49 protein-coding genes and 10 pseudogenes (1 of these 59 only partly in view) are annotated in these 56,190 nt (G+C 60.2%); 27 read left to right on the forward strand and 32 right to left on the reverse strand.

The features are described 5' to 3' along the window. Positions 1–149: 149 nt before the first annotated feature. The 8 genes and pseudogenes from ACZZZP_RS19245 to ACZZZP_RS19280 all read right to left on the reverse strand — a co-directional run bounded on the left by ACZZZP_RS19245 (position 150) and on the right by ACZZZP_RS19280 (position 8,375). Positions 150–1,797: pseudogene (locus ACZZZP_RS19245) on the reverse strand (AAA family ATPase). Positions 1,798–1,808: 11 nt separating this feature from the next. Continuing rightward, positions 1,809–2,914 (reverse strand): annotated as a pseudogene (gene aroB / locus ACZZZP_RS19250) (3-dehydroquinate synthase). 131 nt (positions 2,915–3,045) lie between these two features. Then, positions 3,046–3,454 (reverse strand): annotated as a pseudogene (locus ACZZZP_RS19255) (shikimate kinase). Between the two features lie 14 nt (positions 3,455–3,468). Then, positions 3,469–5,578: pseudogene (pilQ, locus tag ACZZZP_RS19260) on the reverse strand (type IV pilus secretin PilQ). Positions 5,579–5,630: 52 nt separating this feature from the next. After that, positions 5,631–6,155: pseudogene (gene pilP / locus ACZZZP_RS19265) on the reverse strand (type 4a pilus biogenesis lipoprotein PilP). Then, a complete protein-coding gene (gene pilO, locus ACZZZP_RS19270) occupies positions 6,155–6,778 on the reverse strand; it encodes a type 4a pilus biogenesis protein PilO (RefSeq protein ID WP_463383782.1) in 624 nt (207 codons plus the stop codon). Before pilO ends, pilP begins: the two are co-directional and overlap by 1 nt. Further along, positions 6,775–7,347: pseudogene (locus ACZZZP_RS19275) on the reverse strand (PilN domain-containing protein). The gene pilO and the pseudogene ACZZZP_RS19275 overlap by 4 nt, the downstream one beginning before the upstream one ends. Next, positions 7,347–8,375, reverse strand: a pseudogene (locus tag ACZZZP_RS19280) (pilus assembly protein PilM). The pseudogenes ACZZZP_RS19275 and ACZZZP_RS19280 overlap by 1 nt, the downstream one beginning before the upstream one ends. Positions 8,376–8,593: 218 nt before the next feature. On the opposite strand from ACZZZP_RS19280, the gene ACZZZP_RS19285 reads away from it, so the two are divergent. Then, the gene (locus ACZZZP_RS19285) at positions 8,594–11,023 is read left to right on the forward strand and encodes a penicillin-binding protein 1A (RefSeq protein ID WP_463536774.1); all 2,430 of its coding nucleotides are present in this window, start codon (positions 8,594–8,596) and stop codon (positions 11,021–11,023) included. Positions 11,024–11,121: 98 nt separating this feature from the next. Here ACZZZP_RS19285 and ACZZZP_RS19290 read toward each other — a convergent pair whose 3' ends face one another. The 4 genes from ACZZZP_RS19290 to rpmE form a co-directional block, all read right to left on the reverse strand. Beyond that, positions 11,122–12,390, reverse strand: a complete 1,269-nt coding sequence (locus ACZZZP_RS19290) for a malic enzyme-like NAD(P)-binding protein (RefSeq protein WP_122494513.1) — start codon at positions 12,388–12,390, stop codon at positions 11,122–11,124. Positions 12,391–12,492: 102 nt separating this feature from the next. Beyond that, on the reverse strand, positions 12,493–13,923 hold the full coding sequence (locus tag ACZZZP_RS19295) for a M48 family metalloprotease (protein ID WP_463384753.1): 1,431 nt from the start codon (positions 13,921–13,923) through the stop codon (positions 12,493–12,495). 2 nt (positions 13,924–13,925) lie between these two features. Beyond that, positions 13,926–14,726 carry a thermonuclease family protein gene (locus tag ACZZZP_RS19300; protein WP_463383785.1) on the reverse strand — a complete coding sequence of 267 codons (801 nt, stop codon included), beginning with the start codon at positions 14,724–14,726 and terminating at the stop codon, positions 13,926–13,928. 26 nt (positions 14,727–14,752) lie between these two features. Continuing rightward, complete coding sequence (gene rpmE / locus ACZZZP_RS19305) at positions 14,753–14,968, reverse strand: 50S ribosomal protein L31 (protein WP_122452315.1); 216 nt, start codon at positions 14,966–14,968, stop codon at positions 14,753–14,755. 158 nt (positions 14,969–15,126) lie between these two features. On the opposite strand from rpmE, the pseudogene ACZZZP_RS19310 reads away from it, so the two are divergent. From ACZZZP_RS19310 to ACZZZP_RS19360, 11 genes and pseudogenes are all read left to right on the forward strand, one after another. Next, a pseudogene (locus ACZZZP_RS19310) lies at positions 15,127–17,345 on the forward strand (primosomal protein N'). 173 nt (positions 17,346–17,518) lie between these two features. After that, a complete protein-coding gene (gene argS, locus ACZZZP_RS19315; RefSeq protein ID WP_463383787.1) occupies positions 17,519–19,258 on the forward strand; it encodes an arginine--tRNA ligase in 1,740 nt (579 codons plus the stop codon). Positions 19,259–19,327: 69 nt separating this feature from the next. Next, on the forward strand, positions 19,328–19,939 hold the full coding sequence (locus ACZZZP_RS19320; RefSeq protein ID WP_463383788.1) for an SPOR domain-containing protein: 612 nt from the start codon (positions 19,328–19,330) through the stop codon (positions 19,937–19,939). Between the two features lie 162 nt (positions 19,940–20,101). After that, positions 20,102–21,628, forward strand: coding sequence for an N-acetylglucosamine-binding protein GbpA (gene gbpA, locus ACZZZP_RS19325; protein WP_463383789.1), 1,527 nt, complete (start codon positions 20,102–20,104; stop codon positions 21,626–21,628). A gap of 194 nt (positions 21,629–21,822) precedes the next feature. After that, positions 21,823–22,353 (forward strand): ATP-dependent protease subunit HslV, encoded by a 531-nt coding sequence (gene hslV / locus ACZZZP_RS19330; RefSeq protein ID WP_122494527.1) that lies wholly within the window; start codon positions 21,823–21,825, stop codon positions 22,351–22,353. 14 nt (positions 22,354–22,367) lie between these two features. Then, on the forward strand, positions 22,368–23,708 hold the full coding sequence (gene hslU, locus ACZZZP_RS19335) for an ATP-dependent protease ATPase subunit HslU (RefSeq protein WP_122494529.1): 1,341 nt from the start codon (positions 22,368–22,370) through the stop codon (positions 23,706–23,708). A gap of 118 nt (positions 23,709–23,826) precedes the next feature. Continuing rightward, on the forward strand, positions 23,827–24,201 hold the full coding sequence (locus ACZZZP_RS19340) for a gamma-butyrobetaine hydroxylase family protein (RefSeq protein ID WP_122494531.1): 375 nt from the start codon (positions 23,827–23,829) through the stop codon (positions 24,199–24,201). Positions 24,202–24,472: 271 nt separating this feature from the next. Then, positions 24,473–26,155, forward strand: a complete 1,683-nt coding sequence (gene phaC / locus ACZZZP_RS19345; protein ID WP_463383790.1) for a class II poly(R)-hydroxyalkanoic acid synthase — start codon at positions 24,473–24,475, stop codon at positions 26,153–26,155. Positions 26,156–26,384: 229 nt separating this feature from the next. After that, positions 26,385–27,248: a poly(3-hydroxyalkanoate) depolymerase gene (phaZ, locus tag ACZZZP_RS19350; protein ID WP_122494535.1), complete on the forward strand. Its 864-nt coding sequence runs from the start codon at positions 26,385–26,387 to the stop codon at positions 27,246–27,248. 200 nt (positions 27,249–27,448) lie between these two features. Then, positions 27,449–29,134, forward strand: a complete 1,686-nt coding sequence (phaC, locus tag ACZZZP_RS19355; RefSeq protein WP_463383791.1) for a class II poly(R)-hydroxyalkanoic acid synthase — start codon at positions 27,449–27,451, stop codon at positions 29,132–29,134. Positions 29,135–29,209: 75 nt separating this feature from the next. Continuing rightward, entirely contained in the window at positions 29,210–29,824 is a 615-nt protein-coding gene (locus ACZZZP_RS19360) for a TetR/AcrR family transcriptional regulator (RefSeq protein ID WP_463383792.1), read from the forward strand. Between the two features lie 85 nt (positions 29,825–29,909). Here ACZZZP_RS19360 and ACZZZP_RS19365 read toward each other — a convergent pair whose 3' ends face one another. The 3 genes from ACZZZP_RS19365 to ACZZZP_RS19375 form a co-directional block, all read right to left on the reverse strand. After that, complete coding sequence (locus tag ACZZZP_RS19365) at positions 29,910–30,905, reverse strand: phasin family protein (protein ID WP_463383793.1); 996 nt, start codon at positions 30,903–30,905, stop codon at positions 29,910–29,912. Between the two features lie 10 nt (positions 30,906–30,915). Beyond that, positions 30,916–31,362: a phasin family protein gene (locus tag ACZZZP_RS19370; RefSeq protein ID WP_122494543.1), complete on the reverse strand. Its 447-nt coding sequence runs from the start codon at positions 31,360–31,362 to the stop codon at positions 30,916–30,918. 100 nt (positions 31,363–31,462) lie between these two features. After that, a complete protein-coding gene (locus tag ACZZZP_RS19375; RefSeq protein WP_122494545.1) occupies positions 31,463–31,738 on the reverse strand; it encodes a polyhydroxyalkanoic acid system family protein in 276 nt (91 codons plus the stop codon). Between the two features lie 150 nt (positions 31,739–31,888). On the opposite strand from ACZZZP_RS19375, the gene ubiE reads away from it, so the two are divergent. The 9 genes from ubiE (at position 31,889) to ACZZZP_RS19420 (ending at position 37,965) form a co-directional block, all read left to right on the forward strand. Continuing rightward, the gene (gene ubiE, locus ACZZZP_RS19380; protein ID WP_122494547.1) at positions 31,889–32,659 is read left to right on the forward strand and encodes a bifunctional demethylmenaquinone methyltransferase/2-methoxy-6-polyprenyl-1,4-benzoquinol methylase UbiE; all 771 of its coding nucleotides are present in this window, start codon (positions 31,889–31,891) and stop codon (positions 32,657–32,659) included. Continuing rightward, complete coding sequence (locus ACZZZP_RS19385) at positions 32,659–33,288, forward strand: ubiquinone biosynthesis accessory factor UbiJ (protein WP_463383794.1); 630 nt, start codon at positions 32,659–32,661, stop codon at positions 33,286–33,288. The genes ubiE and ACZZZP_RS19385 overlap by 1 nt, the downstream gene beginning before the upstream one ends. Next, entirely contained in the window at positions 33,285–34,895 is a 1,611-nt protein-coding gene (ubiB, locus tag ACZZZP_RS19390) for a ubiquinone biosynthesis regulatory protein kinase UbiB (RefSeq protein ID WP_122494551.1), read from the forward strand. Before ACZZZP_RS19385 ends, ubiB begins: the two co-directional genes overlap by 4 nt. 63 nt (positions 34,896–34,958) lie before the next feature. Further along, positions 34,959–35,360 carry a phosphoribosyl-AMP cyclohydrolase gene (gene hisI / locus ACZZZP_RS19395; protein ID WP_463383795.1) on the forward strand — a complete coding sequence of 134 codons (402 nt, stop codon included), beginning with the start codon at positions 34,959–34,961 and terminating at the stop codon, positions 35,358–35,360. Between the two features lie 22 nt (positions 35,361–35,382). Further along, positions 35,383–35,715 (forward strand): phosphoribosyl-ATP diphosphatase, encoded by a 333-nt coding sequence (locus ACZZZP_RS19400; protein ID WP_122494769.1) that lies wholly within the window; start codon positions 35,383–35,385, stop codon positions 35,713–35,715. Between the two features lie 68 nt (positions 35,716–35,783). Continuing rightward, the gene (locus ACZZZP_RS19405; RefSeq protein WP_463383796.1) at positions 35,784–36,044 is read left to right on the forward strand and encodes a twin-arginine translocase TatA/TatE family subunit; all 261 of its coding nucleotides are present in this window, start codon (positions 35,784–35,786) and stop codon (positions 36,042–36,044) included. A gap of 3 nt (positions 36,045–36,047) precedes the next feature. After that, on the forward strand, positions 36,048–36,479 hold the full coding sequence (gene tatB, locus ACZZZP_RS19410) for a Sec-independent protein translocase protein TatB (protein WP_463383797.1): 432 nt from the start codon (positions 36,048–36,050) through the stop codon (positions 36,477–36,479). Continuing rightward, the gene (gene tatC / locus ACZZZP_RS19415) at positions 36,476–37,261 is read left to right on the forward strand and encodes a twin-arginine translocase subunit TatC (RefSeq protein WP_122494559.1); all 786 of its coding nucleotides are present in this window, start codon (positions 36,476–36,478) and stop codon (positions 37,259–37,261) included. Before tatB ends, tatC begins: the two co-directional genes overlap by 4 nt. Then, positions 37,258–37,965: a 16S rRNA (uracil(1498)-N(3))-methyltransferase gene (locus ACZZZP_RS19420; RefSeq protein WP_463536775.1), complete on the forward strand. Its 708-nt coding sequence runs from the start codon at positions 37,258–37,260 to the stop codon at positions 37,963–37,965. The genes tatC and ACZZZP_RS19420 overlap by 4 nt, the downstream gene beginning before the upstream one ends. A 129-nt stretch (positions 37,966–38,094) precedes the next feature. Here the strand turns inward: ACZZZP_RS19420 and ACZZZP_RS19425 are convergent, their stop codons facing one another. Further along, complete coding sequence (locus ACZZZP_RS19425; RefSeq protein WP_463383798.1) at positions 38,095–38,583, reverse strand: winged helix-turn-helix transcriptional regulator; 489 nt, start codon at positions 38,581–38,583, stop codon at positions 38,095–38,097. Between the two features lie 117 nt (positions 38,584–38,700). Between ACZZZP_RS19425 and ACZZZP_RS19430 the strand changes: the two genes are divergently transcribed. Together ACZZZP_RS19430 and ACZZZP_RS19435 are read left to right on the forward strand one after the other, a co-directional pair. Then, positions 38,701–39,429 (forward strand): SDR family oxidoreductase, encoded by a 729-nt coding sequence (locus ACZZZP_RS19430; RefSeq protein WP_122494565.1) that lies wholly within the window; start codon positions 38,701–38,703, stop codon positions 39,427–39,429. Positions 39,430–39,606: 177 nt separating this feature from the next. Next, on the forward strand, positions 39,607–40,194 hold the full coding sequence (locus tag ACZZZP_RS19435) for a DsbA family protein (protein WP_463383799.1): 588 nt from the start codon (positions 39,607–39,609) through the stop codon (positions 40,192–40,194). On the opposite strand, the gene dtd is transcribed toward ACZZZP_RS19435, so the two are convergent. Next, on the reverse strand, positions 40,195–40,632 hold the full coding sequence (dtd, locus tag ACZZZP_RS19440) for a D-aminoacyl-tRNA deacylase (RefSeq protein ID WP_463383800.1): 438 nt from the start codon (positions 40,630–40,632) through the stop codon (positions 40,195–40,197). Further along, the gene (gene pip / locus ACZZZP_RS19445) at positions 40,629–41,600 is read right to left on the reverse strand and encodes a prolyl aminopeptidase (RefSeq protein WP_122494571.1); all 972 of its coding nucleotides are present in this window, start codon (positions 41,598–41,600) and stop codon (positions 40,629–40,631) included. The genes dtd and pip overlap by 4 nt, the downstream gene beginning before the upstream one ends. Before the next feature lie 118 nt (positions 41,601–41,718). Here pip and ACZZZP_RS19450 point away from each other — a divergent pair, with 118 nt between their 5' ends. Then, entirely contained in the window at positions 41,719–42,162 is a 444-nt protein-coding gene (locus tag ACZZZP_RS19450; RefSeq protein WP_463383801.1) for a hypothetical protein, read from the forward strand. Positions 42,163–42,165: 3 nt separating this feature from the next. Here the strand turns inward: ACZZZP_RS19450 and hutG are convergent, their stop codons facing one another. From hutG to ACZZZP_RS19495, 9 genes are all read right to left on the reverse strand, one after another. Beyond that, on the reverse strand, positions 42,166–42,996 hold the full coding sequence (gene hutG, locus ACZZZP_RS19455; protein WP_463383802.1) for an N-formylglutamate deformylase: 831 nt from the start codon (positions 42,994–42,996) through the stop codon (positions 42,166–42,168). Further along, on the reverse strand, positions 42,989–44,197 hold the full coding sequence (gene hutI, locus ACZZZP_RS19460; RefSeq protein WP_463536776.1) for an imidazolonepropionase: 1,209 nt from the start codon (positions 44,195–44,197) through the stop codon (positions 42,989–42,991). Before hutI ends, hutG begins: the two co-directional genes overlap by 8 nt. 70 nt (positions 44,198–44,267) lie before the next feature. After that, positions 44,268–45,941 carry a urocanate hydratase gene (hutU, locus tag ACZZZP_RS19465; protein ID WP_463383803.1) on the reverse strand — a complete coding sequence of 558 codons (1,674 nt, stop codon included), beginning with the start codon at positions 45,939–45,941 and terminating at the stop codon, positions 44,268–44,270. A 158-nt stretch (positions 45,942–46,099) separates the two neighbouring features. Beyond that, a complete protein-coding gene (locus tag ACZZZP_RS19470; RefSeq protein WP_463536777.1) occupies positions 46,100–47,005 on the reverse strand; it encodes a DMT family transporter in 906 nt (301 codons plus the stop codon). 2 nt (positions 47,006–47,007) lie between these two features. Further along, complete coding sequence (locus tag ACZZZP_RS19475) at positions 47,008–47,754, reverse strand: sulfite exporter TauE/SafE family protein (RefSeq protein ID WP_463383805.1); 747 nt, start codon at positions 47,752–47,754, stop codon at positions 47,008–47,010. A gap of 90 nt (positions 47,755–47,844) precedes the next feature. Then, positions 47,845–48,186, reverse strand: a complete 342-nt coding sequence (locus ACZZZP_RS19480; RefSeq protein WP_463383806.1) for an FKBP-type peptidyl-prolyl cis-trans isomerase — start codon at positions 48,184–48,186, stop codon at positions 47,845–47,847. A 95-nt stretch (positions 48,187–48,281) separates the two neighbouring features. Then, complete coding sequence (locus tag ACZZZP_RS19485) at positions 48,282–48,575, reverse strand: hypothetical protein (RefSeq protein ID WP_122452279.1); 294 nt, start codon at positions 48,573–48,575, stop codon at positions 48,282–48,284. Positions 48,576–48,740: 165 nt separating this feature from the next. After that, entirely contained in the window at positions 48,741–49,631 is an 891-nt protein-coding gene (locus ACZZZP_RS19490) for a hypothetical protein (RefSeq protein ID WP_463383807.1), read from the reverse strand. A 116-nt stretch (positions 49,632–49,747) separates the two neighbouring features. Beyond that, positions 49,748–50,461, reverse strand: a complete 714-nt coding sequence (locus ACZZZP_RS19495) for a haloacid dehalogenase type II (RefSeq protein WP_463383808.1) — start codon at positions 50,459–50,461, stop codon at positions 49,748–49,750. 110 nt (positions 50,462–50,571) lie between these two features. Between ACZZZP_RS19495 and ACZZZP_RS19500 the strand changes: the two are divergent. After that, positions 50,572–51,415: pseudogene (locus tag ACZZZP_RS19500) on the forward strand (LysR family transcriptional regulator). Here ACZZZP_RS19500 and ACZZZP_RS19505 read toward each other — a convergent pair. The 3 genes from ACZZZP_RS19505 to ACZZZP_RS19515 are packed head-to-tail and all read right to left on the reverse strand — an operon-like array spanning position 51,412 to position 53,686. Beyond that, complete coding sequence (locus tag ACZZZP_RS19505; RefSeq protein ID WP_463384754.1) at positions 51,412–51,945, reverse strand: N-acetyltransferase family protein; 534 nt, start codon at positions 51,943–51,945, stop codon at positions 51,412–51,414. The pseudogene ACZZZP_RS19500 and the gene ACZZZP_RS19505 sit on opposite strands and share 4 nt — an antisense overlap. After that, positions 51,945–52,643: a glutathione S-transferase N-terminal domain-containing protein gene (locus tag ACZZZP_RS19510; RefSeq protein WP_463383810.1), complete on the reverse strand. Its 699-nt coding sequence runs from the start codon at positions 52,641–52,643 to the stop codon at positions 51,945–51,947. Before ACZZZP_RS19510 ends, ACZZZP_RS19505 begins: the two co-directional genes overlap by 1 nt. Positions 52,644–52,678: 35 nt before the next feature. After that, the gene (locus tag ACZZZP_RS19515) at positions 52,679–53,686 is read right to left on the reverse strand and encodes a class I SAM-dependent methyltransferase (protein ID WP_463383811.1); all 1,008 of its coding nucleotides are present in this window, start codon (positions 53,684–53,686) and stop codon (positions 52,679–52,681) included. Positions 53,687–53,836: 150 nt separating this feature from the next. Here ACZZZP_RS19515 and ACZZZP_RS19520 point away from each other — a divergent pair. Both ACZZZP_RS19520 and ACZZZP_RS19525 read left to right on the forward strand, forming a co-directional pair. Beyond that, positions 53,837–54,607, forward strand: a pseudogene (locus ACZZZP_RS19520) (MCP four helix bundle domain-containing protein); the annotation flags it as partial. Continuing rightward, entirely contained in the window at positions 54,599–55,462 is an 864-nt protein-coding gene (locus ACZZZP_RS19525; protein ID WP_463384755.1) for a methyl-accepting chemotaxis protein, read from the forward strand. The pseudogene ACZZZP_RS19520 and the gene ACZZZP_RS19525, both read left to right, overlap by 9 nt. Here the strand turns inward: ACZZZP_RS19525 and ACZZZP_RS19530 are convergent. Both ACZZZP_RS19530 and ACZZZP_RS19535 read right to left on the reverse strand, forming a co-directional pair. Then, the gene (locus ACZZZP_RS19530) at positions 55,412–56,095 is read right to left on the reverse strand and encodes a glycoside hydrolase family 19 protein (RefSeq protein ID WP_463383812.1); all 684 of its coding nucleotides are present in this window, start codon (positions 56,093–56,095) and stop codon (positions 55,412–55,414) included. The two genes, ACZZZP_RS19525 and ACZZZP_RS19530, sit on opposite strands and share 51 nt — an antisense overlap. Before the next feature lie 8 nt (positions 56,096–56,103). Next, a protein-coding gene (locus tag ACZZZP_RS19535; protein WP_463536966.1) for an N-acetylmuramoyl-L-alanine amidase crosses the window boundary here: on the reverse strand, positions 56,104–56,190 show its end. The gene runs 672 nt beyond the window's last position; the window shows 87 of its 759 coding nt (coding positions 673–759); its start codon lies beyond the right edge, outside the window; the stop codon is at positions 56,104–56,106.

Genomic DNA, 56,190 nt, shown 5'->3' on the forward strand with positions numbered 1-56,190 from the left:
AGGCAAAAGGGGGTCATTGTACACAGACGAATATCAGCGAACAAATGTTGAGCGGCGAAACCGCGAAACCTTATGTCGCCTTTTTATAAGAAAGTACCAGGCGGTCGTGCTAAAGACCACCCGGTCATTGCCGTCTAAGCGCGCATCGGTCAGCGCGCTTGAGCTTCCTGCTGAATGCTGGAGAAGGTACGCGGCCACGGCTTGCCGGCTTGCACCTTGGCAGGCAGGTTCTTGATCGCGGCCTGGGCGGCACTGCGGTTAGCGAAGCTGCCATACGTGACGACGTACAGCGGCTTGCCGTTCAAGGTTTTCTTGAAGTAGTGGTACTCGGCGCCGTTCTGACGAACAAACGCCTGCGCGGCGCTCTCCGAACCCGTACCCAATACCTGCAGCGCAAAATTGCCGCCCGCCTGACTGGCATACCAGCCGCTGCCGGAACCGCTAGCTGCCGGGGCCGCAGGCTTCTCGACTTTAGCGACCGGTTTCACCGGCGTAGCAGCAGGTTTTGCGGCTGCGGCGGCGGGCGCTGCAGGCTTGGCAGCCGAGGCTGGCGCTTGCGGCTTCGCAGCCGGGGCGACTGTTGGCGCTGGCGGAGCAACCACCGGAGCAGACGGCGCGATAACCGGCGCAGCGGGTGCGGTGCTGGCTGTGGCGCCTTGCGGCGGCGCCATGCTGGTAACGGTCGGCGGAACGGCGCTAGCCGGCGGCTCGACAGCGCCGTCGTCGTCGCTGTCACCCAAACCCGAGGCTTGGGCGAGCGGCTCGCGAATAACAGGCTGCGCTTGCCCAACCAACGGCAACGGCAGTGGCTGGTTCGACCCGGCAAATTCCATCGCAGGCCCTTTACCGTCCGCAGGCGCAGCCGGAGCCGCCCCTTCGGTCGTTGGCGCTGCACTGCCGCCCAACGGCAGCTGAGCAGTGGCTGCCGCCTCAGGCTCCTGCTTGCTGCGGCCTTGCATCATCCACGCCGCGCCGACAGCAATCGCGACTACCACCAGAGCCAGCAAATGCTTTTTCGGCAGTTTGAATGCCATACCGCCTTTGGGCGCATTGCCCCGATTGGCCAGCATCGATTCGACAAGCGTTTCCCGAGCCACCTGGTTAATTGCGCCCGGCCAGCCCGCCGACTGCTGGTGAATATCCGCCACCTGCTCATCGGTGAACAACTCGACGCCCTGCCCCGCACCTTCCAGGCGCTGAGCCAGGTACTCGCGGGTTTCTTCTTCGCTGTACGGATCGAGCTCAATGGCGTGAAAGCGCTCTTCGCCATCGGCTAACAATTCCAAGCGCGGCAACAAGGCAGACTCGCCGAACAGGAACACGTGAGGGCGACCTTCGGCATTGCCAGCAGCCAATGCCAGCAAAGCGTCCAACGCCTCGTCGTCCAGCGACTCGGCGTCGTCAATCAACAAATAAACCTCTTGCCCGGTCAGCGATAGCTGCGCGACCTGCGAGAGCAGCGACCGAGCGTCCGCTTGCTGGACGTTCAACCCTTGAGCGATTTGACGCATCACGCCAGCGGCGTCGGTCGCTCCGCGTGCGGAGAACACCACGCCTATGCACGGCCTGTTTATTGGTGCTGGCCACCAGCGCCTGACGCAACAGGGTTTTGCCGCTGCCTTGCGGCCCGCTCACTACCAGCAGCAACTGGCTGTAGCGCGCCAAGTGGTGCAGTTGGCCGAGTACCGGCTTGCGCTGCGCAGGAAAAAACTTAAAGCCTGGGACGCGAGCGGCAAAAGGGTCGTGACTGAATTGGTAGTGGCCGAGAAAGGCCTCGTCGGCGTGCAGACTGGTCATGTGGCTCTCAATTAGTCTTTAAGGTGTTCCACCATGGCGCGGTAGTCCGCAACCAGAGTGGCATCCAAAATCTCGCGTGGAAAATCGCCTGTCACCACGGCTTCGCCGATCTGGCGGAGCAGGACAAGGCGCAACCGACCGCCAAGAACTTTCTTATCGACCGCCATATGGGTGAGAAAGTCCTCAGCGGTCATTTCTTCTGGCGGAATAACGGGCAGTCCCGCCTTAAGGAACAGGCGTATGCCACGGTCACGATCGGCCGTGCTGATCCAGCCAAGTCGGCAGGACATTTCGAGCGCCATTACCGTACCGGCGGCTACGGCTTCACCGTGCAACCACACGCCATAACCCATGTGGGTTTCGATGGCATGGCCAAAGGTATGGCCAAGGTTAAGCGTGGCGCGCACGCCGGACTCGCGCTCGTCAGCACCCACGACTTTGGCCTTCGCAGCACACGAGCGGGCGATTGCTTCCGTCAAGGCGGTTTGGTCGAGGCGACGCAGCGCGCCCATATTTGCTTCCGAGCCAGCTCAGGAAGGGTTCATCACAGATAAGCCCGTACTTGATCACCTCGGCTAAACCGGCGGACAACTCACGCGGCGGCAATGTGTTGAGGGTTGCGGTATCGATGAGCACGGCGTTGGGCTGATAAAACGCGCCGACCATGTTTTTGCCTAACGGGTGATTGATGCCCGTCTTGCCGCCCACCGAAGAATCGACCTGCGACAACAACGTGGTAGGCACCTGAATAAAGTCAACTCCACGCTGGTAACAGGCCGCCGCGAAGCCCGCCATGTCGCCGATAACGCCGCCACCCAAGGCAATAACCGTGGTGCTGCGTTCGTGTCGCGCGGTCAGCAGACCATCAAAAATCAGCTGCAGCGTTTCCCACCCTTTATAAGCCTCGCCGTCCGGCAAAATAACGGTCGCTACATCAAAGCCGCTTAGCGCTTGCTTGAGGGACTCGAGATAAAGAGGAGCAACGGTTTCATTGCTGACGATGGCAACTTGCTTGCCGGCAATGTGCGGTGAAAAAAGGGCGGACTGAAACCAGAAGGTTCGCGCCGATATAGATGGGATAACTACGTTCGCCCAGCTCAACCTGAAGAGTCCGCAGCGAAGCCCCCACGAGAAAAGGGCCATAGGATAGCGCATATCGAAGCGCGCTTTAACGGGGATGAAGCGCCTCAAGGCGCTCCAGAATTTCCTGCACCACCATACGCGGTGGGCGCTCGTCCGTTTCGATAATCACATCCGCGATTTCCCGGTAAAGGGGTCACGGATATGCATCAAATCGGCGAGCACTTTGCCAGGATTCGCCGTGCGAAGAAGAGGACGATTACGATCCCGCGAGGTGCGGTCTATCTGCTGATCAACCGATGTATGCAGATAGACCACGCGACTCACCAGTACGCAACGCCGAGCGATTTTCCGGACGCAGCACTGCGCCACCTCCGGCTGCAAGCACGACTCGTCAAGCTCACAGAGCTCACCGATTACTGCTTGCTCGCGCTCACGAAAGCCAGCCTCCTTCAACATCGAAGATCCAGGGAATGTTGGCTCCGGTTCGCTGCTCGATTTCCTTATCAGAGTCTTTGAATGACAGCCTTAACTCTTTTGCCAGCAACCTCCCGATGGTGCTTTTCCCTGCTCCCATCGGGCCTACAAGAATCAAATTTCGCACAGATTTAGCGACTCGACAGCGATTGCCGAGGTGTTCATGATACGCGGAGTCAGGAAAACCAGCAGTTCGTTCTTGTTGTCGGAGACGACGTCGCGGCGGAACAGGCGACCGAGGTACGGCAGGTCACCCAGGAACGGAACCTTGTCGACCGACTTGGTCTGCGTGTTGGAGAACACGCCACCGATCACGATGGTCTCACCGTCGCTGACCAGAACCTTGGCGTTAACTTCGTTTTTCTTGATCGGCGGCACACCGTTCAGGGCGTTGGCGAAGTCAGGCTCATCCTTGGTGACTTTCACCTCGATGATGATGCGGTTATCCGGCGTAATCTGCGGCGTTACTTCCAGCGACAGCGATGCTTCTTTAAACGAGGTGCTGGTAGCGCCGCTAGAGCTAGCTTCCTGGTACGGAATTTCAGAACCCTTGAGGATCTTCGCGGTTTCTTTGTCCGAGGTTACAACCTTGGGCTGGGAAACCACTTCACCGTTACCGGTTTTTTCCATGGCCGACAATTCCAGATCTAGGATCAGGTTGTCGCTCACGAAACCGGATGCCAATACCTGCGGTGCGGTTTTGCGACGCCCATGTCAACGAACGGGTAGTTACCGTTGCTGTCTTCGCCGTCATCGCCAGCTTCGTCGCCGTTATCATCGCTACCGTAGACCGAGCCACGACCGTTGCCGGAAAAGCTGGGTACCACCCCAACGAACACCGAGGCTCTTGTCATAGTTGACGTTGGCTTCAACGATACGGGCTTCGATCATCACCTGGCGAACCGGAATATCCAGCTGGGTAATGATACGACGCAGCTCGTCAATGCGCTCTTTGGTCAGGGTCACGATCAGGCTGTTGGTGCGGTCATCGAAAATTACCGAGCCACGCATATCGTCTTTCAGCGTGCCTTTAGCGCCCTCATCTTCGTAGATCTTGGCGATGTCCGAGGCTTTGGCGTAGTTCAGCTGAATGATGTCTTTACGCAACGGAGCCAATTCGGCGACTTGCTTCTGCGATTCCAGCTCTTGACGTTCGCGGGCAGCGATTTCGTCCGCCGGAGCAACCATCAACACGTTGCCGATTTTGCGCTTGTCCAGACCCTTGGTTTTCAGCACCAAGTCCAGCGCCTGATCCCACGGTACGTTTTGCAGACGCAGGGTGATGTTGCCTTGGACCGTGTCACTCGCAACCAGGTTGAGGTCGGTGAAGTCAGCGATCAGTTGCAGAACCGAGCGAACATCGATGTCCTGGAAGTTAAGCGACAGTTTCTCGCCGCTGTAGGCGAAGCGATCCTGCTTACGCTTTTCGGCATCTTGCTGGCTCAATGGTTTGACACTAATTGTCAGTTTGTTATCAGCCTGGTAAGCCAGGTAGTCGTACATGCCGGTAGGCTCGACGGTGATGATTGCTTTATCACCCTCTTCAACCGCGCTCACGAACTGCACAGGCGTGGCGAAGTCTTTCACGTCAAGACGAACGCGCAACGACTCAGGCAGATCGGTTTTGGCAAAGGCCAGACGGATCTTGCCGCCTTGCTCTTGAATATCCGGGTTCACCGACGCGTCGGACAACTGGATAACGACGTTGCCCTCTCGCCCTGCTCGCCGCGTTGGAAGTCGATGTTGCCAATGCTTTTGTTGACCGGTGCGAAGTTCTTTTTCGCTGGAGTAGAAGAGAGGGGTGCAACAGGCGCCACGGCGCTTGCCACCGGAGCGTTGGACAACGCGCCTTCGCCTACCACCACGAACAGGTTATTGCCTTCAGCGCGGGTGCTGTAAGGAACCAATGTGGCGAGGTTAATAATCAGCCGCGTGCGGTCTTTGGCTTCCACAACGGTCACGCTGCGTGCGTTGCCAACACCCAGTTCGCGGTTCTTCGAACCCGTCTGGTTGGTTACGCCTGGAAGATCCAGCGCGATGCGCGCCGGCTGCTCGATGGTGTAACCACGAGGCGCAGCGACCGGCTCGTCAAATGCCAATTTGAGCTCAACGCGATCGCCCGGCAAAGCAGCGACGTCGAGCGTTTTCAAGTTAGCGGCCAACAAGGTTGGCGACATAACCGCGACCAAACAGATATGCAGATGCGCGACAGCGAGCTTTTCATACTCAGGTTCCGTTGTACCGACTAGTACTGTTTTTCATCTTCCACCCCACCCTTAAGAGCGCTCTTTGAGAGAGAGGCTTCGTGGCCGCTCTAGCCAGCCACCTTCACCATCAGGAACAATTTCGACTACGTCGATTTTGCCTTCGCTGATGGCAATGATGCGTCCATTGTTACGTCCTAAGTAGTCACCCACTCTCACACGGTGCACACCACCCGCGCCGTTAACCAAGGCAAACATACCGGCCTCGTTTGAGAGTGTGCTCACCATCTGGAAGACTTCAATATTGAAACCTTCCAAGAATTGTTTGATGCGCGTGTCGTCGGGCTTGATTTCTTTTGAACCCTTTGACGATTAACCAGATCAATCTTGATCGGCGGCTGAAAAGGGCTACGGTGCAGCAGCACTGTAGGTAAACGCTTCGTATGGCTGAAACTTCGGGAGCGGTTCGATCGAGCCTTTTGGACGAGCGCGAACTTCGTCCATATAAGCTTGCAGGTCCGCGAAGTCGCCGCTCGAGTCACAGCCTGCCAAGGTGGCGAGTAAAAGGATGCCGAGAATAAGTTTAGATAACTTCATTATTTGGCTGCTCCCTTATCGTTGTAGCGATAGGTTTTAGCCAAGATATTCATCCGCAGCTTCGACGTGCTTTCCGAACTAACCGGCACGATATCGAAATCATGCAAAGTCACGATGCGAGGCAGGCTCGCTACGCCACTGACGAAGGTAGCCAGATCGTGGTACGCACCAACGACGGAAATCTGAATAGGCAGTTCGATATAAAACTGCTGAGCAGATTCCGGAAGCAGATTGATCTGCTCGAACTCAAGCCCACTACCCAACCCTGTGCGCGTGATGTCTTCAAGCAGACCAGGCACTTCCGTATCACTAGGAAGTTGGCGGAGCAGAGCACCAAAAGAAACTTCCATTTCCTTCATCTGTTCTTTATAGGCTTCAAGATTGGCAGCCTGAAAAGCTTTAGCCGAATATTGCTCTTTCAAGGTAACTTCCTCGCCACGCTGCATATCAAGCGTTGCCTGAAGATCCTTTAAGTGAAAGTTGTAACCCAGCGCCAACACAGCGACTAATAGGATTAAACAAGCAATCGCTTTTACTGGAGCAGGCCAGGAGCCCAGATTATTCAAGTCAAGATCTGAAACATCGATCTTGCGCAGGCTTTCCAACGAGTCAGACAGGCTCATTTCTTGACTCCTTCATCAGCGGCAGGCTGAGTTTGCTGAACGCTCAACTGAAAGACGTTCGCCTGATCCAGTTCGCCAGCTGTTACTGCCTTCACGGCGGTCAAGTTAGGTGCAGCCAGCCACTCCGAGCCGTCTCAGGTTACGCATCAGGTTCGAAACACGGTTGTTGGATTCGGCAGCACCATTAATAGCAATGGTTTTGCCTTTCATTGAAAGCGAAGTGAAGTACACGCCATCAGGCAGGTTCTGGCCAACTGATCAAACACTCGCCCGATAATCGGCCGATTGCCCTGCAGATCCTGAATAATCTTCATACGCTCAAGTAACTGCTGGCGACGCGTTTTCAGCTCGCTGATTTCTTTATTCAGAGCGTCCAGCACCGCGATTTCTTTTCTTGACGAATTCGTTGCGCGCATTCTGCTGATCAATCGCGCCATTCAGAGTATTGGTCGCCGAGAAATACAGCACCGCCGGCCACAATCAATACGCCTCGCCAACGTCACCAGAAACCGCTGTTTGCGCTCCTCGCGCAGCTGTTCCCGCCACGGCAGTAAGTTAATACGCGCCATTAGTCGAAACTCCTCATCGCCAGACCACAGGCAATCATCAAGGCTGGCGCATCCTAGCCAGAGCGCCTGCATTGACCTTGCCACTAAGCGCCATGTCGGCAAACGGGTTGGCAACCAATGTTTGCGTACCGATCTTCTGCTGAATCAGGCGATCCAGATCAGGGATTGAGGCGTCCACCTGCCAGCAGGATGTAATCGACATCGTTGTACTGGCCAGCAGCGAAGAAAAACTGCAGCGATCGAGAAACCTGTTGCACAACGGCCTCTTTGAACGGCTGCAATACTTCGCTGTCGTAGTCATCCGGAAGACCGCCCTGCTTCTTAGCAAGCCCAGCTTCTTCCACAGACAGGCCATAACGGCGCTGAATCTCTTCCGTCAACTGGCGACCACCGAACAACTGCTCGCGGGTGTAAATGGTCCGACCGTTATGCAAACGCTCAGCGTCGTCATGGTCGCGCCAATGTCGACAATTGCTACGGTCAACTCGTCATGACCGCTGCCCAACTGGGCGGACAGCAAGCCGTAAGACGCTCGAGCGCATACGCTTCAACGTCGACGACCTTGGCGGTCATGCCAGACAACGCTAGCGCGGCCTCGCGAACTTCCACGTTTTCTTTACGGCAGGCGGCTAGCAGCACGTCTACACGATCAGAATTGCGTGCCGAAGGTCCCTGCACTTCGAAGTCGATAGCTACTTCTTCAAGCGGATAAGGAATGTACTGGTCAGCTTCAATTTTGAGCTGGTTTTCCAAGTCATCGTCAGAAAGGCCGGCTTCCATCTCGATGGTTTTGGTAATGACGGCGGAACCGGCGACAGCAACGGCAACGGTCTTGACGCCGGTCTTGGCCTTGGCCAACTACACGCGACAATGCCTGGCCCACGCCTTCCAGTTCAGCAATGTTTTTCTCGACCACTGCGTTTGGTGGGAGCGGCTTCTACAGCATAAGCCTCTACTTTGCAGCGGCTTCCTGAGCGACTCAATTCGAGGAGCTTGACGGAGGTCGAACTGATATCGATCCCCAGCAGCGTATTCGCTTTCTTATTGAAGAGACCCTAGCACGACCGATTTCCTATTGGCATCCGCGACTTACGGACTATTTATGTTTTTTCACATTAAATAACAGTCTTGACATAAGCGCAAATGGCTACCTGGCAAAAAAAGCGCTTATAATGTGAACAGTTTTTCCCTTTCGACATCGCCCTACGCTTAACTCTTTCTTTTATCTGGAAATCCAAACATTTTGATGCGCCTGCTGAAGTTCTTCTGGTGGTCCTGCGTAGCCGTTTTTTGTGGACTGTTGCTCAGTCTGTCCGGCGCTTATCTGTACCTTAGCCCCGGTTTGCCATCCGTGGATTCGCTGCGCCGCATCCAGCTGCAGATCCCGCTGCGCGTCTACAGTAGTGACGCCAAGCTGATCGCCGAATTTGGCGAGATGCGCCGCACCCCCATCCGCTTCGCTGACATCCCCCCGAACTTCATCAAAGCGCTGCTTTCAGCCGAAGACGACAACTTTGCCAATCATTATGGCGTCGACCTCAGCAGCCTGATGCGCGCTGCCACGCAATTATTAAAAAGCGGCGGCCAAATCCAGTCAGGCGGTAGCACCATCACTATGCAGGTGGCGAAGAACTTCTTCCTCACCAACGAGCGCAGCTTCTCCCGAAAGATCAATGAAATCCTGTTGGCGTTACAGATTGAGCGTGAGCTGAGCAAAGATGAAATTCTCGAGCTCTACGTCAACAAGATTTACCTCGGCAACCGCGCCTACGGCATCGAAGCAGCAGCACAGGTTTACTACGGAAAACCTATGCACGATTTGAGCCTAGGACAGATGGCGATGATCGCTGGCTTGCCAAAAGCGCCTTCTCGCTTCAATCCGCTGGTCAATCCACAACGCAGCAAAGAACGCCGCGACTGGATCCTGGGCCGCATGTTCAAACTTGGCAAGATCGACCAAGGCCAATACGAGACCGCCCTGGCTGAACCCATTGACGCCAGTTACCACGTGCCAACCCCGGAGGTTCAGGCGCCTTACATTGCCGAAATGGCGCGCGCCGAAATGGTCGGACGCTATGGCAGCGAAGCCTATACCGAAGGCTTTCACGTCACGACGACAGTTCCTAGCAACTTGCAGGAAGCTGCCAACGAAGCAGTTCGAAGCGGTCTGATCAGTTATGACCAACGTCATGGCTACCGCGGCCCCGAAACACGCCTTCCTGGCATGACCCGTGAAGCGTGGCAAACCGAGCTGGCCAAGCAGAAAGTGCAAAACGGCATCGAGCCTGCCATCGTCACTCAAGTTGAAAAAAGCGGAATCCTGGTGCTCACCCGCGGCGGCCAGGAAGAGACCGTCAGCTGGGAAAGCATGAAGTGGGCGCGCCCCTTCCCGAATACCAACAGCCTCGGCCCACGTCCGCAAAAACCGGATGATGTTGTGCAAGTTGGCGACCTGATTCGCGTGCTTCGCCAGGAAGATGGAAACCTCGGCTTCAGCCAGATCCCAGCAGCGCAAGGCGCTCTGGTTTCGCTTGATCCGAAGAATGGGGCCATCCGAGCACTTGTCGGCGGCTTCTCGTTTGAACAAAGCAATTACAACCGCGCCACTCAAGCCAAGCGCCAGCCGGGCTCAAGCTTCAAGCCCTTCATTTATAGCGCCGCGCTGGACAAGGGTTACACAGCCGCCACCTTGGTGAATGACGCCCCGATTGTATTTGTGGACGAATACCTCGACCAGGTATGGCGCCCGAAAAACGATACCAACACGTTCCTCGGTCCCATTCGCTTGCGCGAAGCACTTTATAAGTCGCGCAACCTGGTATCGATTCGCCTCCTGCAGGCCATTGGCATCGAATACGCCCTCGACTACGTCAGCCGCTTTGGCTTCAACAAGCAGGAGTTGCCGCGCAACCTCTCTCTAGCGCTGGGCACCGCCAACCTCACGCCAGTTGAGATCGCTGGCGGATGGAGCACGTTCGCCAATGGCGGTTACAAGGTTCAGCCCTACCTGATTCAAAGCATTCACAGCCGCAATGGCGAAGCCCTTTTCGTGGCGAATCCGCCGAGTGCACCCGGCGAGAACGAAGACCAACCGGAAACGGTGGTCGACCCGGCAGCGATTGCAGAGAACCTGCCAGCCCAAGCCAGCAGCGCCCCCGCCCCCGTTGTTGCCGAACGCATCGTCGACGCCCGGACCACTTACATCCTGACCAGCATGCTGCAGGACGTGATCAAGCGCGGCACCGGTCGCCGCGCGCTGTCGATGGGGCGTAGCGACATCGCGGGCAAAACAGGTACAACCAACGAGTCGAAAGACAGCTGGTTCTCAGGCTTCAACGCCGACTACATGACCACCGTCTGGACCGGCTTCGATCAGCCAGAAAGCCTCGGCAGCCATGAATTCGGTGGCACCGTCGCGCTGCCTATCTGGATGAACTACATGAGCGCCGCACTGAAAGACAAACCGGCGCATACCTTGCCTGAACCACCTGGCTTGCTCACCTTGCGCATCGACCCGGTAAGCGGCCGTGCTGCGGCGCCGGGCACGCCAAACGCCTACTTCGAAGTGTTCAAGAATGAAGATTCTCCGCCACCCATGAACGAGCTAGATCCCGGCACCAGCGCACCCGGCAGCCCATTGCCCGCCGATGACGCTGCGCCCATTGATCTGTTCTAACGCATCAAATGCAAGGCAGGTAGCCTCGCCTTAATGCTGATGCACAGCCCAATAAAAAAGCCCCGCACTTAGCGGGGCTTTTTATTGGGTCACTGCGGTTAGCCGTTAAACACGTCTTCAACCGAAGTCAGCGGGTAGTGCTTCGGATATGGCAGCGTTGCCACACCGCTTTCAATCGCAGCCTTGGCCACAGCATCAGCAACAACCGTGATCAAGCGCGCGTCCATCGGCTTTGGAATGATGTACTGGCGACCGAACGACAGCTCAACGCCACCGTACGCATCACATACTTCCTTGGGCACCGGCAGTTTGGCCAACTCGCGCAAGGCAACCGCGGCAGCGATTTTCATCTCTTCGTTAATGCGGGTCGCACGAACGTCGAGTGCGCCACGGAAAATGAACGGGAAGCCCAACACGTTGTTCACCTGGTTCGGGTAATCCGAACGACCGGTCGCCATGATCACGTCGTCACGGGTGGCGTGCGCCAGCTCCGGCGAGATCTCAGGGTCAGGATTGGAGCAGGCGAACACGATAGGGTCCGCCGCCATGCGCTTCAGGTTTTCGGCAGTCAGCAGATTGGCGCCCGACAAGCCCACGAACACATCTGCACCGTCCAACGCGTCCGACAGCGAGCGTTTCGGGGTTTCGTGAGCGAACACTGCTTTGTACTGGTTCAGGTCGTCGCGACCGGCGTGAATCACACCTTTGCGGTCGACCATAAAGATGTTTTCGATCTTGGCGCCCATGCTGACCAGCAGCTTCATGCACGAAATGGCGGCAGCGCCAGCGCCCAGGCAAACGATCTTGGCATCGGACAGGGTTTTGCCAACAATTTCCAACGCATTGAGCATGCCGGCAGCCGTTACGATCGCGGTGCCGTGCTGGTCATCGTGGAAAACCGGAATGTCGCATTGCTCAATCAACGCGCGTTCAATTTCAAAGCACTCAGGTGCTTTGATGTCTTCGAGGTTGATACCACCGAAGGTGATGGAGATGCGCTTAACGGTATCGATGAAGGCTTGCGGGCTTTCCGAATCGACTTCGATATCGAACACGTCGATGCCGGCGAAACGCTTGAACAACACACCCTTACCTTCCATTACTGGCTTGGATGCCAGCGGGCCGAGGTCGCCCAGACCGAGGATGGCGGTGCCATCGGAAATTACTGCAACCAAGTTGCCTTTGCCGGTGTACTTGTAGGCCAGCTCCGGGTCACGGGCAATTTCCCGTACCGGCTCGGCCACACCCGGGCTGTACGCCAAAGAAAGGTCACGTGCGGTAGAAGTGGGCTTGGTCAGCTCGACACTCAGCTTTCCCGGACGTGGATGGGCGTGGTACTCAAGAGCGGCAGTTTTCAGATCAGACATGGTGGCATTTCCGCATTTTTATGCTGTTAATCAGACAAGGCAGCGAGGATACGCAAGATGCAGAACCCGAACAAGACTGATCAGTCACGTCTGTCAAGCGCTCTAACGTACGACTTTAAGCCAATCCCCAGGACGGGGCTCGCCACTTGGGTATAGATGATTGAGTAGGCGCAGACGGGACTCGGCGTCACCGGGCAGCGTACTGCCCTGAGCTAGCTTGGTCATGGTTTGCGCGCTTGTGGCACGCACCAGTTGCAGCCGGAGAGGTTGCGCTAGCTTACGCTCGTCCGCCCTAAGAGGTCGAAAACTATTGATCACTTTTAGGAAATTTTCGTCTTCGGTTTGCAACGAGGCCGGCGCTTTAACGCTCGCAATAAAGACGTACGCCGAGTCGCCTTTGTAGATGACAGCCACACGCTTGGCCGGTCGCCCCGGAATAATTGCGGTGTGCCCCTGCAACCCGGCTTGCTGCAACTCGCGCTCCTCGGCGAGGCTTCCCGAAACTTTCGAACGGATGAACTGCTGGGGCGTTTGCCCCGGCTTGGTCTTCTCCAACACCACGGCAATAAACGCGTCCTGCTCGGGAGTGGTGGCAATTACCGCATCGGGGCGATTGATCAACTGCCAGCGCTGCGGCGCGCTGAACGTGAAATCCAGTTCTGCATGGTAGAACTGCTGGCCGCGACGAATGCCGGTTGATTCAGAATCGCCGTAGGGCAGCCCATCGAGGTGCTGCATGAAGACGTCGCGCCCCACCTCTTGCTGGCCGGACGCCAACGCGCGGGCCGGACCGACCACTTGTTGAAGGCGCTGGTCATTGCCGGGATGGGTATCAAACACGCCGTGGTAGCTCGACGTTGGCTCCGCTTTCCCGGCTTTTCTGGCCTCGTCGCGGGCGTAGTCGTCCTGGCTTTTCAACACCTCAACCACCTCGATCATCGCCTGCGGGTCATAGCCGGCGCGGGCAAGGTATTGCGCGCCGAGCCCGTCGGCCTGTAGCTCCATATCACGCCCGTAGCCGCGCACGAACGCCGAACCCAACGCGCTGGTGACATCTGCCGCCGCGCCCACGCCTGTGCCTATCGCCACCGCCTGGCCGAGAATGCCCCAGGCTTGCGACTGGCTTTGCTGCTGCACGCTGTGGCGCGCCGTGACATGACCAACCTCATGGCCGAGCACCGCCGCCAGTTCAGCCTCAGAACTCAGGTACGCCAGCAAGCCGCGATGGATGTAGATGTAGCCGCCGGGCAACGCGAACGCATTGATGTCTGAACTATCGATCACGGTGAAGTGGTACGTCAGGTTGCTGCGGTGGCTGTGCTTGGCCACGCGCTCACCCACTTGCTGAACGTAAGCCTGCAATTTCTCGTCGGGGTAACGCGGGTATTGCTTAGCAATTTCCTGGCTATAGCTTTGGCCGAGCTCAAGCTCTTGGCGCTCGCTCATCATCACGAAATTGCTCTCGCCGGTAGCCGGATTCTGCGCGCAGCCCTGCAGCAACATGAGCAGCGTCAGCAGGCCAAACAACCGCATTCTCATGGCAGAACCTCCAACATTCCCGGATGGGTCAGGGGCAACATCCAGCGCGCCTGGCCTGACTGCTGATTACCACGGCGCGCACGATCAATGACCCAGCCTCGCACTTCAACCCGTCGCCCTTGCAATGAGCGTAGCGTTTTTAGCTCGAACGTCGGGAGCGCCTTTTCGGCGACATGGACGACCAGCGGGCCATCCATTTGCAACCAGATTCCGCCTCGATTCTGCTCAACCTTGACGACCTTGCCGTGAATCAAGGCGAAGCCGCTGGCGCTGAGCTGCTCTGCGGTAAGCATCAGCGATTGCTGCCAAACCCCAAGTCGTGCGGAACGGGCCTGACGCTCTGCCGCTTGCTGGCACGCGAGTAACGCCACATTCGGCGCAATCGCGACCTGCAAGCCCAGCCCTTCCGCTAGCAGCTGCGCTTCGATGTTTTGCCCGCGGGCGTTGTAAACATGGGCGAGCGTGCGACCGTAACGGTCTTTCGCTTGCTGTCCGACCTGCACAGCCACGCGTCCAGAATTTTCCGAAACCAACGCCTGAAGCCGCCGCTTGGCCTGCTCGGCAAATGGCTCAGCGGGGCGGCGATTGTGGGCAACTTCCGGCGCATTAATGCCGATCAGACGCACGCTGCGTCCGTCGGCCAAACGCAGCGTGTCGCCATCGACCACTCTCTGCACCGCGACGATGGGCAATCCCTCAGGCGCCGAGCAAAACGCAGCAACGGGGGATAGATAAATCGCAGAAACGAAAAAGGCGCCCACAAGGGACGCCTTTTTCAACAACATCGAAAAGCCCATCAGGCCCTCCGAAGCAACAAGACCAATTAGGCCTTGGAGCCGAACACACCGAAACGCTGCTTGAAGCGATCAACACGGCCGCCAACATCCAGCACTTTCTGCTTGCCGGTGTAGAACGGGTGGCACTCGTTGCACACGTCCAGGCTCAGCGGCTTGGCCAGGGTGGAGCGAGTTTCGATCACGTTACCGCAGCTGCAGGTAGCGGTTACGGCTTCGTATACTGGATGGATATCAGCTTTCATGGTGTATTCCTCAGGTCTATCGCGCCGCCACCCAACACTATTGTCGAGTACCGCACGGAATTAGGCCGCGCATCTTATCAGAGTGCGGCGCTGACGCAAGACCGATCGTCAGCCATGTGCATGCTAAGATCGCGCCTCGTTTTTCAGGACATAACCGCGTGCCCGCCGTCATTTTGCGCCTCGCCCTGCCCTCTCCCCTGCGTCGCCTGTTCGACTATCTGCCGCCCAATGGCGTGTCAGGCAGCGACTTGCAGCCGGGCATGCGGCTGCGAGTGCCGTTTGGAAAACGGGAAATAATCGGCATCTTGGTCGAGCTCAGCGACCACAGCGATGTGCCGGCCGACAAGCTCAAGCCCGCCATCGCGCTCATCGATGCGCAGTCGCCCGTGCCGCCCGCGTTCTTCAAGCTGTGCCTGTGGACCGCTCAGTATTACCAGCACAGCCTTGGCGACACCTTTAGCTGGGCACTGCCCACATTGTTGCGCCAAGGCGAACCGGCCGAAGCGCGGCAGGAACGCTTTTGGCAGGTCACCGAAGGAGCGTCCCAGGACGACCCGCGCCTCGCCCGCGCCCCGCGCCAGCGCGACGCCCTGAAAATCATCGCGCAGCATCCCCATGGTGTAGCGCATCGGTTGCTCAGTCAGCTGCAGCTCAACAAAGACAGCCTCGAGCTCCTGCGCGAGAAAGGCCTTGTGACCGTTGAGGCTCGCCGCCATGCCGCCGTCGAGCGCCACGGCAATTGGCTTGCCCAACCCGAACTGCCGCTCAATCCGGAACAGCGCGCCGCCACCGAGGCCATCCGCAGCGGTTTCGATACCTTCAATGCGTTTTTGCTGGCGGGCGTAACCGGCAGTGGCAAAACCGAAGTGTATTTGCAACTGATCCGAGAAACGCTCGAGGCCGGCAAGCAGGCGCTGGTGCTGATTCCTGAAATCAACCTGGGCCCACAGACCCTGGCGCGCTTCGAGCGTCGCTTCAATGCGCGCATCGCCTTGCTGCACTCGGCCGTCAACGACCGCGAGCGCCTGGACGCCTGGCTCGCCGCGCGCGACGGTGAGGCGGACATCATTATCGGTACGCGCTCCGCGCTGTTCACGCCGATGAAAAAACCAGGCCTGATCATCATTGATGAAGAGCACGACGCCTCTTATAAGCAGCAGGAGGGCTTGCGTTACCACGCGCGCGACCTGGCGCTGGTGCGAGCCCGACAGGAAAACATTCCGATTGTGCTGGGCTCGGCTACGCCTTCCTCGAAAGTTTGCAAAACGCCCACGCCGGCCGCTATGGCCTGCTGCGACTGAACCAGCGCGCCGGCGGCGCTCAGCAACCGCGTTTCTTGCGCCTGGATATAAAAAGCCGGCCGCTCGATAGCGGCATCTCCGGCCCCATGCAGCAAGCCATCGGTCAAACCCTGGCGGCAGGCCAACAGGTGCTGGTGTTCCTCAACCGTCGCGGTTTTGCCCCTACGTTGTTGTGCCACGACTGTGGCTGGCTGTCGGAATGCCCCCGCTGCGATGCGCGCATGACGGTGCATCAGCGCTCGCGCGAACTGCGTTGCCACCACTGCGGCCACGTCGAGCGTCAGCCCAGCAATTGCCCGAAGTGTGCACAAGTGGATCTGCGCCCGGTCGGCGCCGGTACCGAGCGCGCTGAAGATCGCCTCGCTACCTTGTTCCCCGATGTGCCGGTGCTGCGCGTCGACCGCGAAAGCACCTCGCGCAAAGACGCCATGCAGAACCTGTTTAACACCATTAATAAAGGCGAGCCGTGCATCCTCATCGGCACGCAGATGCTGGCCAAGGGGCACCACTTCCCGAGGGTCACGCTGGTTTCCATTCTGGATGCCGACGGCGGCCTGTTCTCCGCCGACTTCCGCGCCAGCGAGCGCATGGCGCAGTTGATTGTGCAGGTGGCTGGCCGCGCCGGCCGGGCGGAAGAGCCCGGCAAAGTGATTATCCAAACCCATCTCGCCGATCACCCACTGCTGGTGCAACTGACCGAGCAAGGTTATTTCGCCTTTGCCGAGCAAGCCCTGAGCGAGCGCCGCGCGGCGGGCCTGCCGCCGTTCTGTCATCTGGCATTGCTGCGCGCCGAAGCACACAAACCCGGCCAAGCCGAGGGTTTCCTGGACGAGGCCTGTACCGAAGCAGAACACCTGTTGGGTGAGCTGACCCTCACCTGTATCGAACTGCTCGGCCCGGTGCCGGCTCCCATGGAACGTCGTGCCGGCCGCTACCGTGCTCAATTGCTGGTGCAAGCCAACGCCCGTGCGCCGCTGCACAAGCTGCTCAACTACTGGCTGACGGCGCTGGAAAAAATGCCCAGCGGCCGAGCCGTTCGGTGGTCGCTGGACGTTGATCCGATCGATCTGTTTTAGCCAGGCGTAAGCAAAACCGGCGGTTCGATGCGTTTTTCGTACACCCTGTCAGTCCCCATCGCAGGCCCACCGATGACCGGTGCGGTTGGCAATGCCGTCATCGCCACGGATAATGGCCCATTTTCCACCCGCTTCCCGGCGCCCTGGCGCCCCGATGGCCGCACGAGCAGACCATGAAAGACACCATTCGCCAGCTGATCCAGCAAGCCCTCACCCGCCTCGTCAGCGACGGCGTACTGCCCGAAGGCCTGACGCCAGTGATCCAGGTCGAGAACACCAAAGACAAAAGCCACGGCGATTTCGCCAGCAACATCGCCATGATGTTGGCGAAACCGGCTGCCATGAAGCCGCGCGACCTGGCTGAAAAAATCATCGCTGCACTGCCCGCCGACCCGCAAATCCGCAAGGTCGAAATCGCCGGCCCCGGCTTCCTGAATTTCTACCAAGACACCCAGGCCCTCGCCGAACGCCTTGAGCTGGCCCTGGCCGATGCCAAACTTGCGGTGCGCAAAGGCAGTCCTGCCCAGCGCGTGGTGGTCGACTTGTCATCGCCCAACCTGGCGAAAGAAATGCACGTCGGCCACCTGCGCTCCACCATCATTGGCGACGGCGTGTCGCGGGTGCTGGAGTTCCTTGGCGACACCGTCATTCGCCAAAACCATGTGGGCGATTGGGGCACCCAGTTCGGCATGCTGCTGGCCTACCTGCAGGAAAATCCGGCGACCAGCGAAACAGAATTGTCAGACCTCGAGGGATTTTATCGCGCGGCCAAGCAGCGCTTCGATGAATCCCCAGAATTCGCTGACCGCGCCCGTGAGCTCGTGGTACAGCTGCAAGCCGGTGAACCGGAGTGCATGCGCCTGTGGCACAGCTTTAACGCCATCTCCCTGGCTCATTGCCAGAAAGCCTACGACCGCCTCAACGTGAAACTCACCCCCGCCGACGTAAAAGGCGAGAGCGCCTATAACGGCGACCTGGCCAACGTAGTAGCCGACTTGAAAAGCGCCGGCCTGCTGGTCGAAAGCAACGGCGCACAATGCGTGTTCCTTGATGAGTTCAAAAACGCCGAAGGCAACCCGCTGCCGGTGATCGTGCAAAAGGCTGGCGGTGGTTACCTCTATGCCACCACAGACCTGGCCGCCATGCGCTACCGCAGCCAGGTGTTGAAGGCTGATCGCGTGCTGTATTTCGTCGACCAGCGCCAGGCGCTGCATTTCCAGCAGGTATTCGAAGTGGCGCGCCGCGCCGGCTTCGTGCATCCCGGCATGCAACTTGAGCACATGGGTTTTGGCACCATGAACGGCGCCGATGGCAAACCGTTCAAAACCCGCGATGGCGGCACCGTCAAGCTGATCGACCTGCTCGACGAAGCGCAGGAGCGGGCCTATACGCTGGTTAAAGAAAAGAACCCGGACGTTAGCGAAGACGAATTGCGCACCATTGCCCGTGTAGTGGGCATCGGCTCGGTGAAATATGCCGACCTGAGCAAACACCGCACCAGCGACTACAGCTTCAACTTCGAACAGATGCTCAGTTTTGAAGGCAATACGGCGCCTTACTTGCTGTACGCCTACACCCGCGTGGCGAGCGTTTTCCGCAAGCTCGGCAAGGGCTACGACGAAGTGGAAGGCCAGATCCGTCTGGACGCCGCACAAGAGCAAGACCTTGCCGCCAAGCTCGCGCAGTTCGCTGAAGTGTTGAGCAACGTGGCCGAGAAAGGTACGCCGCATACCTTGTGCACCTACCTCTACGAGCTCGCCGGCCTGTTCTCCAGTTTCTATGAACACTGCCCAATTCTTGCTGCCGAAGACCCGGCTACCCAACAAAGCCGCCTGCGCCTGGCGGCCCTAACGGGTCGCACCCTCAAGCAGGGTCTGGAACTGCTGGGCCTGGAAACTCTGGAGCGTATGTAAGTTGGCGGCTAAGAAAAACCTGCACCCAAGCGCGGCGCAAGCCGCTATCAAGCGCCTGCAAAACGTCCCGTGCCGGGCTGGATCTGGCTGGCGTGCGGCTTGGCCATCGGCGCATTCATTGTGCTGTTGATGAAGCTTGAACCGGGGCGCAAAGAAATCCAGCGCGACAAGCCGGACGACAAAAACACCAAAACCACCGTGGTGCCGAAAACGCCGGCGAACCCCAACACGCAGACGCCCAGCGGTCCGGTCAAGCCCAAGTACGATTTCTATACCTTGCTGCCCGAGTCGGAAGTCATCGTGCCCCCGGAAGCTGTGCCGGAAAAAACGCCGCCGCCTGCCACGCCGGCCGAGCTGGCCAAAGCCGACGCCGCGCGCGCGGAAGCAGCACTCAAGGGTGAAACCCCACCGCCGTTGCCCACTGCAGTGAAAGCGGCCGTGACGCAGTATTTCTTGCAGGCCGGTTCCTTCCGCAAGCAAGACGACGCCGACAAAGTGCGCGCGCAGATCATTCTGCTGGGGCAGGACGTTCAGGTGGAGTCGGGCATGGTGCGCGAAGAGACCTGGTACCGCGTGCTGGTGGGTCCGTTTAGCAACCGTGAGCAACTCACGGCCGCGCAGAAGAAGCTGGCCGGCAGCGGCTTCAGCAACTTGCTGCTGCAACAGCGACAAGGACGTTAAGCCACCACGCGCCGCAAAGTTGCCCCAATGCCATTGGGCAGCTTCCTACATAGGCGCCATACCCCCGAGCGGCATAGTCGATGCCGCTCGGGCCAAGCGTGAAAAAGCTACGCCACCGCCCTATTCGCCCGAGCGTCCTCTCCTATGAAAAGGTCGCTTCGTATGCATAAGTCATCCCCTCCTTCGCCTTTACGTCATCTGCCACTTCTAGCTGCGATGAGTCTGGCCGGGCTTACGGCTCAGCAGGTATCGGCCCACGGTTATGTGGAACAACCTAAATCGCGTGCCGTTCTGTGCACCGCCTCGGCCGGCAACCTGAACAGCAACTGCGGCAACGTGGCATACGAACCTCAAAGCCTGGAGTACGGCCCCTCGGTCAACCATCACTTCAACGGCGCTTACTGTGCCGGCGACTTCACTCAGTGCGGCCCGGCCAACGAAACCATCGCCGCTGCTGGCATGGCGGCGTTCGGTCAGTTGAACGAGCAATCCGCTACGCGCTGGGCAAAGAACCCGATCAAGCCCGGCCCGAACACCTTCAAATGGCACTACACCGCAGGCCACGCCACCTCGTACTACCAGTTCTACATCACCAAGAAAGACTGGAATCCCAACCAACCGCTGACGCGTGACTCATTCGAACTGACGCCGCTGCTGCATGAAGACGCCTACGGTGCGCGCCCCGCAAACGGCGACAGCAGCGACCATACGGTGAATATTCCGAACGACCACAGTGGCTACCACGTCATCTTGGCCACGTGGAAAATTGCCGACACCGCCGCCACGTTCTACCAAGTCATCGACGTCAACATCAGCGGTACCGGCGCCAGCGCTCCAGGTACAGCCACACCGCCAGTAACCATACCGGCCGCTGCCTGGAGAAATATCGGCACCGTGCAGCCGCAAGCCCTGCAAGTGGGCGACACAGTAAAAACCCGCGTGTTCACTGCCCAAGGCGAACAAGCCGACCGCCAAACCTCGCTGACCATCGAAACGGTCGATCAGGCCCAAGCCAACATCTGGCCGTTCCTGCTGGCGCAAAAGGTGGCGAAAGCTAACGCCGGTTACTTGATGGGCGAGCTCAACACGCGCAACGAAGTGGTGCCTAACTACGGGCAAAACAGCGTGTACAGCAAGGCCGACAGCGATGTCGTGCGGGTCGAAATCCAGAAGATTCAAGGCGCACCCATCACCGCGGGTAGCCTCGAGCTAAACGGCCTGCAAGACACCTACCGGGTCGAAGGCGGCAAAGCACAGCTGCATTTCAACGCTCTCACCCAAGGCGGCGCGTACACCGTCAGCGCCACTATCTTCAACGCCGCAGGGGAAAGCGTGGCGTATCAACAGAGCGCTGCGGGCGTGACCTCGCCACACCTGATGTTCACCTTGGATAACCCGGCGGGCGGCAGCTACGACCTGGTGGTGGTGGCGAAGCCGGAACAAGGCGAGCCGCTGCAGAAAACTCACCGCTTCACCATCGACGCGCCAAGCGTCAGCGCCCATGACTACGTGTTCCCCAATGGCCTGAAGAGCTACAAGGCCGGCACCACAGTGTTGGGCCGCGACGGCGACACTTACGTCTGCAAGCCGTTCCCCTACAGCGGCTACTGCGTGCAGTGGAGCACCAGCGCAACCCAATACGAGCCGGGCACCGGTTCGCACTGGCAGATGGCCTGGACCCGCGACTGACCTGACGAGTCACTAGCGTTCGGTTGAAACAGCGAGGCGCTTGCCTCGCTGTTTCTTAAGCGTCGCCACCCTGACACACACTGACGTAAACGTTGATCCCACCCCATTGCCCGGCAGCGGTTGAAATGCCCGGCACCCTCCCCCATATGAGTTTCCACTAGGGCACTTTCGCCCCCAGCGTGGAGACTTTCCCCTTGACCACCATCGTTTCAGTTCGTCGCCACGGCAAAGTCGTTATGGGCGGCGACGGCCAGGTTTCTCTCGGCAACACCGTGATGAAAGGCAATGCGAAAAAAGTCCGTCGCCTGTACCACGGCCAGGTAATTGCCGGTTTCGCCGGCGCCACCGCCGACGCCTTCACCCTGTTCGAGCGCTTCGAAGGGCAACTGGAAAAACACCAGGGTCACCTGGTTCGTGCGGCCGTCGAGTTGGCCAAAGAATGGCGTACCGACCGCTCCCTCAGCCGCCTGGAAGCCATGCTCGCTGTGGCGAACAAAGACGCCTCGTTGATCATCACCGGCAACGGTGACGTCGTTGAACCCGAAGACGGCCTGATTGCCATGGGTTCCGGCGGGCCTTACGCCCAGGCCGCCGCCCGCGCGCTGCTGATGCACAGTGAACTCAGTGCCCGCGAAGTGGCCGAAACTGCATTGGGTATCGCCGGCGATATCTGCGTGTTCACCAATCACAATCTGACTATCGAGGAGCTGGACCTCGCTGTCTGAGGCCCGACCATTCCATGCCCATGACGCCCCGCGAAATTGTTCACGAACTGAGCCGTCACATCATCGGCCAGGACGAAGCCAAGCGTGCCGTAGCCATCGCGCTGCGCAACCGCTGGCGCCGCATGCAACTGCCTGCCGAATTGCGTGCTGAAGTAACGCCCAAGAATATTCTGATGATCGGCCCGACCGGCGTCGGCAAAACCGAGATCGCCCGCCGCCTGGCCAAACTGGCCAACGCGCCATTTCTGAAAGTGGAAGCGACCAAATTCACCGAAGTCGGCTACGTCGGTCGTGACGTGGAATCGATCATCCGTGACCTCGCAGACGCGGCAATCAAAATGCTCCGCGAGCAGGAGATGGTCAAAGTCCGTCACCGCGCGGAAGACGCCGCCGAGGAACGCATCCTTGATGCGTTGCTGCCGCCGGCCCGCGTTGGTTTTAACGAAGACCAGACCCCGAGCAACGATTCCAACACCCGCCAGCTGTTCCGCAAGCGTTTGCGTGAAGGACAACTGGACGACAAAGACATCGAGATCGAAGTGGCCGACGCGCCAGGCGGCGTGGAAATCATGGCCCCGCCCGGCATGGAAGAAATGACCAACCAGCTGCAAAGCCTGTTCTCCAATATGGGCAAGGGCAAAAAGAAAGCCCGCAAGCTCAAGGTGAAAGAGGCACTCAAGCTGGTGCGCGACGAAGAAGCGGCGCGCCTGGTCAACGAAGAGGAATTGAAAGCTCAGGCGCTGGAAGCCGTCGAACAGCACGGCATCGTGTTTATCGATGAAATCGACAAAGTGGCCAAGCGCGGCAATGTCGGCGGTGCCGATGTGTCCCGCGAAGGTGTGCAGCGCGACTTGCTGCCGCTGATCGAAGGCTGCACGGTGAACACCAAACTGGGCATGGTCAAAACCGACCACATCTTGTTCATCGCCTCGGGTGCGTTCCACCTGAGTAAGCCAAGCGATTTGGTGCCGGAGCTACAAGGCCGCTTGCCAATTCGCGTTGAGTTGAAGGCCCTGACGCCGAATGACTTCGAGCGCATTCTCACCGAGCCGCACGCCTCGCTCACCGAGCAATACCGCGAGCTGCTACTGACCGAAGGCCTGACCATCAACTTCGCCCCGGACGGTATCAAGCGTCTGGCCGAAATCGCCTGGCAGGTAAACGAGAAGACCGAAAACATCGGCGCGCGTCGCTTGCACACGCTGCTTGAGCGTTTGCTGGAAGAGGTGTCGTTCAGCGCGGGTGACCTGGCTAGCAGCCAGGACGGCAACGCCATCAGCATCGACGCCGAGTACGTCAACAGCCACCTCGGCGAGTTGGCGCAAGACGAAGATCTGTCGCGCTATATTCTCTAACGCGGTCTTCTTTTTGTAGGAGCCAGCTTGCTGGCGAACCCTGAAAACCTCGTTTCCAGGGTTCGCCAGCAAGCTGGCTCCTACGATTCAACATCCTGTTTTCCAAGCGAGCAGCACCATGCGTATTCCCACCGCCATCGAGCTGCACAAGGCCTCAAAAACCCTCACGCTGAAATACGGCGACCACGAAACCTACACCCTGCCCGCCGAATTTCTGCGCGTGCATTCGCCCTCGGCCGAGGTGCAGGGCCATGGCAAACCGATTCTGCAGGTTGGCAAATTAGGCGTCGGCTTAAGCCGTATCGAACCGGCTGGGCAGTACGCACTAAAGTTGTGCTTCGACGACGGGCATGACAGCGGATTGTTCACCTGGGACTACCTGGAGCAACTGGCGCAACGTCAGGAAGAACTTTGGGCTGATTATCTTCAAGAGCTCGCACGCGCTGGAAAGTCGCGTGACCCGGCGGTGTCCGTGGTCAAGCTGATGCTCTAATCCGACCCTTCCGACAGGTTAGGGCGAACTTTCTAAACCCCCTCGGCATACTCCCCTACGCGCTTGGCCAAGTGACTGGCCTGCTTGCGCAAACGCTGAAACTCGGGTAACCAATTACCTGGCAGGTTCCGTGCATTTGACTGTGTCAGATGCAATGAATGAAGCGGAGCTAGCTCCGCCCCCGGTAACCCGAGCAGTACTAGGCGCTAACGCCCTGTGTCCGTGCACAGCAGCATGCCGGTATCAGCCTCAGGACAATGGAGCGTCGTTGATGAGCAACAAAAATAATGAAGACCTGCAACGCCAGGCCTCGGACAACACCCTAGGGCTCAATCCTGTCATTGGCCTGCGCGGCAAAGACATTCTCGCTTCTGCCCGCATGATCCTCGCACAGGCTTACAAACAACCGCTGCACAGTGCCAAGCACATCGCCCACCTGGGCATCGAATTGAAAAACGTCCTGCTCGGCAGCTCTGAACTGGACGCCGACGCCGGCGACAAACGTTTCGCCGATCCTGCCTGGAGTCAAAACCCTCTGTACAAGCGCTACCTGCAAAGCTACCTGGCCTGGCGCAAAGAACTGCACAGCTGGGTCGAGCACAGCAACTTGTCAGAGACCGACATCAGCCGGGGCCACTTCGTGATCAATCTGCTCACCGAAGCCATGGCGCCCAGCAACAGCATGGCCAACCCGGCCGCGCTCAAACGCTTCTTCGAAACCGGCGGCAAGAGTTTGCTAGACGGCCTCGGCCACCTGGCCAAAGACTTGGTCAACAACGGCGGCATGCCGAGCCAGGTCAACATGGACGCCTTCGAGGTCGGCAAAAACCTGGCCCTCAGCGAAGGCTCAGTGGTGTTTCGCAACAACCTGCTGGAGCTGATCCAGTACAAGCCCACCACCGAGCAGGTGCACGAACGTCCGCTGCTGGTGGTGCCGCCGCAAATCAACAAGTTCTATGTATTCGACCTGTCGCAGGAAAAAAGCCTGGCGCGCTTCTGCCTGCGCAACGGCGTGCAGACGTTTATCGTCAGCTGGCGCAACCCGACCAAGGCTCAGCGTGAATGGGGCCTGTCGACCTATATCGAAGCGCTGAAAGAAGCCATCGAGGTCATCCTTTCGATCACCGGCGCCAAAGACGTCAACATGCTCGGCGCCTGCTCCGGCGGCATTACCACTGCCGCCCTGCTCGGCCACTATCAGGCCATTGGGGAGAAGAAGGTCAATGCCCTGACCCTGTTGGTCAGCGTGCTCGACACCAAACTCGACACCCAGGTGGCGCTGTTCGTTAACGAACAAACCCTGGAAGCCGCCAAGCGTCGCTCGTATCAAGCCGGCGTGCTGGAAGGCAGCGACATGGCCAAGGTGTTCGCCTGGATGCGCCCCAACGACCTGATCTGGAATTACTGGGTCAACAACTACCTGCTCGGCAACGAACCACCGGTGTTCGACATTCTGTATTGGAACAACGACACCACGCGCTTGCCGGCCGCCTTCCACGGCGACCTGATCGAACTGTTCAAAACCAACCCGCTGACCCGCGCCGACGCGCTGGAAGTGTGCGGCACGCCCATCGACCTGAAGAAAGTCACCGCGGACATCTTCAGTCTCGCCGGCACCAACGACCACATCACGCCGTGGGAAGCCTGCTACCGCTCGGCGCGCCTGTTTGGCGGCAAGATCGAATTTGTGCTGTCCAACAGCGGCCATATCCAAAGCATTCTCAACCCGCCGGGCAACCCGAAAGCGCGCTTCTCCACCAGCGAAGGCGACCTGCCGGACTGCCCCAAAGCCTGGCAAGAAGACGCCACCAAGCACACCGATTCCTGGTGGCTGCACTGGCAGAAATGGCTGGCCGATCGCTCCGGCAAACTGAAAAAGGCGCCGCTGGTTCTGGGCAACAAACAGTACACGCCAGGCGAAGCATCGCCCGGCACGTATGTTCACGAGCGGTAAGGGCGAGCGTTGTTTGCAATACGCGCGGCCGATGCTCGAACGGCTGAGCGGTTTTACCAACCGATTGACTGCATACACTGCCCGCGGCACCCGGATGTGCCGCCCACTGCTGACGTGCTACGCGCCTGCAGTGGACACGAAGCCAGCACGGATGCCGGTTTCGTTATTCTGGACAGGCGCGCGGGACGGCGCCGCCAGAGCTTCGTAGGGTCACCCATAGGGCTAGCGCATGCCGTTACCATTTGTTTTCCGCACCATCGATCTCGATGGGCAAACCATTCGCACGGCGGTCCGACCGGGTAAGCCGCACCTGACGCCGTTGCTGATCTTCAATGGCATCGGCGCCAACCTCGAATTGGTGTTTCCCTTCGTTGCCGCCCTGGACCCTGACCTCGAAGTCATCGCCTTCGACGTACCGGGCGTAGGCGGTTCGTCGACGCCCAATCGGCCTTACCGCTTTCCTGGCTTGGCCAAACTGGCGGCGCGCATGCTCGACTACCTGGACATCGGTCAGGTCAACGCCATCGGCGTGTCGTGGGGCGGCGCGCTGGCCCAGCAGTTCGCTCATGACTACCCCGAGCGCTGCAAAAAACTGGTGTTGGCCGCCACCTCGGCCGGCGCCGTGATGGTGCCGGGCAAGCCGAAGGTGCTGTGGCGCATGGCCAGTCCGCGTCGCTACGTGCAGCCGTCTTACGGCGTGCAGATTGCCCCCGATATTTACGGCGGCGCCTTCCGCCGCGACCCTAATCTGGCCATGGCCCATGCCAGCAAAGTGCGCTCTTCCGGCAAGCTTGGTTACTACTGGCAATTGTTCGCCGGCATGGGTTGGACCAGCGTGCACTGGCTGCACAAAATCACCCAACCGACCCTGGTGCTAGCGGGCGATGACGACCCGTTGATCCCCCTGATCAACATGCGTCTGCTAGCCTGGAGAATTCCGAATTCGGAACTGCATGTGATCGACGACGGCCACCTCTTCCTCATTACCCGGGCAGAAGCGGTCGCGCCGATCATCATGAAATTCTTACAAGAGGAACGCCAACGTGCGGTGATGCACCCACAGCCGACACCTTCGCCGGCTCGCGATCACTGACCCATAACAACAAGCAGCCCAGCGGTGCGCACTGAATCAGTTCGAGCAGTGCGCGCCTGACCCAATAGGGCGCTGGGCGCCCCACCTGCTGTTCTTTGCGCGGTTGTCTGGAATGCACCTCCGGCGCGCCTTGGTACAAGCCTTGCTCTGTACCAATTGACGTTGAGTCCCTTGCTGGTTTGACGACGGAGTGTTGCCCCATGCGAGACAAATCTGTGACCACCCCGGTGACGACGGCACCGGCCAATGCAATGAACGCGCAGAACGCCGTCATGGGTTTGCGCGGGCGCGACCTGCTCAGCACCATGCGCACCGTGGCGCTGCAAGGCCTGCGCCGGCCGGTGTACAGCGCCAAGCATGCCTTGGCGCTGGGCGGGCAATTAGGCCGCGTGCTGATCGGCGACACGCTGCACAAACCCAACCCCAACGACGTGCGCTTTGCCGATCCCACCTGGCAACTCAACCCGTTCTACCGCCGCAGCTTGCAAGCGTATCTCGCCTGGCAGCAGCAACTGCACCGCTGGATCGAGGAAAGCGACCTGCCCGCCGACGACCGCACCCGCGCCAGGTTTATCGCCAACTTGCTCGGCGATGCCATGTCGCCCTCCAACAGCGTGCTCAACCCGCTGGCCATCAAAGAACTGCTCAACAGCGGCGGCACCAGCTTGTTCAAAGGCGTGCGCCACCTCTATGACGACCTGCTACACAACAGCGGTCTGCCCCGGCAAGTGAACAAAACGGCGTTTGAAGTGGGCCGCAACCTGGCCACCACGCCGGGCAGCGTGGTGTTTCGCAACGAGATGCTGGAGCTGATCCAGTACAAACCCATGAGCGAAAAGCAGTTCGCCAAACCGCTGGTGATCGTGCCGCCGCAAATCAACAAGTTCTACATCTTCGACCTCAGCCCGGAAAAGAGCTTCGTCCAGTACTGCCTGAAGAACGGCCTGCAAGTGTTCATGGTGAGCTGGCGCAACCCCGATGCACGTCACCGGGAATGGGGCTTGTCGAGTTACGTACAAGCGCTGGAGGCGGCCACCGATGTGGCCCGCGCCATCACCGGCAGCAAAGACGTCAACCTGATCGGCGCCTGCGCTGGCGGCCTGACCATCGCGGCGATGCAAGGCCACCTATTGGCCAAACGGCAACTGCGTCGGGTCAGCAGCGCCAGCTACCTGGTGAGTCTGCTCGACAGTCAGATCGAAAGCCCGGCGATGCTGTTCGCCGACGAGAAAACCCTCGAAGCCGCCAAGCGCCGCTCTTACCAAAACGGTGTGCTGGACGGTCGCGACATGGCGCGCGTGTTCGCCTGGATGCGCCCCAACGACCTGATCTGGAATTACTGGGTCAACAACTACCTGCTCGGCAAACAGCCGCCGGCGTTCGACATCCTCTACTGGAACAACGACAACACCCGTCTGCCGGCAGCGTTTCATGGCGACTTGTTGGACTTCTTCAAACACAACCCACTGACCCGCCCCGGCGCCATGGAAGTGTGCGGCACGCCCATCGACCTGCAAAAAGTAAACGTCGACAGTTTTAGCGTGGCCGGCATCAACGACCACATCACGCCGTGGGACGCGGTGTATCGCTCCACCCTGCTCATGGGCGGCGACCGGCGCTTTATTCTGTCCAACAGCGGCCACATCCAGAGCATCCTTAATCCGCCTGGCAACCCGAAAGCCAACTTCTTCGAGAACGCCAAGCTCACCTCCGACCCGCGCGCCTGGTATTACGACGCCAAGCAGCACACCGGCAGTTGGTGGCCGGTCTGGATGGAGTGGATTCAAGCGCGCTCCGGAGAACAGCGTGAAACGCTGCTGGCCATCGGCAACCAGAACTACCCACCCATGCAAGCCGCACCCGGCACCTACGTGCACGAGGTGTAAACCGCAACAACACTGGCCAGGCGGCGTCTGGCCAGTTAACGTCGGCCAATGGATCGTCTGACATAAGAAGAATGGATGAAAACCCGCGACCGAATCCTCGAATGTGCCCTGGCGTTATTCAACCAGCAGGGCGAACCCAACGTCTCCACCCTGGAAATTGCTAACGAGCTGGAAATCAGCCCGGGCAATCTCTACTACCACTTCCACGGCAAAGAGCCGCTGATAATGGAGCTGTTCGAACGCTTCGAAACCGACATGGCGCCGCTGCTCGACCCTCCGGCCGGTGCGCGGTTGAACGTGGAAGATTATTGGCTGTTCCTGCACCTGATCGTCGAGCGCCTGGCGCATTACCGTTTCCTGTTCCAGGACCTCTCCAATCTGGCCGGCCGCCTGCCGAAACTGGCTCGCGGTATTCGCCTGTGGCTCAACTCGCTGAAGCGCACCCTGGCGGCATTACTGGCCGGTTTGAAAGCCGACGGGCATGTCACCAGCAACACTCAGGCGTTGGGTTTGCTGGTCGAGCAAATCACCCTGACGCTGCTGTTCTCCCTCGATTACCAACGCATTCTGGGTAACGTCGGCGAGCTTCGGTTGGTAGTGTTTCAGGTGATGATGCTGGTGACGCCGCATCTGCGCGAAGACTCGCGCGGCACGGCTGAACTATTGGCGCAGCGCTACCTGCAAGCGTGACCATCAGCTGCGAACCTGTTTAATTTGAATTGCCCATAAAAAAACCCGGCCATCTGGCCGGGTTTTTCATTTACCGCACATCCACTCAGGACGACGTGCTTGGCGTCGTCGGTGCAACTGGCGTTGCAGCCGGCGTGGTTGCAGCGGTAGCTGCTGGCGCTGGCGTTGGTGCGGGTGTCGCCGGTTTGGCAGCAGCAGCCGCCGGCTTCGGAGCAGCAGGCTTGGCAGCGGCCGGCTTCGGTGCAGGTTTTACCGCAGGCTTGGCAGCCGGTTTAGCGGCAGCGGGTTTCGCGGCTGGCTTGGCGGCTGGTTTTGCAGCGGGCTTGGCGGCGGCTTTCGCTGCAGGTTTAGCAGCCGGTTTGGCAGCGGCTTTAACAGCCGGCTTGGCGGCCGGTTTTGCGGCTGGCTTGGTGGCGGCTTTGGCGGCTGATTTAGCAGCCGGTTTAGCAGCGGCTTTAACCAAAGGCTTGGCCGCTGGTTTTGCGGCAGCTTTGGCAGCCGGTTTAGCGGCGGCTTTTGCTGCTGGCTTGGCTGCCGGTTTGGCCGCCGCTTTTGCTGCGGGCTTGGCTGCAGGTTTCGCAGCGGCCTTGGCAGCCGGTTTAGCGGCGGGTTTGGCAGCGGCTTTCGGTGCTGGTTTAGCGGCCACTGTTTTGGCAGAAATGCCAGTCAGTTTTTCCAGCTGTTTGGTCAACACATCAACTTTGCTGTTCAGGTCTTTCACTTCATTCCGGCTCGGAACGCCGAGACGCGAAATGGCACTGTTCAGACGTTTGTCGAAGGCTTCTTCCAACTCGCCCCATTTACCAATCGCCAGGCCGCGAACTTCATCGACCTTGGATTTAGCCGACTTGGCAGATGTTTTAGCGGACGTTTTCACGGCGCCAACTTGCTTCTCGACTTCGGTCTTGGCCAACTTTTCAGCTTTCTCGCCATCGGTTACCAGCGTGTCGAACAGCTTGGTGCCGTCCTTGCTGATTTTCGAATAGGCGCCCAACCCAGCCAGCCAGATTTGGCGCGAGTATTTTTCAACTTCGCCAACCCACGAGCTGCTTTGTTTTTCGACTTTCTTTTTAGCAACCATCCCGCTCTCCTTATTGAGTCTTAGCGACACGTGCAACCAACGCATTCAGCACGTCCAGCTTAGCAGAGAGCGCATCAACATCCTGGCGCGAAGGGATACCCACACGATTTAACGCGCTGGCGACCCGACGATCGAAAAGTTTTTCGATTTTGTCGAACTGCACTTCAACTTTGCTTTTAACGCTGGAGACATTGCTGCTGACTGATTGTTTAACCGAGTCGAGCTGGCTATTCGCCGCTTCGACCTGCGTTGTGACCAGTTTTTTGCCTTGTCGTTCGATGCCTTCGCCTTCGCTAACCAGGCCTTTGATATAGCCCGCACCTTCTTTGCCAACCTTGGCGTAGGCACCCAAACCGGCCAGCCAAATTTGGCGGCTGTAATGTTTAACATCGGTCAGCAGGGACGCTTGGATTTCGTCTTTTTTTACGACGACTTTTTTAGCTGCAACTTTGGCCATGGTGCACCTCACAAAAGAAGGAAAAAACCGCCTGCTCTTTGCAGGCCTGCACCGAAATTAGCCGGGAAAATTAGAATTCACATACTAGGTATGCGCGGGCTCAACTAAGGGACTCGTCCAAGCCTTTTTCAATTTCGCGTTTTATCGTGCCGCTCATGGCCGATAACAGCAGGCCCAACTTGAGTTCGACGCGCACGTTGTCTTCGCCCACTTCAATGGTGCCGTCAGCGCCACTGCGTTTGAATTCCAACACGTCGCCCTTCCACTGATAACGCACCGAATACTCTTCGGCCAGGCGCTCGGCCAGCGCCTCGGCTTTGGCGCGCGCGCCTTGCGTGCCAAGAGTGTGTGAACGTTCGACGGTAATGCGGGCCATAGTTGATAACTCATGCGACCAAAAGTCGCGCGACTATAACGCGAGCGCCACGCCAAGGGCAGTCGCCCCGTAACCGCCACCGCACGCCTTGCCAAGACAAAGCCGGTGACCGCGATTAGAATGGCCGGCACTTTCTTCCGGTGACCGCATATGAACGATCCGCGCAAAGGCAGTGATGCCGAACCGACTACCCACTTCGGCTACCAAAGCGTGCCGGAAAGCCAAAAGGCCGACAAAGTCGCCGAGGTTTTCCACTCTGTAGCCGCCAAATATGACTTGATGAACGACCTCATGTCCGGAGGCGTTCACCGTCTCTGGAAGCGCTTCACCATCGAGCTTTCGGGCGTGCGCACGGGCAATCGGGTGCTGGATATCGCCGGCGGCACGGGCGATCTGACCCGTCAGTTTTCCCGCCTGGTCGGCCCCACCGGTGAAGTGGTCCTGGCCGACATCAACGCCTCGATGCTCAAGGTGGGCCGCGACAAACTGCTCGACAGCGGCGTGGCCAACAATGTGCAGTTCGTACAGGCCGACGCGGAAAAGCTGCCGTTCCCGGACAACCACTTCGACTGCGTGACCATCGCCTTTGGCTTGCGCAACGTCACCCATAAAGATGAAGCGATCCGCTCCATGCTGCGCGTGCTCAAACCGGGCGGCCGCTTGCTGATTCTGGAATTCTCCAAACCCACCAGCAATCTGCTGTCCAAGGCCTACGACGCCTACTCGTTCAGCCTGCTGCCGCTGATGGGCAAGCTGATCACCAACGATTCGGAAAGCTACCGCTACCTGGCCGAATCGATCCGCATGCACCCGGATCAAGAAACCCTGAAAGCCATGATGATCGAGGCCGGTTTCGAGCGCGCCACGTACCACAACATGACCGGCGGCATCGTCGCCTTGCACCGCGGTATCAAACCCTGATGTTGACCCAGGCGCTTCTGGCTGCGGCCGAGACCGGCATCAACCGCGTGCTGCGCCTCGACGCGACCGCCTTGCCGCGTCTCGCGCACCTGGCCGGTAAAGTGATCGCCGTGGAATGCAGCTCGCCGGCCGTGAAGGCATTCGTGCTGGCCGACGGTGCCGGTCTGCGTCTGGCTTCGCAGTGGGAAGGCGACATCGCCTGCCGCCTGCGCGCGCCGGCCAGTAGCTTGGTGCGGTTGGGCGTCAGCAACGACAAAACCGCTGTGTTGCACAGCCCCGAGGTTGAGTTGGATGGCGACAGCGCCGTGCTGCTCGACCTGGCCGGCGTGCTGCAAGACCTCGAATTGGACTGGGAATACGAAATTGGCCGCTGGCTCGGGCCGATAGGCAGCCAGTTGCTCAGCAGTCATTTGAAAAGCCGCGCGCGCTGGACCAGTCAGAACCTCGACAGCCTGCGCCAGAACGTGGCGGATTACCTCAGCGAAGAGTCGCGCACCCTGGTCGGTGAGAACGAAGCACAAGCGCGTTTTGCCGAGCTGGATGACCTCAAGCTTGCCCTTGATCGGCTCGACGCCCGCGTCGAGCGCCTGGCCCTGACCCTCAACTCCAAACCTAGCGAACCCGAATGAAGCTGCTTGCCGTCCGCCGTTTGTTGCGCATCCAGCGCGTGGTCATTCGCTACCGTCTCGATGATCTGATTCTTGAGCTGCCGCTGCCATGGTGGCTGCGCAGCGTCAGCTACTTTCTGCCGTGGCGTTGGCTGCCGCGTCGCAAGCTGGCGCTGAGCCGGGGCGAACGCGTACGCCTGGCGCTTCAGGATCTGGGGCCGATCTTTATTAAATTCGGCCAGCTACTGTCCACGCGCCGCGACCTGCTGCCGCTGGACATGGCCGACGAGCTGGCGTTCCTGCAAGACCAGGTGCCGCCCTTCGACCCGGCGCATTCGGTGGCGCTGATTGAAGCGCAGCTGGGCGCCAAGGTCGGCGACGTGTTCGCCCGTTTCGACACCCAGCCACTGGCTTCCGCTTCGGTGGCCCAGGTGCACGCTGCGCAACTGCGCAGTGGTGAAGAAGTGGTGGTGAAAGTGGTTCGCCCCGGTTTGAAACCAGTGATCCGCGCCGACATTGCCTGGCTGTTTTTGCTGGCCAAACTGGCCGAGCGTGTGTCTGGCGAAGCGCGCCGCCTGCACCCGGTGGAAGTGGTCAGCGACTACGAAAAAACCATCTACGACGAACTCGATCTGCTGCGCGAGGCGGCCAACGCCAGCCAGCTGCGCCGCAACTTCGAAGGTTCGCCGCTGCTATACGTGCCGCAGGTGTATTGGGACTGGTGCCGCCCGCAAGTGCTGGTGATGGAGCGCATCTACGGCGTGCAGGTCACCGACCTCGCCACCCTCGCCGACCAGCGCACCGACCTGAAAGTGCTGGCCGAGCGCGGCGTGGAAATCTTCTTCACCCAGGTGTTTCGCGACAGCTTCTTCCACGCCGACATGCACCCCGGCAATATCTTCGTCAGCACCCGCACGCCGTGGAGCCCGCAGTACATCGCTATCGACTGCGGCATCATCGGTAGCCTGACCCCGGAAGATCAGGACTACCTGGCGCGCAACCTCGTGGCCTTTTTCAAGCGGGACTACCGCAAGGTCGCCCAGTTGCACATCGACTCCGGTTGGGTGCCTGCAGAAACCAAAGTGAACGACTTCGAAGCGGCGATCCGTACTGTGTGCGAACCGATTTTCGAGCGGCCGCTGAAAGACATCTCCTTCGGCTTGCTGCTGATGCGCCTGTTCCAGACGGCGCGGCGCTTCAACATGGAGATTCAGCCGCAACTGGTGCTGCTGCAAAAAACCTTGCTGAACATTGAAGGCTTGGGTCGTCAGCTGTATCCGGACCTGGACCTGTGGGCCACCGCCCAACCGTACTTGGAACGCTGGATGCGCGAGCGCGTGAGCCCGAAAAACCTGCTGCAGAACCTGCAATCGCAAGTCGAACAAGTGCCGCACTTGGCACACATGACCCGCGAGTTGCTCGAACGCATGGCGCAGCCGCATCTGTATAACCCGCCCATGCAACAGCAGCCGGGCGGCGGTGATAAATGGACGCTGCGCTTGCTGGGCACCGCCCTGTTGGGCGGCGGCATTACCCTGGCGTTGGCAGCCGCGAGCCTGACGGCAGCGACCACCTGGCCGGCCTGGCTGATGGCCGCGAGCGGGCTGTACCTGATTTTGCGCCGATAGCCAGTAGCGGCCTCAACTGGCAAACTCGCCCGACGATATGCCCGCCCGAACGACGGAATTGCAATGAACGATTGGCTAGATGAAATCAACTGGAACAGTGACGGCCTGGTGCCGGCCATTGCCCAGGACTACAAAACCGGGCGCGTACTGATGATGGCCTGGATGAACCGTGAGGCCCTGAGCCTCACCGCCGCCGAGCAGCGCGCCATCTACTGGTCGCGCTCGCGTGGCAAACTCTGGCGCAAAGGCGAAGAGTCCGGCCACGTGCAAAAGCTGCATGAGATGCGCCTGGATTGCGACGAAGACGTGATCATTCTGATGGTCGAGCAACTCGGCGGCATCGCCTGCCACACCGGTCGTGAAAGCTGCTTCTACCGCGTTTACGAAAGCGGCGCGTGGAAGGCAGTCGACCCGGTGCTCAAAGACCCCCACGCGATCTATGCCGGCGAACACAAACATGAGTAACCCAGGCATGAATAACGCAGGCATGAACGACACCCTCGCCCGCCTTGCCCAGGTGCTTGAAGAGCGCAAAGGCGCCGCGCCCGACAGCTCGTACGTGGCTAGCCTGTATCACAAGGGCTTGAACAAAATTCTGGAAAAAGTCGGCGAAGAATCGGTCGAAACCATTCTTGCCGCTAAAGATGCTGCCGTCAGTGGCGACTGCAGCGACGTCATCTACGAAACCGCCGACTTGTGGTTCCACAGCCTGGTGATGCTTGCCGCGCTGGGCCAGCACCCACAAGCGGTACTGGACGAACTGGACCGGCGTTTTGGCTTGTCGGGCCACGCAGAGAAAGCCGCGCGCGAGCCGTCCTGACTTATCCGTTTTAATGCTTTATTCGCAGCCCGCGCTGCGTAACCCACCATCTCGAGAGGAACCGTTCCATGGGTATTTTTGACTGGAAACACTGGGTCGTCATTCTGATCGTGGTCGTGTTGGTCTTCGGTACCAAGAAGCTCAAGGGCCTGGGCAGCGATGTTGGCGAGGCCATCAAAGGCTTCCGTAAAGCCATGAATGACGATGAGAAGCCGAGCGAGCAGCCCGCTCCGGCGCAGCCGACCCAAGCGCAAAACGCGCCGCTGAACCAACCGCACACCATCGACGCGCACGCGCAGAAAGTCGAAGAGCCAGCGCGCAAGGACTGACCCATGTTTGGCATTAGCTTCGGCGAATTGCTGCTGGTGGGCCTGGTGGCCCTGCTGGTGCTCGGCCCTGAACGCCTGCCCGGTGCCGCGCGCACCGCGGGCCTGTGGATCGGACGCCTGAAACGCAGCTTCAATGCGATCAAACAGGAAGTGGAACGCGAAATCGGCGCCGATGAAATTCGTCGGCAGCTGCACAACGAACACATTCTGGCGCTGGAACAGGAAGCCCGAAACGCCATCGCCCCGCCGCAGGTGCCGGCTGCCGCGCCGATTGCCGAGGCCACGCCCGTTGCCCCGCCCGTGACACAGCCCGCCGTCGCGGCCGCCGAAGCGCCTGCGCCGGCGCCCGAGCCAGCACCTGAACCGAGCCCGCCTGAGCAGCAGCAAACCCAGCTGGAACTGCCCGTCAGCCCCCAACCGCCGCGAGCCCCATGAGCGCAGACACCCCGGAAAACGACCAGCAAATGCCGCTGGTCTCGCACCTCACCGAACTGCGCTCGCGCTTGCTGCGCTGCGTCGCGGCCACCTTTCTGATTTTCGCCAGCCTGTTCTACTTCGCGCGCGACATCTACACCCTGGCCTCTGAGCCGCTGCGCCGCTTCTTGCCCGAAGGCGCCACGATGATCGCCATCGACCCGGCGTCGGCATTTCTGGCACCGCTGAAACTGACCATGGTGGTGGCGCTGTTTGCCAGCATGCCGGTGATTCTCTACCAGGCCTGGGGCTTTATTGCGCCGGGCCTGTACAAGCATGAAAAACGCGTCGCCGTGCCGCTGCTGACCTCGAGCGTGGTGCTGTTCTACGGCGGCATGGCGTTCGCCTACTTCCTCGTGCTGCCGCTGATTTACCACTTCCTGCTGGGCTCGGCGCCAGTCGGCGTTACGCCCATGACTGACATCAACACCTACCTCGACTCCGTGCTGACGCTGCTGTTCGCCTTTGGCGTGGCGTTCGAGATTCCGGTGGCCGTGGTGCTGCTGGTGACTATCGGCGTGGTGGACGTGGCGTACCTGCGCAAGATTCGTCCGTACGTAATCATCGGCTGCTTTGTGGTCGGCATGATCCTTACGCCGCCGGACCCGCTGTCGCAAACCCTGCTGGCCGTGCCGATGTGGATGCTGTTCGAAATTGGCGTGTTCTTCGGCGCCATGGTGCGCAAGCGCCCGCGTGAAGAAGCGGCCAGCGACGACGCGCAACCGCCCGCCACCCAACCGTGAACCTCCTGCTTCTGGAAGACGCCGACTTTGTCGGCGCCGACCGCGTGATCCTGCGCGACCGCCGCCTCACCCACTTACAAGAGGTGCATCGCGCCGAGTCGGGCGACAGCCTGCGCGTCGGCCGAGTCGGCGGGTTGATGGGCACGGCGCAAATCCTGCGCCTGGAAAGCGCCGAAGCCGAGCTGCAGATCAGCCTCGACCAGCCGCCGCCGGCAAAACTGCCGCTGACCCTGCTGCTCGCCTTGCCACGCCCGAAGATGCTGCGGCGTGTGCTGCAAACCGTCGCCAGCCTGGGCGTACCGCGCCTGATTCTGCTCAACAGTTACCGCGTCGAAAAAAGCTTCTGGCAGACGCCGTTTCTTGAGCCGGCAGCGATTCGCGAGCAGTTGATTCTGGGGCTGGAGCAATCCCGCGATACGGTGCTACCTGAAGTGCGCATCGAAAAGCGCTTCAAACCGTTTGTGGAAGACCACCTGGCGCAGCTCTGTTCCGGGACCCAGGGTTTGGTCGGGCATCCCGGCCTATTCCCGGCGTGCCCGCGCGCGGTGGACGGCCCGGTGACGCTGGCCATCGGCCCGGAAGGCGGTTGGATTCCCTACGAAGTGGAAAAACTCGCCGAGGCGGGCTTGCAGCCCGTGCAACTGGGCGAGCGGATTCTGCGGGTGGAAACAGCGGTGACGGCGCTAATCGCGCGGTTGTTTTAGGCCACGCGGCGCTCTCGGGCGTGACGAATACCCTGTAGGAGCGAGCTTGCTCGCGAAAGCGTCCTCGGGTCCGAGCCCAAAAAGCTTCGCCAGCAAGCTGGCTCCTACAAGAGCGATAACGTCGTCTGGTCAGCCTTTGCGGTGCCAGTGCGCCGGCAACAACTTCCCTTCTAACTCCGGCGCTTCGCGCAAGCTCATGTCCCGCGCGTGCAGCGGTTCGCCGCACTCCGAGCACACCAGCACGCCGCGCACCTCGTGGCCACAGCGTTTGTGCACGTGGCGAATCGGTTGGCCGATGTCGCCGCTCATGTGCCGGTCGCCCCAGTTCACCAGCGCGAGCACGGCCGGGTAAAGGTCGTGGCCCTTCTCGGTCAACCTATACTCCTCGCGCAGCGGGCGTTGCTGATAGGCACTTTTCACCAGCACGCCATGCTCGGTCAGGCGTTTCAGGCGCTCAGCCAACACGTGTCGGGTGATGCCCATACGCTTTTCGAAGTCATCGAAACGGCGCACGCCCATAAAACATTCGCGCAGCACCAGCAGGGTCCAGCGGTCGCCGACCACCGATAACGTGCGTGACAGCGAGCAGGGCTGATCGCCCAGTTCTTCCCAGCGCATGACGATTCTCCAGAACGTTCTGCTGGCTACTCTAGCTTGACAGGTTCCAAAAAGGAACTGACTATCCAGCTCAGTTCCAAAAAGGAACTTACTCACGCAACCGACGAGAGAACAACAATGAGCGAACGCAAAGCAGTGTTAGTGGTGGGAGCCGGCGATGCCACCGGCGGCGCGATAGCCAAGCGCTTTGCCCGTGAAGGTTATGTGGCGTGTGTAGCGCGGCGTAACGCCGAAAAACTCGAACCGCTGGTGGCCGAGATCACCGCCGCTGGCGGCCAAGCGCGCGCCTTCGGCTGCGATGCGCGGCTCGAAGACCAAGTGGTCGAGATGTTCGCCACCATCGAACGCGAGATCGGGCCGCTGGAAGTGGTGGTGTTCAACATCGGCGCCAACGTGCACTTCTCCATCACCGACACCACCGAGCGCGTATACCGCAAGGTTTGGGAAATGGCCGCGCTCGCCGGCTTCCTCACTGGTCGCGAAGCCGCGCGGGTCATGCTGCCCCGTGCACGCGGCACCATCATTTTCACCGGCGCCACGGCATCGTTACGCGGCGGCAAAGGCTTCGCAGCGTTTGCCAGCGCCAAGTTCGCCCTGCGCGCCACGGCCCAGAGCATGGCGCGCGAGTTAGGGCCGCTGGGCATTCATGTGGCCCATCCCATTATTGATGGCGCGATAGACACGGCGTTTATCCGCGACAACTTCCCTGAGCGCTACGCCATGAAAGAGCAGGACGGGATTTTGAATCCGGACCATATTGCCGATTCGTATTGGCAGATTCACACCCAACCCAGAGACTCGTGGACCCACGAACTTGATCTACGCCCCTGGCTAGAAACGTTCTAGTCCATGGACGGTTTCCGGGTCGTCGGCCTTGCTGCGTTGCGTCCTCGCTTTAAATGCTCACGTACCTAAGTACGCTGCGCTTTAAAGCTGCGGGGCGCCTTGCAATGCCTTAGCCCCGAAAACCTCGAACTCGGTAACGGCACCTTCCGACAACCAACAAAAACAGCGGATCAAAACATGAGCAAAACCCTGGAATTCTTCTTCGACTTCGGCAGCCCCACCACTTACCTGGCGTGGACTCAACTGCCGAAAATAGCCGCCGATGCCGGCGTGGAAATCACGTGGAAACCGATGCTGCTTGGCGGCGTGTTTAAGGCCACGGGCAACCAGTCGCCGGTCGCGATTCCGGCCAAGGCCAAGTACACCTTTGGCGACCTGGCGCGCTTCGCCACCCGTTATGGCGTGCCGATGGCGTTCAACCCGTTCTTTCCGATCAATACACTGCTTTTGATGCGCGGCGCGGCCGGTTATTTGGGCAGCGCGAATTTCCATACGTACGTAAATGCGGTGTTCACGGCGATGTGGATCGAGCAGAAAAACATGGGCGACCCGGCCGTGGTCGCGCAGGTGCTTAGCGCAGCCGGGCTGGAGCCGGCGGAGTTCGAGCGGCTGGTGAATGACGAAACGGTGAAGCAGCGTTTGAAAGACATCACCGAAGACGCGATCAAACGCGGCGCCTTTGGTGCGCCGACGTTCTTTGTCGATGGAGAAATGCATTTCGGCCAGGATCGGCTGGATTTCGTGGCCGAAGCGTTGAATCGCTAATCAGGTTTCCAGCAGAAACGTCACGGGTCCGTCGTTCACCGACGACACCTGCATATCCGCACCAAAACGCCCGGTGGCAACCGCCGGGTGTTTCACCCGCGCCTGCTCAACCAGATAGTCGAACAGCTCGGCGCCCAACGCTGGCGGCGCGGCAGTAGAAAAGCTCGGGCGCAGGCCGCTTTTGGTGTCGGCTGCCAGGGTGAATTGCGAGACCAGCAGCAACCCGCCCGCCACGTCAGTCAGCGACAAATTCATCTTGCCGTCGGCATCGCTGAATACGCGGTAGTTGAGCAGTTTGTGCAGCAGTTTGTCGGCGCTGGCTTTGCTGTCTTGCGGTTCGACGCCGACCAGCACCAGAAGGCCCTGATCGATCGCCCCAACGGTTTCGCCCGCCACATCGACACGCGACTGAGTGACGCGTTGAATCAGTCCCTTCATGCTTCGTCCGGTGCCAGGTTAAGCAGGCGGCGAGCGATTTGCTCGGCGGCGCGCACCAGTGCATCCGTGATACCCGGCTCGGCAGCGGCATGGCCGGCGTCGCGAATAATCTGCAACTCGCTGTTGGGCCAGGCTTGATGCAGTTCCCAGGCGTTGTCCAGCGGGCAGATCATGTCGTAGCGCCCGTGCACGATGATGCCGGGCAGGTGGGCAATCTTGTGCATGTCGCGAATCAGCTGGTCCGGTTCAAGAAACGCGTTGTGCATAAAGTAGTGGCACTCCACCCGAGCGATCGACAGCGCGCGCTGTGGCTCGCTGAAGCGTTCCACCACCTGGGTGTTTGGGCGCAGCGTGGCGGTGCGGCCTTCCCACGTCGACCAGGCTTTGGCGGCGTGCATTTGCGCAATCTGGTCGCTGCCGCTCAGGCGTTTATGGAAGGCCGAAACCAAGTCGTGACGCTCTTCCGGCGGAATCGGCGCCACATAATCCTGCCAATAATCGGGGAACAGGCGACTGGCGCCTTCCTGATAAAACCAGCGAATTTCCTGGGGACGGCACAAAAAAATGCCGCGAAGAATCAGGGCGTGTACACGTTCAGGATGGGTTTGCGCGTAGGCCAGCGCCAAGGTCGAGCCCCACGAGCCGCCAAACAGCACCCATTTGTCGATGCCCAGATGCTGGCGAATCACTTCGAGGTCAGCGACCAAATCCCAGGTGGTGTTGTTTTCCAGACTGGCGTGGGGAGTGGAGCGCCCGCAGCCGCGCTGGTCGAAGGTGATGATTCGGTACTGGTTAGGATCGAAATAGCGGCGGCTGGCGCCGTCGCAACCGGCGCCAGGGCCGCCATGCAGAAACACCACGGGAAGACCTTCCGGCGTGCCGCTTTCGTCGACATACAGCACGTGCGGCGCCTGCACGGCCAGTTCGTGGCGCGCGTAAGGCTTAATCTCCGGATACAAAGTCTGCATGCTGCACTCCCTTGTTAATTAAGACGCTGCCACGCGCAATCCCTGAAGGTCGGGTACATTTTCCCGGCAAGGCGCCTGAGCTCTGCCGGGCATCATAACCATGAAAACGGAGTTGAGCATGCCAGACCGGATAATTCCCTTTGCCCGCTTGTGGTTTATCGCCATGGCGCTGACCGTGCTTGCCGGTTGCTCAAACAGTGATCCCATGGCCTCGCTGGAAGCCGCCGTGCAGCAGCTACAAGACAACCTTGAAGCCAAGCGCAGCAGCGACGTCATGGAACAGCTGCACTCCGAGTTTCGCGCCCAGCAGCAGTACGACAGCGAATGGGCCAAGCGCACCATGCTCGGCCTGTTTCTGCGCTACAAAAACGTGCGGGTGATCGCCCTGAGCAAAACCAGCAACCTGGACCCTGCCTCGTCCAGCAAGGGTTACACCGAGGCGCAAGTGGCGGTTACTGGCGCCGAAGGTTTGATACCAGACAACGCCAACCACTACAGCGTGAAACTGGAGTGGTGGTTGGAAGACAAGGAATGGAAGTTGGCGCGGATCAATTGGGAGTAAAGATCAGAGGGCGTCCGCTTCGCCGGCGTAATGCGTCTGCGCCCACGCCAGGTACGTGCGCAACAATCCACGCAGCACCACTTGCGCGTCCTCGGCCAGGTCCGGCCGGAAGGTGAACGGCGCTTGTTCATCCATATAAATGCATTGGCCAATCTCCAGCTGCACCGCCTGCACCCGTTCAGCCGGACGCCCGTAATGGCGGGTAATGTGCCCGCCTTTGAAGCGCCCATTGAGCACATGGCTGTAGCGCGGCGACCGCGCGCACACCTGCACCAATTGCTCCGCCAGCTCGGCAGCACAACTAGCGCCGTCGTTGGTGCCTAGGTTGAAGTCGGGCAATTTGCCGTCGAACAGGCGTGGTACTCGAGAACAAATCGAGTGCGCGTCGAATAACAGCGCATAACCAAACTGTGCTTTGAGCCGCGCCAATTCGTCATTCAGCGCGCGGTGATAGGGCGTCCAGATTTCCTGCAGATAACGCTCGCGCTCCAAGGCTGAGGGCACGCCGCCTTCGATAAACAGCGGCGCGCCGTCGAACAGGGTGTCGGGGAACAGGCCAGTGGTTGCGCTGGCATACAACGGGCGGTCGTCGGCTGGCCGGTTCAGGTCCACCACATAGCGCGAATAGTTCGCGGCCAAAGTGCTGGCGCCCAGGTCGGCAGCGAACGCGTAGAGCGTCGGAATATGCCAGTCGGTGTCCGGCAAGCCTTGCGCTTGCGGCACCAGCCCGGCCTGCACGGCGGGCGTCAGTTGCAGGCCGGCGTGGGGCATGCTGATCAGCAGCGGCACCGTGCCTTGGGCGAATTCGTAGGGACGTTCGATCAAGTCAGACATCACTTAGCTCCTGGCCATGGCGGATCACGCGCTTGCTCAAATCGCCGCCGAGCCAGTAGCTCAACTCGGCCGGTTGGGCGATTTGCCAGGCGACGAAATCCGCCACCTTGCCTACTTCAAGACTGCCATGGCTGGCGCCCAACCCCAGCGCTTTTGCCGCGTTGAGAGTGACGCCAGCCAAGGCTTCTTCTGGGGTGAGACGGAACAAGGTGCACGCCATATTCAGCATCAGCCGCAGTGACAACACCGGCGAGGTGCCAGGGTTGAGGTCGCTGGCGATGGCCATAGCCACGCCGTGTTCGCGCAACAGCGAAATGGGCGGCAATTGGGTTTCACGCAGGAAATAAAACGCGCCGGGCAGCAACACCGCGACGGTGCCAGCCGCCGCCATGGCCTTGGCGTCGTCGGCCGTCATGAATTCCAAATGATCCGCCGACAACGCCTGATACCGCGCCGCCAGGCTCGAGCCCGCCAGCGAAGAAAGTTGCTCGGCGTGCAGCTTCACCGGCAAGCCCAAGGCACGCGCCGTGATAAACACACGCTCCACCTGCGCCGGCGAGAACGCCAAGTGCTCGCAGAAAGCGTCGACCGCATCGACCAGATTTTCCGCTGCCAGCGCGGGCAGCATTCGCGTGCAGACGTGGTCGATGTAGTCATCGCTGCGTCCGGCAAATTCCGGGGGCAAAGCGTGTGCCGCCAGGCAAGTGCTGCGCACCGTGACGGGCAAGGTGTCGCCCAGACGCCGGATGACCCGCAGCATCGTGCGTTCGTTGGCCAGATCCAGGCCGTAGCCAGACTTGATTTCAATGGTGGTCACGCCATCACGCAGCAGCGCGCGGACGCGTTGGGTGGCGCTGGCGAGTAATTCATCTTCACTGGCCGCCCGGGTGGCGCGCACGGTACTGGCAATGCCGCCGCCGGCTGCAGCGATTTCGGCATAGCTCACGCCTTGCAGGCGCTGCTCGAACTCGGCGCTGCGGTTACTGCCGAATACCGCGTGGGTGTGGCAATCAATCAGGCCGGGCGTAACCCAGGCGCCTTGCAAGTCATGGCGCTGGGCGTAGTCGGCGGAGGGCAACTCGGCGTAGGGGCCGATCCATTGGATCAGCCCATCGGCCGTGACGATGGCGGCGTTCTCGATGTTCGAATATGCGCCGCCGGCCAGGGTGGCGGCGTGGCAGTTGAACCAAAGGTGCTGCATGGAGCCTCCGAGCCAGTGAAGCGTTTACGTTCAGTTCCCTCTCCCGCCTGCGGGAGAGGGGAGCAAAGCATCACCGCGTGATCATCGGCAGGTTCAAGCCCTGCTCCTCGGCGCAATCAATCGCGATCTGATACCCAGCATCGGCATGGCGCATCACGCCGGTCGCCGGGTCGTTGTGCAGTACACGGGCGATACGCGCTGCGGCTTCATCGGTGCCGTCGCAGACAATGACCATGCCCGAATGCTGGGAAAAGCCCATGCCCACGCCGCCACCGTGGTGCAGCGACACCCAAGTGGCGCCGCTCGCGGTGTTCAGCAATGCGTTGAGCAGCGGCCAGTCGGACACTGCATCCGACCCATCGCGCATGGCTTCGGTTTCACGGTTCGGGCTGGCCACCGATCCGGAATCGAGGTGGTCGCGGCCGATGACGATAGGCGCCGACAGCTCGCCACTGCGCACCATTTCGTTGAACGCCAGGCCAAGCTTCGCGCGCTGGCCCAAGCCAACCCAGCAGATGCGCGCCGGCAAACCCTGGAAGGCGATGCGCTCGCGGGCCATGTCGAGCCAGCGGTGCAGGTGCGCGTCGTCGGCGATCAGTTCTTTGACCTTGGCGTCGGTTTTGTAAATGTCTTCAGCATTGCCTGACAGCGCTGCCCAGCGGAATGGACCCACGCCACGGCAGAACAGCGGACGGATATAGGCTGGCACGAAGCCGGGGAAATCGAAGGCGTTGGTCACGCCTTCGTCTTTGGCCATTTGGCGGATGTTGTTGCCGTAGTCGAAGGTCGGCACGCCCATTTTCTGGAACGCCAACATGGCTTCGACGTGCACGGCCATCGATTGCTTCGCCGCTTTCACCACCTCGGCCGGCTGGGTTTGCGCTTTGGCGCGGTAGTCGTCCCAGGTCCAACCGCTGGGCAGGTAGCCGTTCAGTGGGTCGTGGGCGCTGGTTTGGTCGGTGACCATATCGGGGCGAACGCCACGGCGCACCAGCTCCGGCAGAATGTCCGCGGCGTTGCCGCACAGGGCGATGGATACCGCTTTGCCTTCGCCGGTGTAACGGGCGATACGCGCCAGGGCGTCGTCGAGGTCATCGGCTTGTTCGTCGACGTAGCGGGTTTTCAGGCGGAAATCGATGCGGCTTTGCTGGCATTCAATGTTCAGCGAACAGGCGCCGGCCATGCCCGCGGCCAACGGTTGCGCGCCGCCCATACCGCCCAAGCCGGCGGTGAGCACCCACTTGCCGGTGAGGTTGCCGTTGTAATGCTGGCGGCCCGCTTCGACGAAGGTTTCGTAGGTGCCTTGCACGATGCCCTGGCTGCCGATGTAGATCCAACTGCCGGCGGTCATCTGGCCGTACATGGCCAGGCCCTTGGCATCCAGTTCGTTGAAATGTTCCCAGGTGGCCCAGTGCGGCACCAGGTTGGAGTTGGCGATCAACACGCGCGGCGCGTTGCTGTGGGTTTTGAACACGCCGACCGGTTTGCCCGACTGCACCAGCAAGGTTTCGTCGTCTTCCAGGGCGATGAGCGCTTTAACGATGGCGTCGTAGCATTCCCAGTTTCGCGCGGCGCGCCCGATGCCGCCGTACACCACCAGCTCGTTCGGGTTCTCGGCCACTTCCGGGTCGAGGTTGTTCATCAACATGCGCAGCGGCGCTTCGGTCATCCAGCTTTTGGCGCTGAGTTGCGTGCCACGGGCGGCGCGCACGACGGTGTCACGGTAACGACTAGATGTGCTCATGAAAGGCTCCCAGACGCCCGCAGGCGGAAGATAAGACAACTCGTACGAACTTGTATGTACAAGTAAAGCACGCAGTCAGCCGCGCTGAAAAGCCCAGGCCTGCAAAAACACTAAAAGGAAGGAAATCGCGCAGGGCGAGCGCCTGCGCGTTCGGGCCGTCAGGCGCTCTGGCGCAACGGTTTGCGCAGCCGCTGGCCCATCCACACACCGGCCAACGCCAGGCTACCGCCGACCAAATGGTGCCAGCCTAGGGTTTCGCCCAGCAGCCACATGGCGGCTACGGCGACGGTGATTGGCATCAAATTCATATACAGACTGGCCCGCGCCGGCCCTAGGGTTTGAATGCCCTTAATCCACAACCACGGCGCTCCGATGGATGCCAACGTGCCGGCATACAGCACCAGCGGCAAGTTCTCGCGGGTTAACGGCGAAGGCGTGCTGAGCAAAAACCAGGGCGTGAGGAACACCAGCGCACAGGCGATTTGCACATACAGTTGCAGCCAGCGGCTGAGGTCGAAACTCCAGCGCCGCAGCAACACGCCATACAAGGCGTTGGCCATCACCGCCACCAGCATCAGCGCATCGCCGTGGCTGAGCTGAAAATGCAGCAACGCTTGCGGCTGCCCGCCGCTGATCAGCCATAACACGCCGGCAAACGACACCACGCCACCGGCCAGCGCGCCTTGGGTTAAACGCTCGTCGGTCAGCACGCTTGAAAACAGCGAGGACAACAGCGGCGACAAGGCGATCAAAATGCCCATGTTGGTCGCGCTGGTACTGGCCGCCGCGAAGTACGCCAGGCCCTGATACACCAGCATGCCCAGCAAGCCGAGCACCCACAGTTTGGGCAACAAGCCGAGCAATTGGCGGCGCGCACGCCAGGCGCTCGGCAGCATAAACAGCGAGAGCAACAGGAACGCCAATGCCCAGCGATAAAACGTGATCGAGGGGGGTGCAATCAGGCCGGACGACAACTTGGTCACCAACGTGTTGCCGCTCCAGATCATCACGGTGACCAGCGGAAACAGGTGGTGCCAGCCCTGCTCTTTGGCGTGTTCAGTCATGTTTACACCTTCAACAGCAGCAGTGCGCCGCAAATGACCAGGAACACACAAAACAGCGAACGCAGCACGCGCTCGGGCAACGCATGGGCCAGACGCACGCCCCAACTGATGCTGAGCAAGCCGCCGACGGCCAAGGGAATGCCCATCGCCCAATTCACATGGTCGTGCAGGGCGTAGGTCACCAGGGTGATGCCGGTGGAAGGTGCCGCCAATGCCAGCGCCAACCCCTGCGCCACCACTTGTGTGGCGCCGAACAGGCTGGTCAGCACCGGCGTAGCCACCACGCCGCCGCCGACACCGAACAACCCGCCGGTCATGCCCGACAACGCGCCCAACAGCCATAGCCGGTTCTCATGGCGCAATTGCCGTTCGCCGCCAGGTTTTTGCCAAAACATCTGGCCGACGTTGAACAGCACCAGCAGCAACAGAAAGCCGACGAAGGCGATGCGCATTACCTGCGGGTCGAGACGTACGGCAAACAGCGACGTCAGCCAGGCGAGCAAAAAGCTCGGCACGATCAGCATCAGCGCGTTGCGCGGCACGATGCGATTGCGTTGGTTATAGCGCCACAGCGCCAGCAGCACGTTGGGCAGCACCATCAACAGCGCGGTGCCCTGGGCAAGTTGCTGATCGAGGTTGAAAAGCACGCCCAGAATGGGAATGGTCACCAGCCCGCCGCCGATGCCGAACAGACCGCCCATGGTGCCCATGGCCATACCGAGTAAAACAAAACTCACAACGTCCAACACCAGAGCATCCTCGCCAACAAAGCTCGGCAGTATAGCCGCGCCGCTCAAGCGCGCGGGTTAGACATAGGGCCAAGAAGCCCGCGGGCGCCCTCAGTCGTCGCGCGTCAGCACTTCCAGCAGTTCGATTTCGAAGCGCAAATTGGCATGGGGCGGCACTCGCGAACCCATGCCACGTTCGGCGTAGGCCAAATGGGCCGGAACCCGCAGCGTGCGTTTACCGCCAACGCGCATGCCCATCAAGCCTTGATCCCAACCCTTGATCACACGGCCAGTGCCGATCACGCACTGGAAAGGTTTGCCGCGTTCAAACGAAGAATCGAATTCGCTGCCGTCGTCGAGAAACCCGCGGTAATGCGTGGTGATCAACGCGCCCTTCACAGCCGCTTTGCCCTCGCCAAGGGTCAGGTCTTCTATCTGCAGTTCGTCGCTCATGATTTGCTCCAGGCCCGATGAAGGCGTGAAGTTTACTGCACAACGAAAAAAGGCCCGACAGTCGCCTGCCGGGCCCCTCTTCCACCCGCTACTACTTACACAAACGGCTGGCTGCCGAAACCACGGGGTAGTCGGTTGTGGCCCGGCAACGCGCCAATCTGCTCACGCCATCCTGCGCGCCAGTCAAGAGAACTGTGGGTGGCCTTGGCTTTGCGTGCCGCACGACGCGCCGCATTGCGGGTGTCTTTGCGCGCGCTTTTGAACGCCTCGGAGTTTCGACAGGTACGGCATTTCACCCGCGCCAATTCCGTGGTCGCAGCGAGTTGGCCGGTTTCCCGACCGCACGCCAAATGACCAGCGGTTTTGTAATGGATCACAGGAGTCGCCATGGGGTGTTTCTCCTTTTTAACAAAAGGGGCGCAATAAGCGCCCCAGGGGTTTCTGCTATGTCAGCAGAGCAATCAAAATGATGATTGGAATTGGGATGCCAAGGAACCAGAGCAGTAATGAGCGCATATGTTGTTCTCCTTTTCGAAAACGTAGTGACCGGCTAATTAACGGAGGGTAGTGGCGGTGCGACGGTCGTCGACAATCACCACCGCGTCACGGCTACGGCCACCGAAGATGGCAGCGAAGCTGGCCACGAAGGCGCCGATCAACAGGGCAACGAACATCCACAGGGTGGCGTGGGTCGCGGCTTTCTTGGCAGCGTCGGCCGCTACTTTCAGGTCTTGCACCGCTTGGTGCGCCTGGCCGTAGACAGCGTCTACGCGGGCTTGGGCATCGGCTTGGCTGAGGTCGGTGCGCTGGGCAACCAACTGGGCCAGATAAGCACGGTCGTCTGCGTTCAGCGCGCCGTCGTCAGAGGCCAGATTGCGGGCGAAAATACGCGCGGCTACATCGTGGGCAGCGTCCTGAGTAACCGGCGCACCACGGCTGTCGCGGAACAACACATCAATGAAATAGCTGTCGCTGTTATCAGCGTTGGCCATGTCTTGCGTGGCCGGGCTATTGCTCAGCGTGGCGCCCACTTGCGCGGTGCCGCCGATCAAGGTGCTGACCGAACCCACCACCAACGTCGCCGTCAGCAAGGTGGCCACCGACCAGGCCAGGAAGCCGTGAGCGGTATCGCGGAAATACACTTCGTCGTCGTGCAGGGTCGCCCAGCGTTTACGCAAACGGCCCGCCAGGTAACCACCCATAGCGGCCGCGACTAACTGGGTGAACGCCAGCCAGATAATCGCCGAAATGCCCAATCCTTCTGCACTCATGCCCTTGTCGGCCCACGGCGAAATAGCCGAAAAGCCAAGGCCGGAGCCCAGCAACAGCAGGATCAGCGACAGTGCTGCAGCCGCAACAGCGCCTGCAAATACTGCCGCCCACGAAACGCCAGAGGCGGTTGAAGATTCATCCAAGGCAGCAACATAAGCATCTGAATTCAACATTATTTTTTTCCTCACGCATTGCGCTTTATGGCCCCGCGATTCCTACGTGGGGCCTATAAAACTTGAGTGTGAGGTCTGGCAAATGGTTCAGGCTTTAATCGAGACGGCGTCGCCGCTTAACCGCGCGCCCAACTTAGGCTGGCGAATAGCGCCGGTACCTGGTCGAGGGTGGAAACCGTCGCGTCGGGCCGATAGTCAGGCAACAATTGGCGGCCGGTGCCGCGGTCAACCCACACGCAACGAAAGCCCATGTCACGCGCGGCGGCGTGATCCAGGTGCGGGCTGGCGCAGATGTGCACCACCTCGTCGCGGCCCACCCCCAGCTGCTCATGGGCGAACTCAAACAGGCGCGGCGCCGGTTTGTAAGCGCCGGCTTGCTGGGCGGTGATGACGCGGTCGATATGGCCGCCGAGCTGGGCGACATTGCCGGCGATGATGTCGTCATCCGTATTGGAAACAATGCACAGCTTGAAGCCCATCGCTTTCAACTGAGCGAGCGCAGCGGGCACTTCAGGAAACGGCGGCATCGCGCTGATGCTGTCGGCCAGCAACTCGCCATCGGCCGGGCTGGACGGCAGCCCGAGTTGCTCCATGGCCAGGCGCAGTCCTTCGCGGGTCACATGGCGAAACGAGCGGTGCGGCGGCGTTTGCTCCAGCGTGTGCTCGTGCCGGTCATACACCTCGATAAACCGCGCTGGCTCCACGGCATGACCGGGGCGCTGGCTGAGCATTTTACCGACGGCGGCTAGAAGCCCTTCGTCCCACTGAATCAGCGTGCCGTAGCAATCAAAGGTCAGCCACAACGGCTGAGGGGTGTGCTCAAGGGACATGGGCCCGCTCCTGAAAGAGATGAGCGGCCAGCATAGAAGCGCTTTTGCATAGTGTTAAATTAAATTAACCTCTTCCCCTCAGTGAACTATCAACTAAGCAGGTGCGCCGTTTGCTCGATCTCGAACTGCTGAAAACCCTGGTGTGCGTGGTCGATGAAGGCAGCTTCACGCGCGCCGGTGAACGGGTGCACCGCACGCAATCGACCGTCAGCCAACAAGTGCGGCGCCTTGAAGAAACCGTCGGCCACTGCCTGTTGGTACGTGACCGCAGCGGCAACCAGGTCACGCCCACCGCGCAAGGCGAACTGCTGGCGCAATACGCCCGTCGCTTGCTCAGCCTGGCGCAGGAAGCCGAAGAAGCCTTGGCCAGCGATGGCACGCTATTGCCGCTGCGCCTGGGTGTGCCGGAAGATTTCGATGCCCAACGCATGACCGCCCTGCTTGCCGGTTTCCACGCTGGCGCGGCCAGAGGCGCGGTTGGAAACCGTCAGCGGCATGAGCACAGACCTGCGGGAAAAACTGGCAAACGGCGAGCTGGATATCGCCCTGATCAAACGCGAGCCCGGCAGCGGCGACTGCCTGGCCAGTTGGCCGGAGAACCTGGTGTGGGTAAAAAGTCAGCGCTTGCAGTTGAGCGATCAGCCGGTGCCGCTGGCGCTGTTTCCGCAAGGCTGCCTCTACCGCCAACGCGCTATCGGCAGCCTGGACAAAGCCAAACGACCCTGGCGCCTGGCATTCGCCAGCCATAGCCTGACGGGCATCCAGGCGGCCGTGGCATCGGGGCTTGGCCTATCGGTATTGCCCACCAGCGCCGTGCTTGCCGAGCACCACGTGTGCGCAGGAATGCCGGCATTAGCGCCTAGCGAATTGGCCCTGGTCAGCGGTGGCGGCGTGGTGACCGCCCTGCAACGCGAGCTGCTCGCGCTGCTGCACGAGCAGGTGATGACGGCTTAAGCGTCGGGCAGCGTGTCGGCACCGTCGCCCAAACGGCGCTGCATCAGCACGGTGTCCACCCAGCGGCCATGCTTGAAGCCCACCGACTCGAACACGCCAACCAGGCGAAACCCCATGCGTGTGTGCAAGGCGATGGAGCCGTGGTTTTCGCTGTTGCCGATCACCGCCACCATCTGCCGACGGCCGTTGGCGATGCAGCGCTCGATCACCTCGCCCAGCAGCGCCTGGCCAATGCCGCGCCCGCCCATGCCGTCTTTCACGTACACCGAATCTTCCACCGTGTTGCCGTAAGCCGGGCGAGGACGGTAGAGCGTGGCATAGCCGTAGCCGACCACCTCGCCGGCGAGCTCGGCCACCAGATACGGCAAACCATTGCTCAGCACATCACCGCGACGGCGGTGCATTTCCTCCACGCTCGGCGCTTGCAGTTCAAAGCTGGCGATGCCGGTGAGCACGTGCTGGGCATAGATGGCTTGCACCGCCGGCATGTCGTCGTCGCGGGCGTCTCGGATGATGGGTTGGCGGGTCATCATTCTGGAATGGTCAGGCCTTTGATCACGGCCGGACGCTCAAGGAAGGTGTTCAGCACGCGGGTGACCTCGGGGAAATTATTGATGCCCACCAGATCGCCTGCCTCGTAGAAGCCGATGAGATTGCGCACCCATGGAAAGGTGGCGATATCAGCGATGCTGTACGCGCTGCCCATGATCCAGTCGCGGCCTTGCAAGCGCTGGTCGAGCACGCCAAGCAGGCGCTTGCTCTCAGCGACATAGCGGTCGCGCGGGCGTTTGTCTTCGTAGTCTTTGCCGGCAAATTTGTTGAAGAAACCCAACTGGCCAAACATCGGCCCGACGCCGCCCATTTGCCACATCAGCCACTGGATGGTCTGGTAACGGTCAGCCGCATCGTTCGGAATAAACGCGCCGGCCTTGTCCGCCAGGTACAGCAGAATCGCACCAGACTCAAACAACATCAGCGGCTTACCGTCCGGGCCGTTGGGGTCGAGAATCGCCGGAATCTTGTTGTTCGGGTTGAGCGACAAGAACTCTCCCGACAGCTGATCGTTTTGATCAAAGCGCACCTTGTGCGGCTCGTACGCCAGCCCGGTTTCCTCCAGCAGAATCGACACTTTCACGCCGTTGGGCGTGGGCAACGAATACAGCTGAATGCGCTCAGGGTGCTGCGCCGGCCATTTAGCGGTGATGGGAAACGCGGACAAGTCAGACATGCGAAGCTCCTTTCCGGGAATGCAAGCGAGGCAGCTTAGGGGTTTTGCGCGTCCGGCGCAGGCGCATTTTGCCCGTCGCCGACCTGGCGAAAAACCAGGGCTTTGAGTCCGCCGTGCTCGTGCACATCGGCGAACTCGGGTGGGTTGTCCAAGCGCTGTTCAAAGCGCAGCGCCGGGGCGTGTTCGGCCATGCTGGTGATCAGAAAGTCGGGGCCAATATGGGGATCGTTCACGCAGGCCAACACCACGCCGCCGGGGTTCAGCAGATCGGGAAGACGGCGCAGAATTTTGCCGTAGTCCTGGGTCAGGGCGAAGCTGCCTTTCTGGAACGTGGGCGGGTCGATGATGATCATGTCGTACGGCGCGTGGCGCTTCACCGCGCTCCACGACTTGAACAGCTCGTGACCCAGAAAGCTCACGCGGCTGAGGTCTTGCCCGTTCAAGCGATGATTGTCGCGGCCACGATTGAGGGCGCCTTTGGCCATATCCAGATTCACCACCTGGCGAGCGCCACCGGCCAGCGCCGCCACCGAGAACCCGCAGGTGTAGGCGAACAGATTGAGCACACGTTTGCCGTCGGCCTGCGCGCGCACCCAGCGCCGGCCGTAGCGCATGTCCAGAAACAGACCAGTGTTCTGCTTCTGGCCGAGGTCCAGCTCAAAGCGCAGGCCGTCTTCGCTGATGATCCACTGTTCATGCGGCCCACCCACAATCCATTCGGCGCGGCTACGCTGAAGCTCACCTTGCGCGTTGTCGCCTTCCTTGTAGCGGTGTTGCAGCAACAGGCTGTGCGCCTGAGCACGTTGCCATTCAGGGCTTTGCGTTAGGTTCAACAGGGTTACCGTCAGCGCCGCCAACTCGTCTTCACTGGGCTGGCGGAACAGCCACACCAACACCACGCCTTGCAGCCAGTCGACCGTAATTTCCTCCAGCCCCGGCCACCGCAGGCCACGGCCGTGAAACAACCGGCGAGCATGACTGAGGTCGCCAGCCAGTTCGGCCAGCAGGTGGGTGTGAAGAGCGGCTAGAGCGGGACTGTGCATAACGGTTTATCGCGGCGGGTAAAGCAGCGCAGTGTAAACGCAAACGTTTGCCAACTCATGTTCGCGCAGTGTTTGACGATATAGCCCTATAAGGCCCGTAACACGGAGCAGCCAGACGCTCCGACTCCTAACACAATGAGGTGTTTTGCCATGCTGTTACGTCGTTTGAAGATTGCGCCGAGGGCTATTTTCAGCTTTTCCTTGGTGGCGCTGCTGGTGGTGCTTCTCGGACTTTTTGCCCTGGGCAAAATGAAGGACATCCGCGCCACCACCGTCGATCTCAACGACAACGGCATGCCCAGCTACGCCGCGCTAGGCGTCATCAATGAAAAAATGCTGCGCCTGCGCATCCTCGCCTTTCGCTTCGTGGTCGAGCGCAGCGACACGCAACTGCCGGCCGTCATCAGTCGCCAGCAAGAGCTGACCCAGCAGCTGCATCAGGCTCAGGCCGCGTATGAACCGCTGATCAACAGCACCGCCGAGCGCGACCAGTACCAAGCCTTCAAGGCCATGCTCGACAGCTACTACCAAGCCAACAGCAAGCTTGCCGCCCTTTCCAGCGCCGACAAAGTCGACGAGATGAAAGCCTTTCTGGCCGGCGAGTACAAAACCTACTCCGACGGCCTCGGCGCGCAGTTGGAAAAGCTCATGGAAATTAACCGCCTGGGCGCGGATGAGGAGGCGAAACAGTCGGCCCGCAACTACGATGATGCGGTGATGGTGGTGCTGGCCTTTATGTTGGTGGCCGCCGCGCTGACAGGCATCCTCGCGGTGCTGCTCACGCGCAGCATCGTCACGCCGTTGAACGAGGCCATGGAGGTGGCAGCCACCGTGGCCAAGGGCAATCTGTCCACCACCATCCAGGTCAACGGCACCGACGAGCCTGCCCTGCTACTCGGCTCCTTGCGCGCCATGCAACAGAGCTTGAAAGACACCATTCACCACATCGCCCAGTCGTCCGATCAACTCGCCTCCGCCGCCGAAGAACTCAATGCCGTCACGGAAGATTCGAGCCGTGGCTTGCACCAGCAGAACAACGAAATTGAACAGGCCGCCACTGCCGTCAACCAAATGACTGCCGCAGTGGATGAAGTGGCGCGCAACGCCGTGGCCACCTCCGAAGCCTCGAATGCCTCCGACCGCACCGCCCGACTTGGCCAGGAGCAGGTGAACAAAACCGTCAATTCCATCAGCGATCTGGCGGGCGACGTATCCACCACCTCCGAGCACGTGGAACAACTGGCGACCAAGGTGCGCGACATCAGCAAGGTGCTCGATGTCATTCGCTCCATCGCCGAGCAAACCAACTTGCTGGCCCTGAACGCGGCCATCGAAGCCGCGCGCGCCGGTGATGCCGGTCGCGGCTTTGCCGTGGTGGCGGACGAAGTGCGTGCCCTGGCGCACCGCACCCAGCAATCAACGCAGGAAATCGAGCAAATGATCGGCGGCATCCAGCACGGCACCGATCAGGCCATGAATGCCATGCAAAGCAGCACCGAGCGCGCCAACAGCACCCTCGAACTGGCCCGTGCCGCTGGCGCTGCCCTGAGCGAAATCACCCAGGCCATCAGCCATATCAGCGAGCGAAATCTGGTGATCGCCAGCGCCTCGGAACAGCAGGCGCAAGTGGCCCGCGAAGTGGACCGCAACCTGGTAAACATTCGCGACCTGGCGCAGCAAACGTCAGCCGGCGCGCACGAAACCAGCGCCGCCAGCCAGGATCTTTCACGCCTGGCCGTCGACCTCAACAACCTGGTCAACCGCTTCACCTTGTGACGACTCCGCCAATGCCCGGCGCGCCGCTGCCCACAAGGCGGCGCGGCCGTCATAACCGTTCAACCCTCCGTTTATGCGCGAGGTGATGGTTTTGAAATCACCGGAATCGGCTAGCTCACTCAAGCCATGCACTGCCCAGAACCATGCCGCCGACAAACAGGCGTAACCGGGTTCCTCAAGCCATTCAGGTTTGCTTTCCAAATCCAGACCCAACGCGACGCCCGCTGCCTGGTAATTACTGCGCCCGGTCAGCTGAATCAGCCCCCGGCCACGAAAGCGCCAGCCATCCCCGGATTCTGGCGGGCCATTGCCGAGCCGGTTGGCATACACCGAATTGGCAATCGCCTCGGGATGTCCACCGAGTTTTAGTGCCAGCGCATTGGGTTTACCCGGCCCCTCGGCGAAGCGATTCGGCCACACGGCAGCCAAACGTGATGCGTTGAAGGCAAGGCTCTCAACCAAGTGATTGAAGTGCGCGCTTTCATAGCCGACTTGAGCAACAAAGGCGGCCACGCGCGCGGGATTATTGATGTGATACGCCACCATGGCCGCACTCAGCGGCTCCGCAAACAGGCTGACGCGCGAAGGGCTAGCGGGGAATATTTGCAGCAGTTGTTGCACGCTTATGGACATAGCAGTTCTCAGCAATAGCGCTCGGTTAACGCAGCCAGGATTGCCGCCGTTTCAACGTCCAGCACACCGTCGTAGTTGCTGGGGCGGAAATGCAG

It is taken from the genome of Pseudomonas sp. AC211 (assembly GCF_979258055.1).

Coding starts and splice junctions, on each gene's coding strand:
- pilO (WP_463383782.1), bottom strand. CDS start 6,778: ATGAGCCTGTCTGACTCGTTGGAAAGCCTGCGCAAGATCGATGTTTCA.
- ACZZZP_RS19285 (WP_463536774.1), top strand. CDS start 8,594: ATGCGCCTGCTGAAGTTCTTCTGGTGGTCCTGCGTAGCCGTTTTTTGT.
- ACZZZP_RS19290 (WP_122494513.1), bottom strand. CDS start 12,390: ATGTCTGATCTGAAAACTGCCGCTCTTGAGTACCACGCCCATCCACGT.
- ACZZZP_RS19295 (WP_463384753.1), bottom strand. CDS start 13,923: ATGCGGTTGTTTGGCCTGCTGACGCTGCTCATGTTGCTGCAGGGCTGC.
- ACZZZP_RS19300 (WP_463383785.1), bottom strand. CDS start 14,726: ATGGGCTTTTCGATGTTGTTGAAAAAGGCGTCCCTTGTGGGCGCCTTT.
- rpmE (WP_122452315.1), bottom strand. CDS start 14,968: ATGAAAGCTGATATCCATCCAGTATACGAAGCCGTAACCGCTACCTGC.
- argS (WP_463383787.1), top strand. CDS start 17,519: ATGAAAGACACCATTCGCCAGCTGATCCAGCAAGCCCTCACCCGCCTC.
- gbpA (WP_463383789.1), top strand. CDS start 20,102: ATGCATAAGTCATCCCCTCCTTCGCCTTTACGTCATCTGCCACTTCTA.
- hslU (WP_122494529.1), top strand. CDS start 22,368: ATGCCCATGACGCCCCGCGAAATTGTTCACGAACTGAGCCGTCACATC.
- ACZZZP_RS19340 (WP_122494531.1), top strand. CDS start 23,827: ATGCGTATTCCCACCGCCATCGAGCTGCACAAGGCCTCAAAAACCCTC.
- phaC (WP_463383790.1), top strand. CDS start 24,473: ATGAGCAACAAAAATAATGAAGACCTGCAACGCCAGGCCTCGGACAAC.
- phaZ (WP_122494535.1), top strand. CDS start 26,385: ATGCCGTTACCATTTGTTTTCCGCACCATCGATCTCGATGGGCAAACC.
- phaC (WP_463383791.1), top strand. CDS start 27,449: ATGCGAGACAAATCTGTGACCACCCCGGTGACGACGGCACCGGCCAAT.
- ACZZZP_RS19360 (WP_463383792.1), top strand. CDS start 29,210: ATGAAAACCCGCGACCGAATCCTCGAATGTGCCCTGGCGTTATTCAAC.
- ACZZZP_RS19365 (WP_463383793.1), bottom strand. CDS start 30,905: ATGGTTGCTAAAAAGAAAGTCGAAAAACAAAGCAGCTCGTGGGTTGGC.
- ACZZZP_RS19370 (WP_122494543.1), bottom strand. CDS start 31,362: ATGGCCAAAGTTGCAGCTAAAAAAGTCGTCGTAAAAAAAGACGAAATC.
- ACZZZP_RS19375 (WP_122494545.1), bottom strand. CDS start 31,738: ATGGCCCGCATTACCGTCGAACGTTCACACACTCTTGGCACGCAAGGC.
- ubiE (WP_122494547.1), top strand. CDS start 31,889: ATGAACGATCCGCGCAAAGGCAGTGATGCCGAACCGACTACCCACTTC.
- ACZZZP_RS19385 (WP_463383794.1), top strand. CDS start 32,659: ATGTTGACCCAGGCGCTTCTGGCTGCGGCCGAGACCGGCATCAACCGC.
- ubiB (WP_122494551.1), top strand. CDS start 33,285: ATGAAGCTGCTTGCCGTCCGCCGTTTGTTGCGCATCCAGCGCGTGGTC.
- hisI (WP_463383795.1), top strand. CDS start 34,959: ATGAACGATTGGCTAGATGAAATCAACTGGAACAGTGACGGCCTGGTG.
- ACZZZP_RS19400 (WP_122494769.1), top strand. CDS start 35,383: ATGAACGACACCCTCGCCCGCCTTGCCCAGGTGCTTGAAGAGCGCAAA.
- ACZZZP_RS19405 (WP_463383796.1), top strand. CDS start 35,784: ATGGGTATTTTTGACTGGAAACACTGGGTCGTCATTCTGATCGTGGTC.
- tatB (WP_463383797.1), top strand. CDS start 36,048: ATGTTTGGCATTAGCTTCGGCGAATTGCTGCTGGTGGGCCTGGTGGCC.
- tatC (WP_122494559.1), top strand. CDS start 36,476: ATGAGCGCAGACACCCCGGAAAACGACCAGCAAATGCCGCTGGTCTCG.
- ACZZZP_RS19425 (WP_463383798.1), bottom strand. CDS start 38,583: ATGCGCTGGGAAGAACTGGGCGATCAGCCCTGCTCGCTGTCACGCACG.
- ACZZZP_RS19430 (WP_122494565.1), top strand. CDS start 38,701: ATGAGCGAACGCAAAGCAGTGTTAGTGGTGGGAGCCGGCGATGCCACC.
- ACZZZP_RS19435 (WP_463383799.1), top strand. CDS start 39,607: ATGAGCAAAACCCTGGAATTCTTCTTCGACTTCGGCAGCCCCACCACT.
- dtd (WP_463383800.1), bottom strand. CDS start 40,632: ATGAAGGGACTGATTCAACGCGTCACTCAGTCGCGTGTCGATGTGGCG.
- pip (WP_122494571.1), bottom strand. CDS start 41,600: ATGCAGACTTTGTATCCGGAGATTAAGCCTTACGCGCGCCACGAACTG.
- ACZZZP_RS19450 (WP_463383801.1), top strand. CDS start 41,719: ATGCCAGACCGGATAATTCCCTTTGCCCGCTTGTGGTTTATCGCCATG.
- hutG (WP_463383802.1), bottom strand. CDS start 42,996: ATGTCTGACTTGATCGAACGTCCCTACGAATTCGCCCAAGGCACGGTG.
- hutI (WP_463536776.1), bottom strand. CDS start 44,197: ATGCAGCACCTTTGGTTCAACTGCCACGCCGCCACCCTGGCCGGCGGC.
- hutU (WP_463383803.1), bottom strand. CDS start 45,941: ATGAGCACATCTAGTCGTTACCGTGACACCGTCGTGCGCGCCGCCCGT.
- ACZZZP_RS19470 (WP_463536777.1), bottom strand. CDS start 47,005: ATGACTGAACACGCCAAAGAGCAGGGCTGGCACCACCTGTTTCCGCTG.
- ACZZZP_RS19480 (WP_463383806.1), bottom strand. CDS start 48,186: ATGAGCGACGAACTGCAGATAGAAGACCTGACCCTTGGCGAGGGCAAA.
- ACZZZP_RS19485 (WP_122452279.1), bottom strand. CDS start 48,575: ATGGCGACTCCTGTGATCCATTACAAAACCGCTGGTCATTTGGCGTGC.
- ACZZZP_RS19490 (WP_463383807.1), bottom strand. CDS start 49,631: ATGTTGAATTCAGATGCTTATGTTGCTGCCTTGGATGAATCTTCAACC.
- ACZZZP_RS19495 (WP_463383808.1), bottom strand. CDS start 50,461: ATGTCCCTTGAGCACACCCCTCAGCCGTTGTGGCTGACCTTTGATTGC.
- ACZZZP_RS19505 (WP_463384754.1), bottom strand. CDS start 51,945: ATGACCCGCCAACCCATCATCCGAGACGCCCGCGACGACGACATGCCG.
- ACZZZP_RS19510 (WP_463383810.1), bottom strand. CDS start 52,643: ATGTCTGACTTGTCCGCGTTTCCCATCACCGCTAAATGGCCGGCGCAG.
- ACZZZP_RS19515 (WP_463383811.1), bottom strand. CDS start 53,686: ATGCACAGTCCCGCTCTAGCCGCTCTTCACACCCACCTGCTGGCCGAA.
- ACZZZP_RS19525 (WP_463384755.1), top strand. CDS start 54,599: ATGCAACAGAGCTTGAAAGACACCATTCACCACATCGCCCAGTCGTCC.
- ACZZZP_RS19530 (WP_463383812.1), bottom strand. CDS start 56,095: ATGTCCATAAGCGTGCAACAACTGCTGCAAATATTCCCCGCTAGCCCT.